The organism is Salegentibacter maritimus (assembly GCF_016236975.1).
GTDB lineage: Bacteria > Bacteroidota > Bacteroidia > Flavobacteriales > Flavobacteriaceae > Salegentibacter > Salegentibacter maritimus.
Genome location: NZ_JAEHNY010000012.1, coordinates 1 through 57,671 on the forward strand (window position 1 = coordinate 1; position 57,671 = coordinate 57,671).

Here is a 57,671-nt window from a genome sequence, read left to right on the forward strand (position 1 = left end):
TCTACTTCTTTATACCAGTGAGCTAGTTTTGTAAAGGCTATACCTTTGTTTTTTGTTTGGTTGAAGATATTCCTGAGGTTATTTACTAGCTTGTAAGCTTTTTCTATTTCAGGATATTCGGTAAATAAGATAGCTGCCCTTTCTTTTTGATTATTAGTCCACTTCTCTGTTGATTTGTAGAGTAAATACCTGCTTCTTGCCAGAAGTTGCTTTTGGCTATCTCCGTTGGGAAGTAGTTTTGGCAGGAAGGCTTTACCGGGGGTGGTCTTTGCCTGTTTTATCTGCTCATTCTCCTGGTCAATGGCTTCCCATCGGTATTTTATGCGAAGTTCTTGCAATGCTTCTATGGCAAGTTTTTGAACGTGGAACCTATCAGTTACCTGGATAGCTTTAGGGAAACAAACTTTTGCAATATGCTTCATCGAGTGCGCCATATCAAGGGTTATCTCCTTAACTTTGTTGCGGATGGATGATGGGAGTTTAAGAAGCCTATCAATGATTGGCTCTGCCCGTGTTCCTTTGAAGATGCTTACCAAAGCTCCTTTCTTACCCTTAGCCTCTTTATTGGTGCTTATGGTATAGAGTTCTCCCTGAGATAAGGCAGTCTCATCAATAGAGAGAAAAGCTCCAATGTTTTGAGGGTATAGGAGCCATTTCCCGGCGTGAGATTTTTGTTCCCAGTGTTGAAATTGACTTAGGTGGTTTTTATACTGGCGTTGAAGTTTCTTACCTGAAATTCCGAAGAATCCTCCTACCTGATGACTACTAAGAGCTGTATTATCGGTTGCCTTCTTTTAAAAAATCAGCGAACTCTTTTGAAAGACGAGTACCCTGTGCAATAAAATCTCCCCAACTCCGGTTTACTTTGATCCACTTCTGATCTACTAAAACATCCCAGCGTCTTCGCTTCAGGTTTAAGCTTACCAAATTATCTCTGATTGGATAATCATCAATTATGCGAGGTTCCATAAAGCCACTAGCTTTGTATTGGTGGTTTTTATAGGCTTCCGGGATTTCCTTTTTCTCTTCCAAATAAATGGTCAGTCGATTAACGTACAGTGGATCTTTAATGGCCTTTTTATCAAATCCAACAATATCAAAATACGTTAATAAACCTTCAGGAAGGATTAAGCTTAGCAGGGATAGGTCAGTCTCTTTATTCACTGGATAATATTTATCAGCAAAGAAACTTAATTTTTACTTTAGACCCAACTTTTGAGATTGATCCTTCTTTAACTTTTATTTTAACTTGAAAAGGGGGCATTTGCCATCAAATTATTCTACACTATAAGAAACCATCCTTTAAACGTATTAATTATTCAATCATATAAATTGACTGAAATGGTTTTTAATTAGTACCATTTCTAATAGTAGAGAAAACAATTAAAAAAGCCCTGGCCAGCATAGTATGCTCTATTTTTCAAATTTACGAAAATAGCCTCTGGCGTGGTGAAAAAAACATTTTTTACTCTGGTTTAGGCTCTTATCGTCCTGAATTGGTAAATCCTTATTTGAAGGCTTTACTATCATTTTTAATTGCTTTCGAAACTTCTCCAGTGATTTGGGTTGCGGAGATTCTAATATTTGAAAAGAATTGGTAAACTACCCCAAAAAGTATATTGGGATAGATATAGTTCTAGGATTTCAATGCCTATTTAGTACGATTTGAAGCAAAATTGGCCAAAGAACACAACCTGCCGGTAGATGAATTTCAATTCCTCTATGGTTCGATTTGAAGATTTACTGGAATCTCGAGGTCCGGAAGATCTTCTCAAATTTCAATTCCTCTATGGTTCGATTTGAAGCCGTTTGTGCAGCCGCAGGCACGCTCACCCTTGCCGAATTTCAATTCCTCTATGGTTCGATTTGAAGGACACAAGGATTTTCAGGCTATTGCCCGTCCTTTGATTTCAATTCCTCTATGGTTCGATTTGAAGTAAAACTGTAGCCTTCCCCAATATCAATAAAGTTGAGATTTTATAACGATCGCTAAATAATAGTATCAACTTGTAAATAAAGGCTTTAATGTTTTTTTATTTAAAAAATAAGTTCAAAATTGTACTCCTGATTTGGAATAATTTTTCTGCTATTAAAATTGACTTCTTCTGTAGATATCTATTGTAATCTTGAAATGAGTATTTTAAATTCTTCACATCCAGATGATAAGTTATTAGTTGCTCAACTAAAAAATGGTAATGAGAGAGCTTTTGAAAAACTATATGAGAAATATAGCGGTGGCATTTATGGTTTCTCCTTGAAACTGCTTAAATCTACAGATTTCGCAGAAGAAGTTGTGCAAGATGTGTTTTTGAAGGTTTGGAATACCCGAAATGATTTAGATGTAAATTTAAATTTTAAATCTTTCATTTATACTATTGCTAAGAATCAGTCTCTAAATATACTCAAAAGAGCTGCAAACGATTTAAACTTGAGAGACCAACTGCTCTATACTCAAGAAACGTTTTCTACTTCGACGAAAGACAATTTATTGAACAAAGAATACGAAAATGTTAAAAGGAATGCTATTAATAGTCTTTCTTCAGGTAGGCGGAGAATCTTCTTGATGTCACGTGAGGAAGGTTTATCCTACGAAGAGATTGCAAAAAATCTAGGTATTTCTGTCAACACAGTTAAGACACAAATGAAGACGGCTCTGAAGAATATCCGAAAACACCTTTCTAAACATGGAGATATGGATTTCCTTATATTCCATATAATTTATTTTACATTTTTTTAATTTTTAAAATACTGTAACATAGTGTTTTAAAATTTTTTTAAGAGAAATTTAAATATAGAGTCACCCTAGCCTCCTTTTTAATTGTATTAGTAATAGAAGCCTTATAATGAAAGAAAATAACCGTTTTAAAATATTATTTAGAAAATATATCCGAGATGAGTATTCATCATCAGAATTAGATGAATTTTTTAAATTGTTGGATAAGCTTCCAGAAAATTCCAGTGTTTTTGAAAATGAGTTCATAGAAAATGAAATTAATAAAACTTCACAGGAGAAGCTACCTGCCCAAAAAGCAAAGTATATTTTCGAAAAAGTAAATCTTAAGAAAAGATCATACAAGAAAAAACGACAGTTTAAAATTCACAAAATAGCAGCAGTGTTTTTGGCATTGATTGTAGGTGGAATTTTGATCTCATTACTTGAAAAGAATAATAGCGTAGTGGACCCTAATAGTAACTATGTTATCATTAAGAAGGCGAATGGAGAACGGGAAATACTGGAAGATAATGAGGATGCTCACATTCTATCAGAAACTGGGGATACTATAGGTGTTAAAAAAGGAAATAAGATAGAATACACCAGGGAAAACGAAAGTCTGGTATATAATACATTATACGTTCCTAATGGAAAAAAAATTGAATTAAGCCTTGCGGATGGATCTCAGATTTTTTTGAATTCGGGATCCTCCATCCGCTATCCTTTGAGTTTTAGTTCTAGTGATAAGCGGAGGGTTGAGCTTGAAGGGGAAGCGTATTTTAAAGTTGCTAAAGATTCATTAAAACCTTTTATAGTTAACTCTTCAGATATTAATGTTCAGGTTTTGGGTACCTCTTTTAATTTCAATGCTTATAAAGAAAATAAAGATATAGAAGTTGTTCTTGTCGAAGGCTTGATTGCTATGTATACAGAAAAGGATCAATTCAGAGGAGACAAAACTCAACTTCTACGTCCTGGATATAAAGGAAGCTATTCGTCAGCTGGTGGTGTGGTCAAAACGGCCGTTGATACCGATTTATATACATCCTGGAGGTCAGGGGAATTGATATATCGAAATAAAACTCTAGAGCAGATTTTTATGTCGCTAGAAAGAAGCTTCGATGTGAAAATTAAAAATCAGAATAATACTCTTTCAGGCCAGATAATTAATGCAAATTTTGGTTCGGAGTCTATCGAAAATATAATTGAATATCTAAATAATATGTATGAATTTAAATATACAATCAAAGATGATGTAATAATTATTGAATAAAAAAAGGGAATGAGCCACCATTCCCTAGACGTGATAAAATAATTACCACTTAACTAATTAAATGTATGAAAAAAAATCTACTTGAACGAGTAGCCTGGACATCAATATCTATAAACAATCCAGTTAAATTAACTTTATTAGTGTTATTAGCCTTTTTATCAACGGTTAATGCTTCAGCTAGTTACTCTCAAAAAAATAAAATTAGTCTTAATGTTGTTGATGTAACTGTAGCTAAAATATTCTCCACTATTGAAAAAGAAACAGATTATAGATTTATTTACAGTCCTAATGATGTGGACATAAATAAGAAGATTTCTGTTAAAGTTAACGAAGTTGATATAGTTTCTTTTCTAAATGTTTTATTCCCTGGTCACAAACTTGATTTTAAGATTATAAAAGATCAGGTAATTATTAAGAAGAAAGATAACTCAAAAGAAGACATTCCTAAAAGCAGTGAAGTTCGGCATCCCGAACTTTTTCAGAAGATTCTAAAAGGATATGTTTTTGATAAAGATTCCTTGCCACTTCCTGGAGTTAATGTAATTATTAAAAATAGACGTAAAGGTACTATTACCAATATGGGAGGAGCATTTCAAATTCAAGCTTCTGCTAAAGATACATTGGTTTTTAGTTTTGTGGGGTTTTCTAAAAAAGAGATCCCTGTAGGCGATAAAGAAATTATTAATGTCACATTATCTCCGGGGGACCAGCTTTCTGAAGTGATCATAACTAGCAGTTATGGTACTAAACAACGAAAAGAGCATATGGTAAGTAGTACTTATACAGTAGATGCTGAAGAAATCAAAAACCTTCCTTTTCAAAGAGTTGATAAATTATTAGATGGTATTGTTCCTGGTTTGCAATACTCACCACAAAGTGATAATACAAGTAGTGCCAGAAGTAGATATTCTGTGTCAATTAGAGGAGACGCGTCTTTGGCAGCTTCAAATGAGCCTTTGTGGATTCTAGATGGAACTCCACTCTTTACGGGTAATAGAACAAACATGACCGGAATGAGTACCAGTGTTAGTCCTTTATCTTATCTAAATCCTGAAGATATTGAATCAATCACAGTATTAAAGGATGCTGCAGCAACTTCTCTATATGGAGCTGATGGGGCTAATGGGGTGATCTTAATTACTACTAAAAGGGGGCGAAAGGGAAAGGTTAGATTCAATGTTTCCGCAAGGAGTGGACAGAGTTTTCTCGCTGAGAACACACGGTTTAAGGTTTTAAACGGAGCTCAATATATGGAGTTGGCAAAGGAGTCTTATGTTAATACTGGTAGAGATATGCAATATTTTCCTTTTACTGATAATGAGTTAAATAATTATAGCGAAACAGATATTGATTGGTATGATATTTTTTATGATCAGGGAAATACCTCTCAGATTGGGCTTTCTGCAAGTGGGGGATCAGAAACAAGTACATATTATATTTCAGGTGGGTATTTTCAGGATAAGAGTACAATAATAGGAAACAAACAGGAACGTTTCTCGGTACGGGCAAATAATTCTACCGATATTACAGATAAAATGTGGATAGACTTATCTCTAGGGGCTTCCTATAACGTAAATGACTTGTTTACCCCTGGAAATGAATACTATGAAAATCTACCCATCATTTCTCCTTATAATGATGATGGTTCATTTAGACAATATTACCGTATAATAAATGGCTCTAATCCTGATGGATCACCAATTTGGGAGGATCAGCGTTTTTTTAATGCGGTGGCAGAAAGAGAACAGAATGATGATAATCAAAGAAGTTTTGCATTTCAGGGAAATCTGAAATATAACTATGAGTTTTTTGAAGGTATATCCTACAGGTTGCAATTAGGTCTAGATTATCAAAGTAGTAATGAGGATAGGTATCAATCCATGAAAAATTGGTCGGGAAAAGACCAGAATGGGAATAAGGTAGGTTACGCCTCTGTAAGAAACCTGGATTATTTGAAGTGGATTATGACCCATCTTCTAAATGTTGATAAAAAGTTTGATGACCATTCAATAAGTGGCTTATTGGGGTATGAAATGTCTAAAGATCAAGCCAGAGGTGTCAGTGCTAGTGGTGGAGGTTTTGTAAATGATCATGTGAGAAGTGTGGGGCATGCTGCAGACCAGGATGGGGGAAGTAGTTATCGAGAGACAGCAAGAATGTCTTATTTCGGAAATTTCACTTATTCATTTGATGATCGGTATAATGCTACTTTAGTAGGTAGAAGAGACGGGAATTCTGGTTTCGGTGAGGATGCACAATGGGGGAATTTTGCTTCCCTGGGACTCGCTTGGAATATGCATAACGAAGAATTCTTTCGCAGTAATTATCTGAACAGACTGAAGCTTAAAGGTAGCTATGGTAGTAATGGAAACTCACGTATAGGCGATCAGGAAGCTATGGGGGTTTATACATTTGGAGATTCTTTTAACTATGCAGGTTTACCGGGAGCAGGAATGGAAAGAAGTCCGAATCCTCAATTAAGTTGGGAAACAACTTATATGACTAATCTGGGGGTAGAGATGAGTGCCTTTGATAATAGAATTAATCTTGAAATTGAAGGATATAGAAATAAGACAGAAAGATTAATTAGTAGACTTGATGTTTCCCGGACAACGGGTGCGCTTCGGGTTTATCGTAATGTAGGAGCTATTGAGAATAGAGGTGTAGAAGCTACCTTAAATACAGTGAACTGGAAAACCGATAATTTCAATTGGTCTACTACGATTATGGCATCTCATAATCGAAACAAACTTCTAGAATTGTTTAATGATATTCCAAAGAATCAAGGGAACCAGAGATGGGAAGTGGGCGAAGATAGCAATGCATATTATTTGATAAGATGGGCTGGTGTCGATCCGAGAGATGGATACCCATTATGGTATGATACTTCAGGCAATATCACCCGGGAGTATAGTGCAGCCAATCGAGTAATTTATAAGACATCTACCCCAGATTTGTTCGGTAGTATTGTGAATAATTTTTCCTATAAAAATTTAAGTTTAAGAGTTCAAGCTTCTTACGTACTCGGTGGTTATGGATTTAGTTCTTTTGGACGCGGAGTAAGTTCTGATGGATTGAATATTCAAACTGATAATCAATCGGTAAATCAATTAGATAGATGGCAAAATCCAGGAGATTTGGCTTTGTCTCCTATTCCATTATGGGGTGTTAGTACAAGATCTGTAATGAACTCCACCCGTTTTTTATATAATAAAACTCACATAAGGTTACAAAACATTTCGCTTAGCTACCGAATGGAGAAAGAATTAAGTAGAAAATTCGGTATGAATAATCTAAGCCTAACATTGATTGGTGATAATCTCGGTTTCTGGACTCCTTATGATAAAAGCAATAGAAATTCATACAAAAACAACATCAGTGGTTTTCCAATTGAGACTTTAGTATCGCTTGGATTAAACGCTAGTTTCTAAAAGATTAAATATGAAAAATATCAGTAAATTTTTAATTCTCTTCGTTTTAATGGGGATGTATAGTTGTGAGGACTTTCTGGAGGTAAATGAAGTTGGGAAAACTTCTATACCCACGTATTTCTCAGATTTAGATGGTATTCGATCAGCTGTACCTGGAGCTTATAGTAGTGTTTATGACTATTACGATTCTGAATTCTACCTCTATCCACAAGTAGCTGGAGATCTCCTTGACCTGGTGACTACAGCTGAAGGAGTTAAAATGGTGGATCAGTATAATTTTACTTCAGAACCCGCACAAGAAGTTACGGCGGTAGGCCATATCTGGTCTAATGGTCTTTTGGCTTTAGCAAATACAAATAATATATTGAAGTATCAACCGGAGCTTCTAAATAAATATCCAGACAATCAATCAGAACTGCAACAAATCAAAGCTCAAGCTCTCTTTTTAAGAGCCTTAATTCATTTTGATTTAGTTCGGACTTATGCTCAAAACTATTCCTTTACACAAGACGCTGACCATATTGGTGTTCCAGTATTATTAGAATTACCGGGAGCTGATGATAATGTTGGACGTAGTTCTGTGAATCAAGTTTATGAGCAAATATTATCTGATTTGATCGAGGCAGAAAATATTTTTGATACTGAAGGTATGTCCACGAATCAAGGTCTTCCTTATTTTGCATCAGATGTAGCTGTAAAAGCGCTTTTATCCAGAGTTTATCTGTATATGGAAGATTGGGGGAAGTCACAGGAATATGCTCAGCTGGTTCTCTCCCAAATCGAATTGACTCCTCATGAAGCTTATGTTAGTATGTTTAGAACACTTCAGCCAGGAAGAGAAGCAATATTCATTTTAAACGGAACCGAGCGTAATTCAGATGTACAAAGATTCTATTCAGTTGCTGGTCCAGCGGCTTTTGCTTCCGAAAAATTGAAAACTATGTTTAACGATACCCTAGATGTTCGATTAAAATTATTTACACAGAATGCAGGTGAGGGTAATATGGCTACATTAAAATATTCAAGACCGGGAGTAGAAGAAACTTCTTATGGGAGTGATTTGCACGTGATAAGGGGATCAGAAGTAGTTCTCAACCTAGCGGAAGCTAGTGCAAATCTGAATCAGTTGGAAGAAGCCAAGAGCGCACTCAAACTAATACAGTCAAGAGCCTATGGCATACCGGCAGATACTATTGATATTGAAGTCGAAAGTAAGGAAGCCTTGCTGGATTTAATCACTTTAGAAAGAGCTAAAGAACTTTGTTTTGAAGGTCATCGTTTTTTCGATATAACAAGACGTCATAAAGACCTTGTTCGCTCTTCCCAAACTTCTTCCAGTGTAGAAAGATTAGATTACCCAAGTAACTTATTTGTATTGCCTATTCCTCTGAGTGAAATGAATACTAATGATAATATGGTTCAAAATGAAGGATATTAAAATAATAAATAAAGGTTTTCGGTACGGCTTATTAATAATATCTATAATCTCTTTGTTTTCCTGTGATAAGGAACAAATTGAAAAATTTGATGAGCCTTTCGTGCATATTATGCAAAATAATCAAAACCGCATAGTTGTTAACTCCAATAGACAGGATGTAGTGTCTTACTATATATATTATAGTACTAAGAAGAACAATGAGGATTTGGAGGTAACATACTCTGTCACTCCTGGTAATGGCTTACAGGAAGGAAGAGACTATCGCATTTTAACTAATGAAAATCCGTTGTTGTTCCCTAGTGGAATATATCGCAGACCTATTCAGATACAATGGCTTAAAAGAAGTGTGGAAAGCAATATGGATAATACTTTAATTGTCACCATTGAAAGCACTAATAAAGATGATGTAAATATCGGCCTTCCGGGTCCTTTTAACAATCAATCAGAATTTATCATCGAAAAAACGAATTAGAAAATGCTGCAAAAAATAATAACACTAATTGTAATCTGTATATCTTTTGTAGGTAAGGCTCAGGAACTAAAGTCTAATCCAAGTTTGGTAATTGATTCTTTAGATAATGGCTTGACCTATTACCTATACGAAACAGATGAAGTAAAGAATAGGGCTATTTTTAGATTATTTCTTAAGGCAGGATCTTTACAGGAAACTGATAATCAACGGGGGCTTGCTCATTTTATGGAGCATATGGCTTTTAATGGAACTGTTAATTTTCCAGGTAACAGAATTACTGATTTTTTAGAAAGTAAAGGAGCTAAATTTGGACACGATCTTAATGCGCATACTAGCTACTCTGAAACTATTTATAAGCTGCAACTTCCAACTGGGGATAAAGATCTGGTAGATTCTACTCTAACTATTCTAGCAGATTGGAGCAATGGAATTGTTTTGGATTCCCTTGAGATTGAAAAGGAAAGGGGAGTAGTATTATCTGAATGGCTCTCTAAACAAAATGCAAAACAGGAAACTCAAGATGCTTTTTTAAACCTCCTTCTAAATGATTCCCGATATTCAAAACGTAAAGTTATTGGGGATACCACAACACTTAGAAATTTTAAAAGGTCCGACCTGGTTGATTATTATAAGAAATGGTATGACCCTAATTTAATGGCAGTAGCTATTGCTGGTGACTTTGATCTCGAAGAGGTGGAAGCCTTAATTAAAAGTAAGTTTTCAGGTATCACATCGCAAAAAACCGAACAACAGATATTTAACATACAGGATTTTGAAAATAGTAACTATGAGATAGTAACCGATAAAGGAACAAAAGATATTGAATTAACAGGTGTTCAATTAATCGACCCCTATAGAGACATAAAAACAGAGGAAGATTTTGTTGCCTATTTGAAGAAAAACATATTAAACGATTTATTCAGAGAACGTTTTGGAAATCTTTCTTTTGATAATCCCAGTTATAAAAGCGGGAGTATAAGTTTAGGGAATTATTTCCCGGTAAAAGCTGCTTTAATGACTTCTGTAGACCTTAAAAGTTCTGCTATTGAAGAGGGCCTTGAGGAATATTTCTATCATGTTGAACAAATTTTTAATTATGGTTTTACCCAATCCGAAATTAAAAAGGTCAAAAAACAACTTCTTAAAAGTCTTGATAATTCTAACCAAGAGGATGAAAAGCCTTCTGCGGGTATTATGGTCAAGGAAATGTATCAAAATTTCTATTACGGAAATGCTGTCATCACACAAAAAGAGGAGTTTCGCCTGACAAAAAAGTACCTGAAATCAATTGATTCGCTCAATTTAAAAAAGGAATTGGAACGTATTTACCAGCCTACAAAAACAAAGTATTTGTTGACTGCAAAAGATGAATTAAAGGATAGCCTTCCAAACATTGCTACTTTAAAGAAAATAAGAGATGTAGATTTAATAGAAGTAAAGCCTTTTTATAGAGATTTAAATGTACCGGAAAAATTAATAGCGCGTAAGCCTAACCCAGGAAGTATAATTTCGGAGAAGCTAATTGAAGAGATAGATGCAAAAGAATTTACTTTATCTAATGGAGTGAGATTGATCTATAAAAAAACGGATCTAGATGAAAATAATATTCTACTCAGTGGTTTTAGAAAAGGTGGATATTATGCATTGCAGGAAAAAGATTATGTAAATGGAATTTATAGCACACCTATAATATCCTTAAGTGGATATGGAGATTTCTCCAGGGAAGCTTTGAGTCAATTTTTGGCCGGAAGTAGTGCAAAGGCAACTATGTTAGCCGATAAAACTAGAACCGGATTCTACGCTAGTAGTGATTTGGAAGATAAGAAAACGTTATTCGAATTACTTTATTTGAAATGGACCTCCCCAAAGGTTGACGCCGATTTATTTGCACAAGTTAAAGAGCGAACAATAGAAAGTAAGAAGAATGAAGATTTAAGCCCTTCCCAAATATTTGCAAGGGAAATAAAGCAGATGTTAAGGGGAGATGACTATGTGACAAGGTCCCTATCTGCTGAAATTATTGAAAAGAATCTAAAAGAGTCCGAAGTAATATCAGTGTATAATCATTTTTTTGGAAATGCTGACGGTTATACTATGGTACTCATTAGTGATAAACCATTCGATTTCTTTCGGGAAGCAGTGACGAATTATTTGGCAGCTCTACCTTCAGGGAAGGTTTCCCTGGATTACAAGTATAAGTTAAAAAATAAGCTGAAGGAGGATGAAAAATTAATAAAAAGAACAGGCGAGTCTCCTAAAGCAAGTGTTTCCCTTGTTTATCAACAATCGGATACAATTGGATTTCTGCCGAAGAGAGATCTGGAAAATGTTGTAGTAAAAGATATTATTAGATCTCGACTTTTAAAAGAACTCCGTGAGGAGATGGGAGCTGTTTACAGCGTTGGTGTCAGTTCTAGTAGTACCTTGCAACCATCCGACTTAAGCAGGCAGAGTGTTAACTTTTTATGTGAACCACAAAGGGCCCAGGAACTTATTGAAAGGACTAAAGATATCTTAAGTAAGTTAGCAAGTCAAGAAATTTCTATTGAAGAGGATTTAAATAAAATTAAAACAAACTTATTGAAAGTGGATAATCTTTTGCGCCAAAGAAACACCTATTGGACAAAGGCGATTAGGGAACACTATTTTAATAAATATCCGAATTGGAATGCCGTGGTAAATTATCAAGAGCGAGTTCAAGCTTTAGATGAAGGTGAAATTGCAGATAGAATCAAAGCCTACTTTATTGATTCACCAACTATTGAAGCAATTTTATATCCGAAAGAAACTAATCTTTAATTCTAATAATAACTAAAATTCAAAAAATGAGAAAACAAACTAAATTTCTTTTTCTATTTGTGGCCTTGGCAGGTCTATTTATCTCCTGTTCAAGTGATGATGATGAAATAACAGAACCAACAGGACCCGCAGAAGTTTCACTGGAGAGCTTCGGGTTTTATCAGGAAGACAACGATAAGTTATTCGATGATTATGTTGTAGAGAATATTTCTGGAAATGAAGTAACAATAGCTTTACCGGCTCAAATCGATAGATCCTCGCTAATCGCTAGGTTTACCACAAGTGAAAATGATAAAGTGACCGTTGGGGGTGTGAATCAGGTTAGTGGAGAAACTGTAAATGATTTTTCCACAGACTTGGAATATATGCTTAATGAAGAAAATACCAACGATATTTATACCATTTCGGTAGTTGAGCAGGCCAGTGCTGTATGGAGTGATCTAACAGCATTTAATGCAGAGGTAAGAGAAATTTCTATGGATATTAACCCTATGACCTCTGAACCTTCTATTGTTTACATTTCAAATCCGGAAGAATCAGATGATCGAAAGTTGAATTTGATTTCATATAGTGGTAATCAATGGAATATGATTGGTGCTGAAAATTTTACTCCGGCAAGAGCTAGAAGTGTGGATTTAGGATTTAAACAGGACGGTACACCGCTGGTAAGTTTTCGTGATGATAATCTAGATCCTTATAAAACTTCTATGATGGCTTATGAATCTAGTAGCTGGAATTATGTTGGAGAAGCTGGTTTCTCTGGCGTTGCAGCTGATGTAAGTGCTGTTAGTACTGATGACAATGGTGATATTTTCGGTTTTTATATTAATGATGATCGTGATGATCCAACAAACCGAAGAGGAGTTTTTGCCAAAGTCTTTGATGGTGCTTCGTGGACAGATCTTCCTATTACTGGTAGAACTGGAGCTGCACGTACAATAAAAACCAAAGAGGTTAATGGTGTTGTATACCTTTCTGTTTTAGACTTCGGTGAAGGACAGGGAGTTTCTGTTTATAAGTACGATGAAAATGGATGGACTACTTTAGCAGATAAGATGAAAGAGTCAGAAGAAACGACCATTTATTATTATGATGTATCTATGGCTGTAGATAGCCAGAATAATGTTTATGTAGCTTATGCTGAAAATAATGGAGAAGGTACTGAATACCAATTAAAGGTTAAGAAGTATTCTTCTGAAGATCAAAATTGGACCCTTTTAGGAAGTAATATTGCTACTACCGAAGTTAGAACCTTCGATTTAGCCGTTGACGCTTTTGATAATCCAATGCTTCTTTATAAAAATGAAACTGAAAATCCAGTGGTTATTGGATTCGATGATGAAACTTTCAATTGGGGAGGTACAACCGTCCTTTCTAATCAAGAAGCGGACGACTTACAATTACAAGTCGCTCCCAATGGAGTAGGTTATGCTAGCTATACGGTAGACAACCAATTGTATGTTCATAAATATGACTCTCCTGATAACAATTAATTTTAATGTTTGTTTGGTAAGTTAGGTTAGGATAGGACGGTAAAAGTACCGTCCTATTTTTTTAATAATAGATATGAAGAATTTAATTTTATACTCGTTTATGCTGGTTTTACCAGCAACTGCCTGGTCAATATCTGAAAGTCCAATTATTCGGGGCATTGTTTATGAGGATGAAAATTTGAATGGAAAATTCGATATTGAAGAAAAGAGACTTAAAAATGTTTTTGTTTCTAATGGTATTGATATTACAAAAACCAATCGGAGGGGCGAATATCAACTAAAAAGAACTAATGATAATAATATTTTTGTCATCTTACCCTCAGGTTTCCAATCGTCAAAATCTAATCAGTGGTATAAAAATACCAGCCTTTTCACTAATGACATGAATTTTGGATTAAAAAAGACACCTGTGGACGGGAGCTTTAAAATTATGGCTATTGGAGATGTTCAGGTTGGCACTGAAAATGAAATAAAGTATGCTGGGAATACTATAGGCAAAGAGCTAGTAAACAAAAAAGATTATGCTTTCAGTATTTTTCTGGGAGATATGGTTAATGATACTGTTGGCTTGTTTGAACCTTTAAAAGATATTTTGGATTATAGTAAATTTCCTTACAAAGTAGTATACGGAAATCACGATCGTAATTTTGAAAACTCAATAAATCATCAGGAAAAGGATTTCGAGATGATTTTTGGTCCCACTACTTATGCATTTTTTTATCAAGACGTTCTGTTCATTACTGTGAACTCTATAAAGCCAAAAGGAAAATACGGATATGAAGGTTTTTACGAAGAGGAAGAAATTCAATTTGTAAAGAATATTTTAAGCTTATCAAAGAAAGAACAACTAATTGTAATTAATCAGCACATCCCGTTGGCGTGGATAAGAAATAAGGAAGACTTGCTTGACCTATTGGATATACAGAATGACATTCTAGTGCTGTCTGGTCATACTCACAGTATAATTAGGCGGTATTATAAACGTAATGGTTTTAGCGATATTCATGAATTAACAGCAGGAGCAGTATCTGGTAATTGGTGGACAGGGCAAAAAGACTGGACCGGAATTCCTTTAGGTCTGATGAAAGACGGTAGTCCCAGGGGTTATTTTGATATTACGTTTGTAGGGAATGATTATCATTTTGAATTTAAACCTTTAGATTCTAATGAAAATGGGCAGTTTAACCTTTGGTTTGGAGATTTAGATCAGAACGATTTGCCTTATACTATCACCAAAGATAATAATCAGCTGATTCTAAATTACTATTCAGGATCTGAAAAGACCGAAATTAAGGCTTACATAAATGGAAAATATTACCAAAATCTCGAAAGGGAAAAAAGGATAGATCCATATATTGCCAGAATTAAAAGATGGCAGGATAAAAATCTTGTTCCAGATAAATTGAGTAGATCTGCTCCATATTTAAGTAATCCTTCTGAGCATATCTGGATACTAGATTTACCTTTAGACGAACTTAATGCAACTAATATTATTAAGTTAGAAGTAAAGGATCCATACCTTAAACCGTTCAAACAGGAAATTATATTTTGGAAAGAATAATGTTTATTCTATTCACATATAATGAATGCTACTCCTTGAGTAATACTATAAATTGAGCTTGTTGGTTCCAACTTATTTTCAAAATTTGGTTATGGAAGGTGATGACCTTTAGATATCTTTATTTTGTTTATATTCAATAGCCTGATTACTTACATACTATGGAGAAATTTATTCTTGACTCTGGAAAAGCACTGGCTAGATTAAGATCTGGAGGGTGCTTCTTGCCTTAAAGTTTGGAGTTTTATAAGTAAATGATAAAGAAAATACTCCGAATTTTATTAGATTTAGAGTTGACTACAAAAAACGTTTTCAAAACCTATTCAATTCTTCCTGGTATACATCCATTAGATTCGATGGTAAAGACTTCAGGTAGATCTGGGTAGTATTCAATTTACTATGCCCTAACATTTCAGATATCGCTATTAGTGGAATATTCTTCAACATTGCGTGGGTAGCGAAGCTATGTCTTGAAACATAAGAGGTTAGTTTTTCGTCAATGCCACAACGTTTTGCTAAACGTTTTAAACCATCATTGTAACGGTGGAGAGCGTCCTTAACATCTTTGTATTGTAATTCTACTTTTTCCCTTTTAATAATGGGTAAAATGAACTCATCCGAACTTTTATCTTTGGTATAAAAATTAAGAATTTCCTTTAAGGGTTCGGTTATCTTAATATCATAAAGTTTTGAAGTTTTCTTTCGCTGAAATCGAATACGTCCATTCCTAATGTTTTCTACTTTTAGAAATGCCATATCAATAAAAGACATTCCAAATAACATATAAGAAAGAATGAAGTAGTTGCGGTAGTGAACCATAAAGTCCGAAGGATCAATCTTCATCTCCAATATTTTCTTAACAGATTCCTGCTTTATCGCTCTTTTTGCAGTAGGCACTGTTTTGATTTGATAATTGTAAAAAGGATATGCCTCCCGCTTTATAATTCCCGCTTTAATTCCCCTGTTAAATATGGCTTTCAGGGTGCGCATATAAGAAGCTACTCCATTTATGCTATTTCCGGGTTTTGATAGGTGGTACCGTTCAAAATCGACTAGAAACTCATAGTTAACTTCATTAAATTTCACATCTCTCCCTTTAGTGAATTTTCTTAGGACGTTAATTAAATGCTGATAATTTTTTGCAGTTCCAAATCGATTAGTAGCTTTTAACTCAACCACTTTGGCTTCACCAAATTCATAGAAAGAATCGTATTTATTTTTACCTACCAGACGATTCTTTAATTGTTTAATGGATAGGAATTCTAGTTCTCTACTCTCACGTAGCTGATTTATTTTATCCTGATATTGGACTAATTCTTTAAGCAAAAGGTTGTTTAAATGAAAAAGTGCTTCGGTTCCTTTAAAGGACCCCTTGATTTTTTTCTTTCTCTCGTCCCAGCATTCCTCCGGAATTGCTTGTCCAGTCGCTATTGACGTGGTTTTTTGGTAGTGACCAAGGCGAATTATAACCGGAAATTTGCCATCTTTCCGACTCCTTCTTTTGTCTAAACTGAGGGTTAAACTGGTCTGCATCAGGTAAATATACTAAAAAAATTTGCACATAATTTGCACATAATTCGATGAAATCACCTGATTTTATTTGATATCAAAATTTATTAAAATACTGATAATCAATAATATATGTGTTTGTTTGAACCGTTTGATTACCCCAAAAAAATTTTCATAATCAAGGGGTCCCTGGTTCGAGCCCAGGTGGGACCACTTTTAACGCTTGTTAAGCCCTATAAACAGTATGTTTGTAGGGCTTTTTTTATTTCGGGGGCGGAGAGAGGGGTGGAATGATAAGTTAAATTTTTATTACTTTTAAATATCTAAATTCAATTTATGAAGTTATTGACCTCCCAGAAAAATAGTATTTACGATTTAATAGTAAAAAATGGGCTTTCACCTTCTCAATTTAAATTCTCAAAATCCGCAAACAAGTATAATTATGACGGATTTGCTACAAACTTAGAATATAAAAACGATGAATTTTACTTTTCTTTTCAAACCGCTGAAAATTCCGAAAATGATCATTATGCAATATTTTCACCTGGTGATGATGTTTATTTCGAAGAGTTTTTTTCCAGAAGTTGGAATTCACAACTAGCTGTTTTTTCTAATTGGTTACGCTATTTAAAAAGAGAAATTACTGTTCCAGATAAATGGAAGGTCTTACATGATCAAGTCGATCATTTGGATTTAAAAATTGATCAGGATAATGATAAATTTTCAGCTAAAGAGTTTATTGAGTTAACGAATAGAATAATTGAATTAAAAGAAAGTTTAAATAAAATAGATCTACTTCCTGAACAGTTAGAAATTATTAATTCTAAATTGGATCATTTAAATAAAACCGCAGAAGATCTTGGAAAATTTGATTGGAAAAGCTTATTTATTGGAACAATCGTTAATACAGTAATACAGTTAAACTTAACTCCAGAGAACGCACAATTATTATGGTCAACTATTAAGAATGTCTTTAGTAATTACTTTTTAATTGAATAAGTATGTTCGCAATTTCCCCAACTGATTTAAACTGGTTTACTCTTTTAAAAAATCAAAATCTTAATTCTAAAATTAATCTTTGGACTCCTACACCTTGGAATGTAACAAGACTTCCAGAAGGGGATAGATTATATTTTATGCTCAAATCTCCTATTCGTAAAATTGGTGGATTTGGAGAATTTATTGAGTATAAAAATATGAGTATTAATGAAGCTTGGAATAAATTCGGTTTTAGAAATGGTTGTTCTAGTAAACAGGAATTGGTTGATAGGCTCAATAAATACAAGGGGAAGCATAGTAAGGATGATCGCAGTGTTTTAAATTCCGAAATTGGGTGTATTATTCTAAATAATGCCGAATTCTGGGATGAAGAAGATTTTAAAGACTTAGAGAATTACAACATTAATTTTTCAAGGTATATCGTTAAGATAAAATATTTTGAACAATTAGATACTCTGTCTAATGATCTCAATTATAGTACGAAGAAATTTGAATTAATACCCACTTCCACAGAAAAGCTAAAGAAAGCAAGGCTCATTACTGAAAGGAGAGGAAGTGGGGTTTTTCGTGCAAGAATAACCCGTGCTTATTCTAATCAATGTTGTATATCAGGTGATAAGACAGTAGAACTTTTGGAAGCTGCCCACATTCAGCCATATTTAAATAACGATTCCAATCACGTGAGTAATGGATTATTACTAAGAGTCGATTTTCACCGAATGTATGATAATGGTTTAATTTATATAGATCAAAATTTTTTAATACACGTAAGTCCAGAAGTGAAATCTAATTATTATCAAAGTTTTCACGGAAAGAAAATTTCACTTCCCAATACTGAAAGTTTTGCACCCTCAAAGGAGGCTCTTTTAACTAAGAAATTTGAATATAGAAATGAATAGATCATTTACGGAATTGCAGAAAAAGATATTGAAATTTAGAAAGGAAAGGAATTGGAGGCAATTTCATTCTGTTAAAGATTTAGCTATCGGATTGAATGTTGAGGTTTCAGAGTTACAAGAATTAATTCTATGGAAAACCGATCAACAAATTCGCAATATTGAAAATGAAAAAATAGCAAACGAGTTAGCAGATATTTTTATTTTCTTAACCTATTTCTCAGAAGAGTTTAAAATAGATTTATTGGATGCTGTAAGCAAAAAATTAGAAATAAACGAGATTAAATATCCAGTTGAAAAAAGTAAAGACTCTAATAAAAAGTATGATGAACTTTAAAAGTTCCCGATAGCTTTATTCTTATCATCCAATCTTTTATAAAGAGGTAACGTTTTTCTGTTTAAATCAATCATTTTAATTTGAAGAAAGGGCTGATCTATATGATCTTTGACTTCATACTCTTTTAAAATGGCATTTAAGCGCTTAAAATTCTCTAAATATTCTTCAGTAGTATAAAAGTCTGTGTAGAGTTCTGAAACAGACTTAGAGCAGGTCCAGCTCTGAAATTTTTATTTTGAGATAATATTATTCCCACTTTCCTAAAATTGTTGCCTTTAAAAGCAGGTAGTAATTAAGTTTCTCTATTTCTTTTAGCTATATTTAAAGAATTGAAAAAGAGGGTTCTGGAGTAAAATGTACTTGTGAATCTTGAAATACATAGAATAGATTGAGGTTTGAAATTCATTATTTTTCCAAAAAATAATTCAAGCTTAAGCATTGACTGTAAAACCAAAATATATGAAATCACCAAAAGCTCCCGGAGTGTATCTTGAGGAAACAGCCTCTTTCCCGGTTTCGGTTAGTAGTGTGCCCTCGGCAATACCGGCATTTATAGGGTATACCCAGGAGGATAGCCTGCATAACATTCCTACCAAAATTAACTCCCTTCAGGAATATAGAGATAAATTTGGCGGTGCACCCCTGCAAGCTTTTAGCCTTAAATTAACCGATATTTCCACCAATGCTAAACTTAGCTCAAGAACCTATACTGTAGACGACCCCCATCCCGGTATTTTTAAACTTTACCATAGCCTGGAATTATACTTTAGTAATGGCGGTGGTCCCTGTTATATCGTTTCGGTGGGTAATTATGAAGCCGAAAAAATTGAAGTTGGAAAACGAGATCCCCTGGAGGGACTACTTGGAGGAATAAAAGCTACTGAAACCATAGACGAAATTAGCCTTCTTGTTTTTCCGGATGCTATAAGCCTGGCTAACGAAATAGAATATGGTTTTGTGGTAAAAGATGCTTTGGCATTGTGCCATAAACTTAGGGATAGGTTTACTATTTGTGATGTTTATGATAATAATTCCCCTTCGGCCATAAACGATTTTAGACACGCTATCGGGACAAATCATCTAAAATATGGAGCTGCTTATTATCCTTCATTAAAAACGGCTTTTAAGTATACAGCCAATGAAGAAAATTCTGTAATTATCCATACTAAAATTGAAGATACCGGTTCGCCGGTCAATTCCAGTTTTCATAAAAAATCTTTGCATGAAGTTAAAGACCTGGACGCTTTGGTGTACCGCAGTTTTAAAAATGAAATAAATAATAAATATATAAGTCTGCCATCATCAGGCGCCATTGCAGGAGTGTATGTGAATGTAGATACCCAAAGGGGTGTTTGGAAAGCCCCGGCTAATGTAAGTTTAAATTCGGTAATAGAACCTACTGTAAATATTACCCAAAATCAACAAGAAAGCCTTAATGTAGATGCTATCGCGGGAAAGTCTATAAATGCGATTAGAACTTTTTCCGGTAGGGGAGTTTTGGTTTGGGGCGCAAGAACATTGGCAGGAAACGATAATGAAAGCAGGTATGTTTCTATACAAAGACTGTATATAAATATAGAAGAATCTGTAAAAAAGGCGTTACAACAATTCCGCTTTGAAGCTAATACATTACCTACCTGGGCGAGCGTAAAAGTAATGATTGAAAATCACCTTCTAAATTTATGGCGGGAAGGTGCCCTGGCAGGTGCAAAACCCGAACATGCCTTTTTTGTAAAAGTAGGCTTAAATGAAACCATGAGTTCTCAGGATATTTTAGAAAATAAAATGATTGTACAAATTGGCCTGGCCCCAATGAGACCGGCAGAATTCACTATACTTAAGATTTCTTGTGAGATGAAGACTTCCTGAATTTTAAAGCATAATACTTATACCTCTTTTTTTGCTTTAACCTAGCATTTATTCAAATACTGGTTGAAGTACTTGCTACAAGAATATACTGGTTAAAAATATAAGCATGTTGGTAGCTTATTCTTATAGATGGGTATATTTGAATAGCTATAACTAACCCCCGGTTTTATGATGAAGCAGAAAAAAATAAAAAAGCCCTGGCCTACTAAAGATGCTATGGTTCAAATTTACGAGAACAAGCTTTGGGGTGGGGATAATAATGTATATTATTCGGGTTCGGGATCACATCATCCTGAAATGGTGAATCCGTATTTGGAGGCTTTGTCTGCATTTTTGGGTGCTTTTGAAACTCCGCCGGTAGTTTGTGATTTAGGGTGTGGAGATTTTAATATTGGGAAGGAATTGGTAAGGTATACCAAAAAATATATCGCGGTAGATATAGTTCCGGGGCTTATAGAACATAATAAAAAAGAATTTGTGGCTGATAATTTAGAATTTCAGCTTTTAGATATTTCAGCAAATGAATTGCCACTGGCAGATTGTGCAATCCTTAGGCAGGTGTTGCAACATTTATCGAACACCGAAATAAAGTCGGTGATGAATAAACTAACTGATTTTAAATATATAGTACTCACCGAGCATTTGCCGGAAGGAGATTTTCTACCCAATAAAGATATTATTTCAGGACAGGGAATTAGGTTAAAAAAGCAAAGCGGAGTCAACCTTTTAGAGTATCCCTTTAACCTGGAGATCAAAGAAGAAAAGCAGTTGCTATCTCTTAAATCGCCCAATTTTAAGGGAGTTGTAGTTACTACAGTATATAAAATGTTTTAAAATTAACTTGCAGATGTAACAAAGTTACCGGCCTTTTTATGTTGGTCTATTTATCTATAGCTTTAGCTCTAATACTAAATAGGAACAATTTTCGTAAAGTTGAGATTGCCGGTTTTTTTTTTTTTTTTTTGACCATTGCTGCTAAGTAAATTATCTCCTGGCCAGCCTCGCGGTCTCGATAGTTATCGGGATAAATCTAGCTTATCGAGTCCAACTATTTTTCTTCTATTTAAGAATAAACATCACCTTATAAATTAAATCACAGAAAACTTTTTGTGGGAAATAAATAATCATTAAACACTCCTGTAATAGTTATATCGAAAAATAAGAATTCCCTTGGGTTTGGGAAAATCGATTTCCTTCTTTTTGCACCGCTAATTTAAAGCTTAGTTAATATAAACTTAAACTAAAAAAAATCTTTCTGGGGAAAGCAATCTATAGTTTTACGCCCAATTATTTAGAAGCAAAAAAACTAACCTAAAATATTATTTTATAAGATTAAATCCACTTTTTGAATTAGCCAAAAGGAGCCCATTCTGTTGCAGCAGAATGGGCTTAATTTAGACTACAATTATTAATTATAGCCAAATCTAATGACTACTAAAATACAATTTTTTTTAAAAAAGGAGGTATATTTACTATGCCTTCTATTTATTTTTTCGGAGGCACTTGCTTTCAATTACAAGTCGGGAAGCTTACCAGGAACCGATAACTTTCAACAAACTTTTCAGGGAACTGTTTTAGATGAACAAGGTATTCCGTTGCCTGGGGCAACGGTAATAGAAAAAGGAACTTCTAACGGGACCAATACAGATTTTGATGGAAATTTTAGCATCAATACAACTTCTAATGATCCTATTCTGGAAATTTCTTTTATGGGATATACTACCAGGGAAGTAAAACCAGAGGGTACTTCAAAAATTACAGTAAGGCTGGCACCAGATCAAAATGCCCTTGAAGAAGTGGTTATAGTTGGTTATGGTGAGACCCGTAAAGAAAACTTATCAACTGCGGTAAGTACTGTTAATACAGAAAATATTGCTGAACGTCCTGTAGCCGATGTTAGCTCCAGTTTACAGGGGCTAAGTCCGGGTTTAAACGTTACCCAATCTACCGGTAAAGTTGGGGCTGAGCCTCGTATTAATATTCGTGGGTTCACTTCTATAAATGGAGGTACACCTTTAATTCTTATAGATGGGGTAGAAGGAAGTTTAAGCAATCTTAACCCAGACGATGTAGAATCTATAAGTGTTTTAAAAGATGCAGGTGCTGCAGCCATATATGGTGCAAGGGCGGCTTTTGGTGTTGTTTTGGTAACTACAAAGAATGCTAAAAAAGGGAATGTAGTTGTTAACCTTGGGTCTACTATGGCGGTTAATTCCCCGACAATGAATACAGACTTTGTTACAGACCCCTATAAAGCGGTAACAATTGTAGACGAATCGTTTAGAAATAATAGCGGTGCTTCCTATACAGGCTATAATGAAGCAGATATGGAGGCCTTATATGAAGTTTCCCAGGATCCTTCTTTGGCAAGAGTCATTATAGACCAACGTAATGGAAGAGACCAATATGTGCATTACGGCAGCACCAATTGGTGGGATACTTTCTTTAGAGATACATACCCTTCTCAAATATATACCGGTTCTGTTTCCGGAGGTTCAGAAAAAATCAATGCATATTTCTCTTACCGAAATTTTCAATCTACCGGAATATTAAAGGTGCAGGATGATGAATATCAAAAATATAATTTAAGGGGTAAATTGGATATTGAAGCTACAGATTGGTTAAGCTTTTCTAACAATATGCAGTATAACAGTTCTGAAGATTTAGAACATGGAGGAACACAATATGGCTACCGAAATGTTTGGGGTAGTATGATATGGGTACATGCTTTACCTTCTTATATGCCAACCAACCCAGATGGAAGTTCTTTATGGAGAACAGAACTTAATAATTACACCATAGGAGATGGTATTTACGCTTCTTTGCTACAGGGAACTTCCCAGGAGCTAACTAATAACAGTGGTTTTTCGAATATAGCTTCGGCTGAAATTAAACCTTTTACTTCTTTAAAGTTTAACGCCAGTTATGCCATTAGAAGAAATAATTATTCTCGATACCAGCGCTCCACCAGGATTCCTTATTCCATCTATCCTAATCAAATAGACTTAATGGGCTATGATTATTTAAATGAATATAGAACCGAAAGCAAATATGATGCATTAAACGTGTATGGAGAATACAGGGGGTCTTTTGATAAGCATAACCTTAAAACCGTAGTTGGGTACAACCATGAAACCTTTCTAACAAAAAGTATCTCGGCAGGAAAGCAAAATCTAATTTCTAATGATTTGAATTCCCTTGGGCTGGCTACAAATAATCCAACTGCAAATGGTGGTGCATCAGAATGGGCTTTGCAAGGCTTGTTTTATAGACTTTCCTATGATTATGATGATAAATATCTATTGGAATTTAATGGCCGCTACGATGCAACCTCCCGTTTTCCTTCTGCACAACGATGGGGCTTCTTTCCTTCTGTTTCAGCAGGTTGGGTAATCAATAAGGAGAATTTCTTTAATGGATTTGCAGAAGATACTTTTGACCTTTTTAAAATAAGGGCGTCTTATGGATCATTAGGAAATCAAAATATAAGCGATTATGCTTATTTCCCTACCCTTCCTACCGGTTTGTATAATTATGCAATTAATGGGAACAAACTAAATTATATAGAGTCTCCGGCATTAAACCCTAGCCAGATTACCTGGGAGGAGGTAAATACCTTAAACATGGGGGTTGATATGGCATTGCTGGATAATAGACTTTCCATGAATTTTGACTGGTTTCAACGAGATACAAAAGGAATGTTGGCACCGGGAGCTACACTACCGGCTGTTTTAGGAGCAGGATCGCCATTAGAGAATGCAGCCGATTTGAGAACAAAAGGTTTTGAACTTTCCTTAACCTATGGAGATTCTTTTAAATTGGCTAACGACGATTTTGATTTTTCTATAACCGGAAACCTATCGAATTCAAAAACAAAAATCACCAAATTTGATAACCCTAATTTAAGCCTGGTTGATTTTTATGAAGGAATGACAATTGGAGAACTTTGGGGATATAGATTAGATGGTCTATTTCAATCTGAAGAAGAAATAGCAAATCATGCAGATCAAAGCTTCGTGTCTAATCGTATCACCTCAGGCGGAGGTTTACAGCCTGGTGATGTTAAATATTTAGACCTGAATGGGGACGGCGTTATTAACGAAGGTGAAAATACCGTAAATAACCCTGGTGATAAGGAAATTATAGGTAATTCGGCTCCACAATATTTGTACAGCTTTAACCTTAGTACCAATTGGAAAGGTTTTGATTTATCGGCATTTTTCCAGGGAGTGGGTAAGCAGGACTGGTACCCAAATTCAGATTCGCGTCTTTTTTGGGGGCCTTACAACAGGCCTTATAACTCGTTTATTAGGAAAGACCTGGCCAATAACATGTGGTCTCCTGAAAATACAGATGCTTATTTCCCCAGAAACTATGGGTATATTGCTTTAGGAGGATCTTTAGAAAAAGTGAATGATAGGTACCTTCAAAGTGTTGCTTATTTGCGCTTAAAGAACCTTACGCTGGGCTATACTTTGCCTAAAGGACTAATTTCAGATTCTGATGCTACAAAACTTCGTATTTACTTTAGTGGAGAAAATATACTTACGTTCTCTCCTTTAACAGATTATATCGATCCAGAGGCAGCAAGTAATTCAGTTAATCTAAACCAACCCACCACGTCTTCCAACAGGAGTACTGCACAAACGGTACCTTTTAATAAAACCTATTCCCTGGGTGTATCATTTCAATTTTAAAAATAAAAGACATGCATTATAAACATATATTATTAATTGTAGTTATTGGTTTTAGCTTGTTTTCATGTAGCCAGGACTTTCTGGATAAAGAACCAATATCAGAGGTGACTACAGAAAATTTCTTTGCTACGGCAAGCGACCTGCAATTGTACACAAATGGGTTCTATAGAATGTTTCCTTCTACTTCTATTTACAATGGTGATTCTAAAACCGATAATATTATAGAAATAGAACTTAGTGCTGAGATGAGAGGGGCGCGATTTGTTCCTACATCTGGCGGAGGCTGGAACTGGGCCTATTTACGGGATATCAATTTTTTTCTTGAAAACTACGAAAGAAGTGATGACGAGGCAGCTAAAAGCCATTATGGAGGGGTAGCTCGTTTTTTTAGGGCCTATTTTTATTTCGAAAAATTACAACGCTTTGGAGAAGTGCCATGGTATGATAAAACTATTGATCCGGCAGATGAGGAAACCCTAACAAAGCCCAGGGATTCCCGTCAATTTATTGTAGATAAAATTCTAGAAGACCTGGACTGGGCCATTGCAAATATGCAGGCAGATCAACAAGTCTATGAAGTTACTAAGTATGCAGCCCTGGCATTGAAATCGAGAGTGGGTCTTTATGAGGGTACGTATATGAAATACCGGGATATTGCGGGATATGAGAAATACTTAGAGTCATCTATAAAAGCTTCAGAAGAACTTATAAATAATTCCCCATATAGTATTTATAGTACAGGAAAACCATTAGAAGATTATGCAAACTTGTTTAACGCTCACGAGGCTATAGATGCTGAAGTAATCCTTGCCAGATCGTATTCAGAAGCATTGAATATTGGACATAATGTAAACTATTACACAACAACTTCCTCTTATGGAAGACCGGGAATGCCAAAAGACCTGGTAAATAGTTACTTGAATAAAGATGGATCTCGTTTTACCGATCTGGAAAATTATAATCAAATTGCTTTTACAGAAGAAGTAAATAATCGCGACCCAAGGTTGTCACAAACTATAAGAACTCCCGGCTATACCAGAAAAGGCCAGTCTATAGAGTTAGCGCCAAACCTGGGAGCTACTGTTACCGGCTATCAAATCACTAAATATGCTACAGAGCCCGTTTATGATACGAACGGGCAGTCTATTACCGATTTACCATTATTTAGGTTTGGAGAAGTGGTTTTGAATTATGCCGAAGCAAAGGCTGAATTAAACACGCTAAACCAGGAAGACCTGGATGCTTCCCTTAACCTTTTAAAAGCCAGGGTTAATATGCCTAATTTGTCTCTTGAAATGGCAAATAATAATCCAGATGTTTTTCTTGCCAACCAATACCCTAATGTTAATGGCAGCAATAAAGGAGTGATCCTGGAAATAAGAAGGGAAAGACGTATTGAACTTTATATGGAAGATTTTAGATGGGACGATGTGGTGCGATGGAAAGCCGGCGAAACTTTAACCCAGGCTATTCGCGGAATGTATTTTCCGGGTGCAGGTGAGTATGATTTAACCGGGGACGGAGAAACAAATGTGGTATTATATAATGGCGAACGCCCCGATAATTTGGTGCCCGGAGTGCAGTATTACGAAATTGGTTCTGATATATTTTTAGATGATAATGGTTTAATAGAGCCGCACCCAGATTTTGATGAGCGCTCTTTTAATGAAAGTAAAGACTATTTATACCCTATCCCACGATTAGAACTACAATTAAATCCAAATCTTGAACAAAACCCTGGCTGGTAATGAAGAAAATTTTAAGTATAGCTTTCTTATTGATAAGTATCCTGGGAAATGCACAGAAAGCAGATAATAGCTTAATGCTTGCGTCATATAATATAAGATGGAATAGCCCCGATGACGGGGTTAACAAATGGGAAAATAGAAAAGAATGGCTTGCAAAAAGTATCAGGTTTTTTGAAATAGACATTGTAGGGGCACAGGAAGTAACCTACCCTCAATTAATGGATATGGAAAAACTGCTTCCCAATTATCACTTTATTGGAGAAGGTAGGGATGGCGGAAAAAAAGGCGAGCACAGTCCTATTTTTTATGCCAAAGATCGGTTTGAGGTATTGGATAGTAATACATTTTGGCTTTCAGAAACCCCAAAAGTTACCGCTTCAAAAGGATGGGATGCCGCTTTACCTCGTATAGTTACCTGGGCGAAATTTAAAGACAAAAAAGAGGGCAAAACCTTCTACTTTTTTAATACCCATTTTGATCATAAAGGGGCGATAGCAAGAAAGGAGAGTGCTGAGTTGATAGCGGCTAAAATTAAAGAGATTGCTGGGAATGAACCCGTAGTACTTTCGGGCGATTTTAATATTGCACCAGATTCTGCACCCTATAGAACTTTAATAAAACGGCAATTGGAAGATAGTTTTCTTAATCTAGATAAGGAACAAATATATACTCCCGGTTATACATTTAATAGTTGGGATATAACAGCAAGTGGAGATCGTTATAGAATAGATTACATATTTTATAAAGGAGAAGATTTGTTTCCGGTAAAATACCATGTATTGGATGGGCAAAGAGGAGAGCGTTTTATTTCCGACCATTTTCCTGTTATAGTAAAGTTTGAATGGAAAGTTTCTTCAAAAGAAAATTAATATGAAAATTAGACGATTAACAGTAAATTACTGCGCTGTAAGCCAAGGAGGCCTTACATAAAAATTTTTTGAATTTCGAGACAAACCTGAAATACAAAATCTCGATTATCGAAGTAAATTTTTAAATCTATGAAATATCAAATTTGGATATTGATAATGGGAGCTACTGCTTTTGCAGTGGCTTCCTTTGTAATATTCCCATCGTATACAATGAATTCTATGACCACTAAAAGCAAAAAACAGAGCGATCTTCGCGTAATGTCTTATAATATTCATCATGCCAATCCTCCGTCGCAAAAAGATAGTATTGATATTGAAGCAATTGTAAATACTATAAAAAAGCAAGATCCAGACCTGGTGGCACTACAGGAAATAGATGAGAATACCGAAAGATCGGGCCCAGGTAATCAGGCCGAAATAATCGCCAAAAAATTGAAAATGAATTTTTTCTTTGGAAAGGCTATAGATTTCGAAGGCGGATCTTATGGCGTGGCCATACTTTCTAAATATCCTTTACAGGAAGAAAAAGTTTATAAATTACCAACCAATCCTGGCACCGGGGGAGAATCCAGGGTTTTGGCACTGGCCCAGGTTAAGCTTCCAAATGGAAAGTTTTTGAAATTTGGATCTACACACCTTGATGCGCAAAAAGAAAATACCAATCGCGTTCTTCAAATTAAAGAAATAGCTGAAATTTCTTCAAAAGAAGAATTGCCCCTAATAATAGCAGGAGATTTTAATGCTTCTCCCGGCTCTAAAGTAATAAACTTATTGGATGAGGAACTTACAAGAACCTGCAATAATTGCGAGCCTACAATCCCGGTTAATAATCCTTTAAGGGCAATAGATTTCATAACTTATGCTCCAAAACAGAGCTTTTTGATGAAGGACCATAAAGTAATTGATGAAACCTACGCTTCCGACCATTTACCGGTAATGGCTACCTTAAAAATTAACTTTTAATACTTTTTAAATCGCCGGGTATATGACCAACCCGGGCCTTTAAACCGGTGCAAAAAATATGATTTGAATCAGCATAGCATATTTTAGCGCTTTATTAATTTTTGGATTATCGCTCAATTAGCTAATTTAATTTTTAAATTAAAATATGACTAAAATGAGCCAAAAGACTACTGCGATCTCCTTTGATAAAGTTTGGAGAGATATGGAATTCCTAACCAATTGTTTCCGGCAGGTGCTAAAAGAACTTGGGCAAGAAGAGCTTGCGAATTTACTTTCGCCTAATGGCTCTAAAAAGAAACTTCCCGATGATATAAAACTGGAGAAAAAACAGGTTCAGGTATTAAGTATGTACTTACAGCTTATGAATTTAGTAGAAGAAAATGCAGCTGTACAATATCGTAGAAAACTTGTAGATAATAATGGAATGCAAGCCATTAGGGGTTCCTGGAGCGAGACTTTTCAAAGATGGAAATCACAGGGACTTTCCAAGGAGCAGATGCAGGAAATTATGGGGAAGATAAAAGTAACGCCGGTTCTAACGGCCCACCCTACTGAGGCCAAAAGGATTTCTATCCTGGAATTACACCGCGAAATCTACCTTAAGCTCATTAAATTGGAAAATACTGCCTATTCATTGGCAGAAAGAAAGCTGATAGGTAACGATATCATGACGCTGCTTGAAAGGTGGTGGAGAACAGGGGAGGTATATTTGGAAAAACCCACAGTAGAAAAAGAACGGAATAACGTGGTACACTACCTAAGTAAAGTTTTTCCATTAGCGCTTAAAAAAACCGATCTTCAGCTTAAGCAAAGTTGGACAGAAATGGGGTTTGACCCCCAAAAGCTTGTATACCCCCGCTTGCAATTTGGCTCGTGGGTGGCGGGAGATCGTGATGGCCATCCCTATGTAACTGCTGCTATTACCGAAGATACTCTGTTAGAGCAAAGAAAAACAGCCCTGGAGCTTATTTATAACCAGTTGAATGAGCTTGTGGCCCACCTAAGTTTTTCAAAAAAACGAAATCCTATTCCCAGTGTTTTAAATAAAGCTATAGATAATAAATTGCATCTTTTAGGGGCTGTGGGACAAGAAGCGGCAGAAAGAAACCCCTACGAGCCCTGGAGACAGTTTCTGGCACTAATGCTGCTGCAATTAAGCAACACAATGCAGGATCAAAACCCGCATAATCAAAAGGTTTACAATAGTCCCGAAGAATTTTTGGAAGATTTACGGGTGCTAAAGTCTTCGCTACTCGAAATAGGTGCCAAAAGAATCGTGGAAGACCTTATCTTCCCTACTGAACGATTACTGGAATGTTTTGGATTTCATTTGGCTCGTTTAGATATACGGCAAAACAGCGAATTCCATGATAAGGCGATGGAGCAAATTTTAAAGGCTACCTACCCTGAACTTCCCGAATATAGAACCTGGGATGAGGATAGAAAAATTGAATTTTTAACCGAAGAATTAAAAACCAACAGGCCTTTCGGTATCGCCGGTAAATCTTTTGGAGTCGAGGCAGACAAAGTGCTGGATTGTTATCGTGTTGTAAGAAATCATTCTGAAAAATATGGTGCCCAGGGTATAGGCGCTTTTATAATAAGTATGACCCGCGGGTTAAGTGACCTGCTTTTGGTGTATGTGCTAATGAGAGAAGCCGGTCTTAACCCTAATACTTTTCAGGTAGTACCTTTATTTGAGACTATAGACGATTTGTTGATTTCGGATAAAGTTATGGATAGCTTTTTAAAACATCCTGCCTACAAAAAAGCTAAAGATAGCGTACAGGAAGTGATGCTGGGCTATAGCGACAGTAATAAAGACGGGGGAATTATTGCCAGTAGATGGCATATTTACCAGGCCGAGGAGTCACTTTCTAAAATCGCAAAAGAAAATAAGCTACGCTTTAAATTCTTCCACGGAATTGGAGGTACAATAAGCAGGGGTGGAGGTAAATATCATCGTTTTCTTGAAAGTATGCCACCCGGAAGCCTTAGTGGCGAAATAAAATTAACAGTACAGGGAGAAACTATTTCCCAGCAATTTGCCAACCGACTTACAGCTAGTTATAATTTAGAGATGTTACTATCGGGTACTGCTTTGCAAACGGGTTATACTTGCTTTCCACAGCGTGCAGCCACCTATCCTGTAGCAGCTTTGCGAAAATTGGCTGAGTATTCTAAGGAGAAATATCAGGGCTTAATAAAACACCCTTCTTTTCTGGAATTTTATGGAGAGGCAACTCCTATAGATGTATTGGAAATGAGTAAAATAGGGTCTCGCCCTGCACGTAGAACTGGCACAAGAACTCTAGGAGATTTACGCGCCATTCCGTGGGTTTTCAGCTGGAACCAATCCAGGTTCAATATCACAGGTTGGTTTGGGATGGGATACGCCTTGCGAAAACTTAAAGAAGAGGATAATAAAAGCTATGTTCAACTTAAAGAATTTTCAGACAAATGGCCTTTGCTACGCTATATTCTTATTCAGGTGGAAACAAACCTCCTAAACGCCTCACCAGGTATTATGGAGCTTTATGCTAATTTGGTGAATGATGATAAAGTAAGACAGGAACTTACATCAATAATTAAAACCGAACATTCTGAGAGCCTTGAGCAAATAGCGGCTATGTTTAACAACAGCAGGGAAAATCGCCGCCAAAGTTTACTGGATAACCTTAACCGAAGAGAAGATGCCCTAATGGCACTGCACCATTTGCAAATTAAAAACCTTGAACAATGGAGGTGCAGCAAGGACCCTAAGAATGATAGTCAAGTAACACTTTTACTGGAAATAACCACGGCCCTTGCTAGCGGACTTAAAAATACAGGTTGATGAGCGTTTAAAATTATTTTTTAAACAGGAGTTTTGCCCGGTTATATTCGTAGTTCATCCTTGCAATGTTGAGCACAGAAATATTTTCCGGGCATTCCACCTGGCAGGCTTCAGTATTGCTGCAGTGTCCAAAGCCTTCCTCTTCCATCTTATCTACCATGGTAAGTGTTCTGGTAGCGCTTTCTTTTTCACCTTGTGGTAAACGTGCCAAATGCGTGATCTTGGCCCCGGTAAACAGGGCTGCACTGGAATTTTTACAACTTGCTACACAAGCCCCACAACCAATACAGGCGGCTGCGTCAAAAGCATCTTCTGCTTCCTGATGGGTAATAGGAATACTATTGGCTTCGGGAGCCTGGCCAGTATCTACAGAAACATATCCTCCAGATGCGATAATATTGTCTAAAGAAGAACGATCTACTTTTAGGTCGCGCACCACCGGAAAAGCATTTGCTTTAAAGGGTTCTACATAAATAGTATCGCCGTCTTTAAATTCGCGCATATGCAATTGGCATGTAGTTGTGTTTTTAAGAGGGCCATGGGCTATTCCATTTATCATTATTCCGCATTGTCCACAAATGCCTTCCCGGCAATCATGATCAAACTCTACTGCAGGATTCCCTTCTTTTACCAGCTGGTTATTGAGCATGTCCAGCATTTCCAGGAAAGACATATCCCTGTTCACATTTTCTAAAATATATTCGCAAAACCTACCTTTATCCTGTTGGTTTTTTTGTCGCCAAACTTTTAAAATGATCTTCATCCCGATAATTTTAATTTATTATTTTTTTAAACTTTCTTTCTGCTAAAAACCGGCTAAAGAAGTAAATAACTATTTATAACTTCTTATGGTTGGGGTTACTGTTGAAAAGACCAGGGGCTCTTTTTTTAGATTTGGAGCAGAAATATTTCCGGTCCATTCCCAGGCTGCAGAATAACAAAATTTTTCATCGTCTCTTTTTGCTTCTCCTTCTTCTGTTTGATGTTCTGCTCTAAAGTGGGCACCACAAGATTCTTCTCGTTGCAGGGCATCTATACACATAAGTTCTGCCAGCTCCATATAATCTGCAACTCTACCGGCCTTTTCCAGCTCGCTATTAACCTCATTGGCATTGCCGGGAACCATAAGGTCTTCTTTAAATTCATTTCTTATTCTACGTATATTTTGAATTGCTTCTTCCAGGCCTTTTTTTGTACGAAGCAGGCCGCATTTATCATATAATTCCCGGCCCAAAATTTTATGAAAGTCTTCTGCTGTTCGTTTTCCTTTACAGTTTAAAAAATTTTGCATTTGTTTGTGTATATTTTTTTCGGCTTCTGTAAAGGCCGGATGATCTGTTTCAGGTTTTGGAACCTCTGTCTCATTTGCCAGGTAGTTTTGCAGTGTATATGGCAACACAAAGTATCCATCAACACAGGCTTGTAATAAAGAGTTAGCACCCAACCTGTTTGCACCGTGGTCTGAAAAATTTGCTTCACCTATAGCAAAAAGCCCGGGAATGGAAGTCATAAGTTCATAATCTACCCAAAGACCACCCATAGAGAAATGGGCTGCCGGTGAAATTTTCATCGGTTCCCGGTATGCATCGGTTCCTGTAATCTTTTGGTACATAGTGAACAGGTTTCCGTAGCGTTCAGCAATAACATCTTTGCCGTATTCATTAAGAGCTTTGGAAAAATCGAGGTAGACGGCATTCTTTAAAGGCCCTATTCCTTTTCCCAAATCTATTTGTTCTTTGGCAGCCCTGGATGCAATATCTCTGGGGGCAAGGTTACCAAAAGACGGGTATTTTCGCTCCAGGTAGTAATCTCTTTCTTCTTCAGGAATTTCTCCGGGAGCTCGTGTATCGTTTTTTGCCCTGGGAACCCATATCCTTCCATCGTTTCGAAGAGATTCGCTCATTAAAGTTAATTTTGATTGATATTCACCGCTTTGGGGCAGGCAGGTAGGGTGAATTTGAGTCCAACTGGGATTTGCCATATAGGCTCCTTTTTTATGCGCCCGCCATATAGCCGAAGCATTGCAGCCCATGGCCAGTGTAGAAAGATAATAGATCTTACCAAAGCCTCCGGTAGCAAGTACTACGGTATGTGCAGCATGTCGTTCAATTTCTCCGGTGTCCAGGTTACGGGCAATAATTCCACGAGCCTTGCCATCTATTAAAACCAGGTCTAGCATTTCATGACGGCTATAGAGCTTTACTTTTCCTTTATTTTGTTGCCTTAGTAATGCCTGGTAAGATCCAAGTAGTAATTGCTGCCCGGTTTGTCCGCGGGCATAAAAAGTTCGGGAAACCTGTACCCCACCAAAAGATCGGTTCCTTAAATATCCGCCATATTCCCTTCCAAAAGGAACGCCCTGGGCCACCGCCTGGTCTATAAGATTTACAGAACATTCGGCCAGCCTATATGTATTGGCTTCCCGGGATCTAAAATCCCCTCCTTTTATAGTATCGTAGAACATTCGGTATATGTTATCACCGTCATTCTTGTAATTCTTTGCCGCATTTACTCCTCCCTGTGCAGCTACAGAATGTGCCCTTCTCGCGGAATCCTGAAAACAAAAACTTTTTACATTATATCCCATTTCTGCAAGGGAAGCGGCGGCAGATGCCCCTGCCAAGCCGGTGCCAACCACTATTACCTCAAACTTTTTTCGGTTATTGGGGCTCACTAATTTTGCTGACGCCTTGTAATTGCTCCATTTTTCAGCTAGAGGTCCTTTCGGTACTTTGGTGTTTGTTATTGTGTTCATACCTGGTGATTTATATAAATGAAGATTGGAATAATAATATAGCCTATGCTAATAACAAGGGCGAAGATAACCCCCAATACCTTGATGATTGAGTTATAAACGGGATGATATAAGCCTATGGTTCGGTGCGCACTAAAGACCCCATGAAGTAGGTGGTAGCCCAGGGCAACTATAGCTATTATGTAAATAATTACATACCATAATTGTTCAAAAGATACTATTACCAGGGTATAGAGATCTTTATTTCCATTCTCATCTAAGGGTAGCGACCCAAACTTATAGATATACCAGTAATCTTTAAAATGAATAATTAGAAAAACAAAGACAATTATTCCCAAAGCCATCATATGCCTGGAATACCAGGTACTTGCCCTTCCTCTCATATCTTTTGAGTAGGAAACTCCATTAGCCTTTTTTCGCTTTATACCTAAATATATGGCATCTATAGTATGAAGAATGATACAGGCATAAAGAACAAAGGAAATGATTAGCACAATAGGGTTCCCGCCCAGAAACTGGCTATAAGAATTGTATTGTAGTCTGGCCTGTGCTTCGGGTAGCAGTAGCTGTAGGTTCCCGGCAAGGTGAACAATTAAAAAGAACGACAGAAAAAGACCGGTTAAGGCCATTAGGTTTTTCCGTGTAACTGAATTTTTAATAAACCATATCATAAGTTAAAGGCTTTATTGATTACAAATTGTCTTAATAAGCAACCTGAAATTGGATTAACATTTTACTGGAGTCGTATTGTGTGGTATTGGGAATATTTAATTTATACTCGTTAATATGCCCTACAAGAGATAATTTGGCGTCATAAGTTCCGGCAAATACCAGGCTTAGCATAGGTGTGTAGGTTACAACTTCATCGTCTTTAGTAAATGTATTTTTGTCTAAATACTCATGCCTGCAACTTAACTCCAGGGCTCGCAAACGCGGGGCATTAAGTTGGTACCTCAATTTATAAAGAAAATAAAAGCCTTCCATCATATAATCGTTAAGTTGTGGAGTAGGTTCTTCTGCCATTCGGAAAGCCTCAAAATTTGTCCCTTTTTTAAATTCCGTGTTAATGGCAAGATCTAATCTATTTCCCAATGGTTGCTGTAGCTGTGCGTCAATACCATAGGCAGTGGCTTTTTGCCCCTTATAATTGGCTTTGCCACCATTTAAACCAAATTGAAGTACGGGAGTGGGTCTATATTCAAGGCGCAAAGTCAGGTTCTTTGAGCTGTCGTTATCGCCCATCACATTTTTGTTATTACCGTTGTAAATTGTAAGATAATAAGAGAAAATATTTGATTTTAGGGATCCAAAAGCAGCAGCTCCAATTTGAAAGCTTTGCCAACCGTTTCTGCCAAAAAGTGAATACTGCCGGGACCATGCATACGAATTATCAAGTTGAAAAGGATGCAAATCTTCCAGACCAAAAAAGGGTCTGAACTGTCCGGCCCTTATTTTTAGAAAAGAATTATGATAGTAGGTTACAAAGGCATTTTCCAACACTTTCCCTTTTACATTTTCTTTTTTAAAATCGGCTAAATTCAACAGAATTGAAGTTGAGATTCTATCATTTATAAAAAAAGTGGTAGATAATCTTGCGTATTGCATTTCAAAAGAATTGCTCACCAAATCCTTATCGGTATGGTGTTGCCCCATAAAATCTACATCCTGGTTAAGTGAAGTAGTATACCTGCCTACAACCAGGGCATTTAATTTAAGTTTTCTCTGAAAATAAGAATAGTCGTTAATAAGGCTGTCATTTTGAGCAAATCCGTTCAAATTACCCAGAAGCAATGCGAAGAAGATATAAAATATGGGAAGACTGTGTTTTGAACAGCTTTTCATAGTAGTAAACTTAGGTTAGTAGAACTGGAAAATTTTTATAAAGATATAGATTGCGAAGGCCCCAAAAGTTGATCATTATCAGTTCTGGGAACATTTTGTATTGAAAGTTCAATCTATTTTAATAGAAATAATTTTTCATTTTAAGGGGAGCTTTTTAAACACCTCTCAACTATATCGTTTTCGCTAATAGCAAGGGCTGACAGCTTGTTTTTTAGTTTGCGTAACAAGGTATAATATGACCATTCTCATATTTTTAGGATAAGAGTAAAAGTACCTTTAATTACTTTCTGGAACCAATTTTAGATACCAATTGTAAGGAAAGTAGTCAATGCTTTTATAAACGTTCAAAAACAACAATCATGAAAAATTTATTAATTCCATTCGACTTTTCTGATGTTTCTATGAATGCACTGGATTATGCCGTAAAATTTGCTGCCAGATGCGAGAAAGCATCTATTAGCCTACTGTACATTTCTAAAACTAAATTGGAGAAGGATAAAGAAAATGAGCTAAAGAATAAGTTTGAAGCCTTGCTGCAAAAACATGAGAAGCCCAACGCTCCTGTTATTAACTATAATTTTGGTGTTGGAAATTTTTCAGACGCTATAATAGATGCTCATTCGTCTTTGGATATAGACCTTGTACTTATGGGAACAAGTGGCGCTGAAAAAGAAGCAGAATCTCCGGTTACCAGAACTTCAAAGTTAGTACTGGAAGTAGACCTGCCGGTTCTGGTGATTCCTGTAAATTATAAGCTTTTTAGACTGGAAAAGATCTTGTTGGCATTGGGAGAAGATGTGATGCACGATACTTCTACCTTAAATTTATTGCTTGATGTCTCCAGTAGGTTTAAAGCAGAGGTAGATGTGCTTACGGTAAGTCGTAACCCGGAAAACGCCGGATATTCTGAAGCAGACGAGGCAAACGAGCGCACCTTGCAGTATTATCTCGAGATGTTTTATTCGCACCACAGCTTTGCTGAAAATGAAGATATTTTACAGGGAATTGATGATTATATTAAAAAGCATGAGGTTGATTTGCTTTCTATTATGCCTAAAACCCATGCGAAAATCAGTACTCCCTCAAAAGGAAAATTAACTATGGAAGTGATTTTAAAAAGTGAAATTCCAGTATTAGTGCTGGATTAAAATTATAGAAGATGTACCTACTTTTAGCTATTCTTATAATTACTATAATTCTTTTTGTCTGGGATAAATATCCCCCAGATGTTGTTGCTTTAATGTCTATGCTAGCTCTTTTTCTTTTCGGAATTTTAGATCTTTCTGAGACACTTAGCGGATTTAGTAACCCTACGGTAATTATGATTGCCGCTTTGTTTATTATTGGTGAAGGACTTTCAAGAACAGGGTGGACTGCCCTGGCCGGGAGAAAATTTGTACAGCTAGCCAAGAAAAGCAACAATAAGCTGCTTATACTTATTACATTAGGCTCTGGGGTGCTCTCAGGGGTAGTTAGCAATACCGGAGCTGTGGCAGCACTTATGCCAATGACGGTCTCTGCGGCCTGGACCGCGGGGACCCTGCCGTCTAAACTCCTTATACCTATGGCTTATGGATCTAACACCGGCGGACTTCTTACTTTAACAGGAACACCTCCTAACATTATTGTTAGCGATACGCTTATACAAAATGGGATGGACGGCTTCTCTTTCTTTGAATTTAGTCTTATTGGAATTCCTTTACTTATAGCTACCCTTTTATATTTTAGGTATTTAGGTCAAAAAATTCTACCGGCAAGAGAAAGTAAGGACCGACCTATAAATATTGATTCTGAAATGCATAAATGGATTGAGGATTATAGTATAGGAGAGAATCTTTATCGATTAAGAATTAGATCTATGTCTCCACTTCTTAATACCAAAATCTCTGATTGGGATCTGGAAGAAAAGTACGGTGTTTCTATTGTTAGGCTTATACGCAGGCATCCCAAACCTTTTAAAAGAAAATCGAAATTCGTGGAATTACCTTCACAGGGTACTAAATTACATTATCATGATATTATTGTAGTAAAAGGTAGTTCTAAAGATGTAGATAAGCTAATTCTTGATTTTCATCTTAACATTATTCCTAATGCTAAAGAACTTAAAGAAGAATTGATAAACCTTGATGTTGGAATGGCACAAATGGTGGTCACTCCAAGTTCAAGACTGGTAGGGCAAACTGTGGCCATGGGGACTTATTTAAAACAAACAGGTATCCAATTATTGGGGGTTTCCCGTGCCAATAAACCTTATAAAGAGAATAAAATCAAGATTGAAGCAGGTGATAGCTTTGTTGTACGTGGTTCCTGGAAGAATATAGATAATTTAAAGAGTATTCATGAGAATCTTGTTATAGTGGGTAGTCCCGAAGCTATGAGTAAAGATGTAGATATGCTTAGTTATAGATCTTATATTGCTATGGGATCTATGCTTCTCCTTATATTACTGTTGGTTTTTGACGTAATGCCGGGGTCTGTAGCTGCTTTAATTTGCGCCGGACTTGTTATGCTTACCGGTTGTGTTCCTATATCAAAGGCATATACCGGCATAAGTTGGACCAGTGTAGTGATGATAGCCGCGATGATTCCTATGGGGTTGGCTTTACAAAAAACCGGCCTGGCCCAAATAGCAGCCAATGCATTGGTAAACTCGCTGGGAGCAATACATCCTACAGCGCTTCTTGCAGGTATATTTTTGGTGACTTCCCTTTTTAGTCAGGCTATTAGTAATTCAGCAACCGCTATACTTATGGCTCCAATTACTCTATATGCGTCCAGTAAGTTGGGATTGTCTGTAGAACCTTTTTTAATGGTTGTGGCGGTAAGTGCCTCTACAGCTTGTTTAACACCCGTGGCTACCCCAACCAATGCCATGGTAATGACTGCAGGAAATTACAGGTTTGCAGATTATTTTAAAGTGGGTGCTCCACTTCTTTTATTGCTTTTCATTATTACAATTATCCTGGTGCCAATTATATGGCCTTATTAACTGATTAAATCTAAAATTATGGAAACAAAAGTTAAAAATTTCGATGCCAGCCTTTTAGTAAAATACGGCTTAAAAGACACTGTAGCTCACCACAATCTTTCTGGAGAAGAGTTACAGGAGATCACCGTTAAAAACAATTGGGGACAAGAAACAGAAAACGGCACTTTAGTCGTTAGAACTGGGAAATTTACTGGCCGATCTCCGCAAGATCGATTTTTGGTAAAAGATGATTATACCAGCGAAAAAGTTTGGTGGGGGAAAATAAATAAGCCTATTTCCCCAGCTAATTTTGATGCGCTTTATAATAGGGTTACTTCTTATCTTGAAGGCAAAGAAATCTATGTTCATGACGCGGCTGTTGGAGCATATCGAGAATATCGCTTAAATGTTCGTACTATCACCGAATATCCGTGGTCTGCTTTCTTTGTAAAGAATATGTTCCTTAGGCTTAATGAAGAAGAGCTCCAAAATTTTACTGAAGATTGGTTGGTGGTTTGTGCTCCCGGCTATGTAGAGCAGGAGCCCGAAAAGTACGGATTAAGACAGGGAAATTTCAGCATACTTAATTTCAGTAAGAAAATTGCTTTAATAGCAGGTTCGGCTTATACCGGAGAGATGAAAAAAGGCATATTTTCTGCGCTTAACCTTATTTTGCCGGTAGAAAAAGATGTATTGCCTATGCATTGCTCGGCCAATGTAGGGAAAGATGAAGATACCGCTATTTTCTTTGGGCTTTCGGGCACCGGTAAAACTACCTTATCTGCAGATCCCAATAGAAAGCTCATTGGAGACGATGAACATGGCTGGACGGCTAAAGACATCATTTTTAATTTTGAAGGTGGATGTTATGCTAAGATTATAGATCTTACCGAAGAAAAAGAACCGGAAATCTATCGTGCTATTAAACCCGGTGCCATGCTGGAAAACATAGTATTTAAAAGTAATAGTAAAGAGGTAGATTTTGAAGACAGCAGTATCACCCAGAATACCCGGGTAAGTTACCCTATAGATCATATTGAAAACATAAAGGAACCTTCTTTTGCCGGGAACCCTACCAATATTTTCTTTTTAACCTGTGATGCTTTTGGTGTACTTCCTCCGGTTTCTAAACTTACGCCCGGGCAGGCAGCGTATCATTTTATCTCTGGGTATACTGCCAAGGTTGCCGGCACAGAGGCTGGTATCAACGAACCGGTTCCGTCGTTCTCTGCTTGTTTTGGCGAACCATTTATGCCATTGCACCCAACGGTTTATGGCGAAATGTTAAGCAAAAAAATGACAGAAGCAAATGTAAATGTTTGGCTTATAAATACAGGCTGGAGCGGGGGTTCTTATGGTGTTGGCTCTAGAATTAAGCTAAAATATACCCGAGCTATGATTTCAGCAATTCTGGAAGGTCAACTAGATAACATAGAGCTTAAGGTTCATCCAATTTTTGGACTTCATATGCCTGTCTCCTGTCCTGGAGTGCCAACAGAAAAACTTGATCCTATAAACACCTGGGAAAACAAAGGTTCTTATATTCAAAAGGCAATTCAGTTGGCACATTCATTTCATTTGAATTTTGAAAAATTTGCCGGGCAGGCTTCCAAACAAATTCTTTCGGGAGGACCTCTTATTGATGAACATCACCATTTAGAAGAGCACTTTTAAGAACAATAGAAAAATTGAGTAGTGATTTTTAAAAGCTTTGAACAACCTGTTAATGGATGTTCAAAGCTTTTTCTTTATGACCCATTAAGGTCAAAACAAAATCTTCTTAGTAAAAGCCCAATTTATTTAGTAATTTTCGTTATTTGTTAAACCTATGCGCTTACTAGCCCTCTTTTTCTTTTTTAGTTTTAGCCTGTTTGCGCAGGAATTACCCCCAATAACCAATTTTGACCCCGGTATTTACGAGGCCGGTAACCAAAACTGGATGATCTCTCAAGGTTCTAATAAACATATTTATATAGCTAATAGCCTGGGCTTACTAAGTTTTAATGGCGCACAATGGAAACTTAACAGAGTGCCTAACGCCAGTGCGGTACGCTCGGTATTGGCCCAGGACGACAGGATTTATACAGGTTCCTATATGGATTTTGGCTATTGGGATCACAATAAAAAAGGGGAGTTATCCTATACCAGCCTAACCGGGTTATCTAAAGAAAATTTGCTCGATGGAGAGCAGTTCTGGCATATTGCAGCCCTGGAAGAATATATCGTTTTTCAAAGCCTTCGTAGGTTATATAGTTACAATAAAAAAACCAAACAAATAAGCACTATTTCTGCAAGTGATATTATTTCAAATTTATTTCGGGTAGGGAATAAATTATATTATCAGGTAGCATCAGATGGCTTGTATGTAATAGACAACGGCGTAATTGAACGTGTTATTTCCAATGCCAAAATTCAGGATAGGCCAATTATTGGACTTTTTCCGTTTGAAGAGAATAAAATATTGGCTGTAACCAGAGATGACGGTCTTTTTACCATAGAAGGAAATAGTTGGGAACCCTATGGGTTTAAAAATTACCCTATAGATGAAAGTATTTTTATTGCACAGTTACTGGAGGATAAAACACTGGTTTTGGGAACTATAGGTGATGGTTTGCATGTTTATAACCTCGAAGATTCTTCAAATTATCAGTTATTACAACCCGTAATTAATAACAATACGGTTCTATCGATAATGGAAGATAAAGCCGGAAATATCTGGGGTGGTCTGGATAATGGTTTGGTGCTTATTAATCGTAAAAGTCCGTTTAGATTGTTTACCGACATCTATGGGAAAGTGGGTACAGTATACTGCAGCTACCAATTTGGCGATTATTTATACCTGGGAACTAATCAGGGTGTATATGTGAGCACCGGGAACTCCAAAGATTATGAATTTATTCCCGGTACCAGTGGGCAGGTTTGGAGTATTAACGAAATTAACGGAAAACTATTTGCCGGTCACGATAGGGGAGTTTTTGCTATAGAAGGAAGTAAAGCCAAACATATTTTTGATGGTCCCGGAGTGTGGGAAATAAAAGCTTTTAAAAACGGATTTTTACAGGGACATTACAATGGTATTAGTTTTTGGAAAGATGGAGATTTTAAAAAAGATCCCGAGTATTTAGCCAATTTCGATCTTTCCTCCCGTAGTCTTGTGGTAGAAAATGATTCTGTGGTTTGGGTAGGGCATGATCATAAAGGAATTTTTAGACTCAAAATAGATGCCGAAGTTAGGGAAGTAAAAAGTGCAGAAAATTATAATGTTTCTTACAATGCAGGCGTGGGATTAAAAGTTTTTTCTTTTAATGACTTTATATACTACTCTACTGAAGATGAGATATATAAATATAATGCACCTAAAAATAGGTTTTTAGAAGAAAATAATTTAAACCAACGAATAGAAGAACCTAGAATTACAGGAATGTCTCGGGTTTTACCAGATAATACCTGGTGGGGTTTTGGAGAGGAAAATCTAATATATGCTACCAAAGATGCCTTTCAGGATAGGTTAAGTATAAAATCTGTTTATATTCCTTTGGAATACAGGGCTATATCTAAAGGTTTTGAAAATATTTCTTTAATTGGAGAACGGGAGTATCTGGTGGGATCCAATTTGGGCTATACGGTCTTTTCAACACCTTTGGTTTTTTCGGAATTAGAAAAAATAAAAATCAATAAAATTTCTACAGCCGAATTAGAGAATACATACCAAGACCGGAATCTACAACTTGAAAATCTTGAACTGCCAAACCAGGTAAACAATATTAACTTTGAATTTAGTATACCGGTGTACTCTAAGCTTACAAAACCAGTATACAGTTACAGCATTAAAGGATATAGTAACGGTTGGAGTGATTGGCAAGCTCATGGAAGTGCTACTTTTGAAAATTTGCCTCCTGGTGATTATATTTTTCAGGTACGAGGGAAATTCAATAATAAAATCACCAATATCGCTTCTTATTCTTTTAGTATTGCACAGCCCTGGTATGCTACCACTACCGCAATTATTGTATATTTTTTATTATTTCTACTGGTTATTTTTATTCTGCATAAAGTATACACGGGCTATTTTAGAAAACAACAAAGCAGGTTAATGGAGCGTAATAGAAAACAGTTGGAAATAAAGCAACTTGAAGCGCAACAGGAAATAATTACCCTTCAAAATCAACAATTGGAACTTGATATGGCCTCTAAAAACAGGGAACTTGCCGCTTCTACCATGAACCTGATTAAGAAGAATGAATTTTTGAATGATCTCAAGAAAAAATTAAGTGCTGCAAATAATGAAGCAGATATTCAAAGAGTTATTTCAATTATCAATAAAAATATTGCAGAAAAGGATAATTGGAAACTGTTTAAAGAAGCCTTTGATAATGCCGATAAAGACTTTTTACAATCGGTGAAAAAGGTACATCCAAATTTAACTTCCAACGATCTTAAACTTTGTGCTTATTTAAGGTTGAATTTATCTTCAAAAGAAATTGCTCCATTACTTAACATTTCTGTACGAAGTGTGGAAATAAAACGATATCGATTGCGTAAAAAAATGGAACTTGACCATGATCAAGGTCTGGTAGAGTACATCCTCAAGTTTTAGGGACTTAACATTAGATCCTTTTACCTCTACATCACCTCAACATTAATGTTAAAACTCCTAAAATCAGTATTTTAAGGTAATTGCTAAAAACTGAAGAATCTTCGGTTTTAGAGCTTTAGAATGCTAAATTCATAATTTTTCTTCTTTAAAATTTTCATGTTGAAGTTTTGTAAAGGTGCTTTTTTGATTGTCTTAACAATTAATTAATAAATTGAGATGTAATTAAAATCTTAACAAATGAATAGAGCACTTGTACTAATTTTGTTTTGTATTGGAAGCTTTTCTTTGCAAGCACAAAACTTCTCGGTTTCGGGAACAGTAGATGAAGCAGGCACGGGCCTTCCGTTGCCCGGGGTGAATATTATTGTAAAAAATACCACTAATGGTGTAGTAACCGATTTTGATGGTAATTATAGTATAAATAATATTACAGCTGGAGATGTCCTGGTGTTTTCCTATGTCGGTTTTTTACCACAGGAAATTACAGTAGCTGACAATCAAACCACTATAAATGTAAGTTTGGAAACAGATTCTGCTGCTTTAGATGAAGTAGTGGTAATTGGTTATGGAACGCAGCAAAAGAAGGATATTACCGGAGCTGTTTCGGTAGTTTCTAATGAAACTATTGAACAACTTAATCCTATTAAGGTAGAGCAAGCTTTGCAGGGTACTGCGGCTGGGGTTAACGTTACTCCATCTTCGGGGGCACCCGGTGCAGGTATTAATGTAAATATTAGAGGTATTGCCTCTAATAGTGAGAATGGCCCCTTAATTCTTATAGATGGTTATCAGGGTGATTTAAACACTATAAATCCCAACGATATAGAATCTATTTCTATTTTAAAGGATGCCCAGGCCGCCATATATGGTATTTCCGGTGCCAATGGGGTAGTTTTGGTAACTACTAAATCTGGTAAAAAGAATACCGCTCCCACTATTCAATATGATGCTTATGTAGGGGTGCAGGAAACCTCTAGGAAACTTCCTTTACTTAATGCCAGGGAGTATGGTTTACTTTTAAATGAAAGTTACGCCAACAATGGGCAGGCACTGCCTTTTACAAACCTTAGCGAACTCGGGAAAGGAACCAACTTCCAGGACGAAGTTTTTGATACTTCCCCAATTATGAGTCATAACCTTACATTAAATGGAGGTTCAGAAAAAGTGACTTACTCTTTTGGTGTTTCACATCTGGATCAGGAAGGTATTGTTGGTGCCGAAAAATCTGATTTTCAAAGAAGCACCGCCAGGTTTAATATTGGGGTAGATATCTCAGACGCCTTTCAGTTTACGGCCAACTCTATTTATACCAGTATAGATAGAAGGTCTATTAACGAAAATGGCTTAGGTTCTGTACTTTTTAATGCTTTGAATATTCCACCAACTTTCGGATTGGATCAGGAAGATGTGAATGGTAGCCTGGGTAACGAGATTATTAACCCGCTTTCACAAATTGAAAATACTTTTAATGACTATAACCTTAATAAATTTAATGGTTCATTTAGCCTGGATTATACGCCTATAGAAGAATTGACATTTACTTCAAGAATTGGATATAGCCTTTCTAATTCTAAAGGCAAAGATTTCTCGCCAATTATAGATTATGGCCCGGGAAAAGTCTTCAACAATGTACGCAGTACGGTAAACCAAAATAGAATTAATGATAATTCTTATACCTACGATCTTTTTGGAACTTACGAGAATACATTTAACGATACACACCACCTAACCGGAACCGCCGGGATGACGGTAATTAGAGACTGGGGAGATGGGTTGTATGCTACCGGATATGATGTGCCTAATAATTCCTGGGATTTCGCCGATATAAGCCTTACCACAGGAACCAATGATGGCTTAAACAATAGTGCTTATAAATATGATGTAAGAAAATTATCTTTTTTTGGAAGATTGCAGTACGATTATAAAGGAAAATATCTTGTCTCTGGAATGCTTCGTAGAGATGCTTCTACCAGGTTTGGCCCTGATAATCGTGTAGGCTATTTCCCTTCAGGAACTGCCGGTTGGATTCTTTCAGAAGAAGATTTCCTTAACGATTCTAATGTGATTTCCTTTTTAAAGCTACGAGGAAGTTATGGTATCCTGGGGAATGATGTAGCTGGTGAGGAAGGTGGAGCCGAGCAATTTTACCGTTCGTTATTAGATGGTGAAGCTACCTATGTTTTAAATGGAAGTTTGGTGAATGGCACCGCCCTGGGTAGAATTGCTAACCCGGCTTCAGGCTGGGAACAAGCCGAAAAAACGAATATTGGTATAGACCTTAGGATATTAAATAATAGAATTGATATCACTGCAGATGTATTTAGAGAAGATCGTAAAGACCTTTTAATTTCCGGTATTCCTGTTTCGGGAATCTTTGGCGGTGGGGCTCCGGGTTCTGGCGCACCAACCATAAATGCAGGAACTACCCGAAATGAAGGTGTTGAATTTGCAATAAATTATAAAGAGAATTTTGGCGATGATATTCGTGTAGGGATAGGTTATAATGCCACTTTTTTAAGAAATGAAGTAACCGAGGTAAACGGAACAGATTTCCTTCCGGGAGGTGAATTTGGAGTGGGACAACCACAGCCGGCACGTTTCCAGGAAGGTTTCCCAATTGGATATTTCTACGGCTATAAAACAGACGGGATTTTTCAAAATCAGGCAGAAGTAGAGGCACATCCTTCACAGGCCACTTTGGGCGCACCCGCTTCTCCAGGAGATATTCGATATGTAGACATTAATGGAGACGGAGTTATAAATGTAGACGACCGCACCAATATTGGAGATCCTATTCCTACGGCTACCATGGGGCTAAATCTTAGTTTTAACTATAAAAATTTCGACTTTACGGCTTATACCTATGCCTCTTTAGGAAACGATATGGTAAGAAATTACGAGCGTAACCAGCCAAATGTAAACCGCCATGCCTATTATTTAGAAAGATGGACCGGGCCGGGAACCAGTAATGAAGTACCACGTGTAACCACGGGGGCAACCTCTAATGTGGCTTTTTCAGATTTTTATGTTGAAGATGCTTCTTATGCCAGGATACAAAATGTTCAACTAGGCTATAACCTACCTGGAACATTTCTTGAAAAAACAGGGATTAACCGTTTAAGGGTTTACACTTCGGTACAAAACCTTTACACATTTACCAATTACAAAGGTTTTGATCCTTCAGCTTCAACCGGTGAAGCCATTGGTGGCGGAATTGATTACGGGTTTTATCCCGTACCAAGAATTTTTCTTGCAGGCCTAAACCTTAACTTTTAAAAAATTGCACAATGAAGAGATACAATAACATATTCAATAAAATGCTTTTGTTGCTCCTACTGGCTTTCAGTTTTGGTTGCACAGAAGATTATCTTGAGGATACAGAAGAATACACTATAGATTCAGAAAACTATTTTAATTCTGAAGAAGATTATTATAACGCCATGATTGGTGTTTATGATGTATTACAGTCTACTTACGTAAATGTGTTGCTAGGCGAGATCGCTTCCGATAATACCTTAAGTGGAGGGGAAAGCGCCAATGATGTAATTGGCTTTCAGCAAGTAGACGAAATGACGCATACTTCCGTAAATGATAACCTGGACGATATTTGGGATTGGAATTTTGCCGGCGTGCAACGTGCCAATTATGTTCTGGAATTTCAGGACAAAACCGATTTTGAAGGTCGCGAAATGATTATCGCTGAGGTTCGGTTTTTAAGGGCTTATTTTACTTTTGAATTGTTAAAATGGTTTGGACCTATTCCAATTAAAGGAGATGAACGCTTTGTGTTGGGAGATGAAACTTCCATCCCAAGAGCTTCTACCGAAGAAGTTTATACACAAATTGAAAACGACTTAAAGTTTACCATAGATAACCTTAGTTATACCGCACCTGAAACAGGACGAGCTACAAAAGGTGCTGCCATGGCTTTACTTGGAAAAGCACATTTATACCAGGAAGAATTTGACGCTGCTGCCAATGTATTAACAGAGTTAATTAATAATGGCCCTTATGCTTTGGCCGATTTTGATACGCTTTTCCTGAAAGAAGGTGAAAACAATGAAGAATCTGTTTTTGAAGTTCAGTATACCGGGGAAGAAGGAGCAGGTTTTGACTGCTTACAATGTAGCGAAGGCAACGTAGCGGTAGGTTTTCAGGGAATAAGAAATTATACAGGTCCGCTTTTTGAGCCCGGATTTAGCTTTAACGTCCCAACCCAGGAAGCCTATGATATGTTTACTGAAGAAGATATTAGAAAAGACCTTTCCATACTGGATATAGAGGCCTGGGCCGAAGAAACAGGGGCAACTTATATAGAAGGTTATAAGCATACGGGATATTTCAACCGAAAGTATCTTCCGCGTAAAAATGATAACGCAGGTGATGCCAACCTTACCCAACCCAATAATTATCGTGCTATTAGATATGCCGATGTGTTATTAATGGCAGCAGAAGCTTTAAACCGGGGTGGAATAGACGATAGCCAGGCAAGAACATATCTTAATGAAGTTCGTGAAAGAGCCGGTTTACAGGCTGTAGAAGCGGCAGGAAGTACTCTTACCGACCTTATTTTTGAAGAAAGAAGAAAAGAATTGGTGGGGGAAGGCCACCGTTTCTTCGACCTGGTTAGAACAGGAAGGGCAGCAGCTAATATTGATGGATTTACTGCCGGGAAAAACGAACTTTTTCCAATTCCGTTAGAAGAAATAGAATTTTCTCAGGGTAACTGGGAGCAAAATTCGGGATACTAAAAAATTAGCATTATGAAAAAACACTATAAAATAATTTTCGCATTCCTACTTACACTGCCTTTTTTAGGTTGTGAGAGTGATGATGATGCACTGGTAGATCTTAATAGCATAGCCACGCCTGCAAACCTGGGCGCTGGCTTTGAGATCACACAAGATAATTCAGGCCTGGTAACTATAATACCTAAAGGTGAAAGTGCCAATATGTATAGTATAGATTTTGGAGATGGCAGTGAAGTGGCTTCAGAAATAAGACCAGGAGAGACCGTAGATCATATATATGCCGAGGGCGATTATGAAGTAGCGGTTACAGGAACTAATTTAAATGGTGCCTCCGCAACCGGCACACAAGCTCTTACCGTTTCTTTTCGTCAACCGGAAAATCTTGAGGTGGCAATTACCAGGGCAGAAGATGACAATTATGCCATAACGGTATCAGCTACAGCCGATTTTGCTGCGATGTTTGAAGTTTATTTCGGAGATGTAGACGAAGAAGAGCCTACGGCATTTATGATAGGTGAATCTGTTACGCATACCTACGATGCTGTTGGGGATTACGATGTTAGAGTGGTGGCCTTAAGTGGTGGTGCGGCGACTACCGAAACTACTCAAACAGTAAGTATTACAGATCCATTATTTTTACCTATAGATTTTGAATCTGCCACCAAGAACTATACATTCTATAATTTTGGAGGTGGAGAAGGTGCTGGAGCTCCTATAATTGATAATCCAGATCCAAGTGGCATTAATACCAGTAATAGGGTTGCATCTTATACCAAGCCTGCAGGTTCTGAGGTATGGGCAGGAACAAATATTGCGCTAGATGAGCCTATAGATTTCTCTTCTGAAAAATATATTAGTGTAGATGTATGGTCTCCAGCAGCAGGAACCCCGGTTATTTTAAAGATTGAAAATCTTAATGATGCCGATGTGAATGTAGAAAGTACTGTAGAAACTACGGTAGCTAATGAATGGGAAACACTGGTTTTTGATATGACCGCAGTAGATCCTGCCGTTGAATACGGAAGGTTAGTAATGTTCTTCAATTTTGGAACTTCAGGAACCGATGAAACATATTATTTCGATAATATTCAAACCACTACTTTAGAACCCCTGGGGCTTCCTATAACTTTTGATAGCGAACTTATAGATTATACCCCCGGTGCTTTTAACGGTGCCTCTTTTGAAATGGTTACCAATCCAGACCAATCTGGGGCTAATACTTCAGATGCAATGGTAGGTGCAATTACCAATAGCGGAAATGCTTACGAAGGGGTTTCTTTTAACTTGAAGGAACCGGCCGATTTTAGCGATGATAATAAAACAATCACCATGAAATTCTGGTCAGATGTAGCACTTCCTGTTTTATTGAAATTTGAAGGAGGTGTTAATGGCGAACGTCAAACGGAAGTGTCTTCTAACCATACTGGAACTGGTTGGGAAGAAGTGACTTTTAATTTTAGCACAGATGCCATTAAAAGTTATATTGACGGATCACAGGGAGTTGGAGAGGCATTTGTTCCAACCGGGCAATATGCTACCATGACGATTTTTGTAGATGGACCGGGCAATACGGCTGGAACATTCTACCTGGATGATATTGGCTTCCAAATGGAAGAAACCACTTATATCTCTTTGTTTAGTGATTTTGGTGACGATGTAAATGTAGATACATGGCTAACAGAATGGTCTAATTCAGACTATGAAGAAATAGAGTTTGATGGCAGGCTAACCAAGCATTACTTTAATCTTGGCTTTGCAGGAATTGAAACTCTAGCTGAACCGATTGACGCTAGCGAAATGACCTATTTTCATACCGAAATTTATACGGGTAACGCTACAGAATTCAAAATAAAATTAGTTGACCTAGGCCCTGACGGGGTTTATGCGGGAGATGATCTTTCTGAGCATGAAGTTGTAATAGACAATCTGCCCCAAAACCAATGGGTGAGTTTAGATATTCCATTATCAGACTTTACCGGTCTTCAAGACAGGGCACACATTGGGCAGCTTATTTATTCGGGCATACCTACAGGTGAAGCAGATGTATATCTGGACAATATTTATTTCCATAACTAGAATTAAAAATAATTGATAATGAAAAATATACTAAAAATAGGTCTTATAGCATTGCTACTGGTATTTGCCGGTGCTTGCTCTAACGACGACTACGATATTGGCGAGATAAGCGCTCCTACCAACCTTCAGGTAGAAACCGAAATCCTTGGCCAATCTGGAGATATGCCTCAGGGAGATGGTAGTGGGCAGGTAACCTTTAATAGTGTAGCTGATGGGGCCATGACTTATAAATATGTTTTTGATAACGGAAGTACGGTAACTTCTCCCAGTGGTGTATATACACATCAATTCTCTGAAACCGGAACTAAGGTTTATACGGTTAATGTTATAGCCTATGGTGCCGGGGGTACTGCAAGCTCTACCACAGTAGATGTAGAAGTGTTGGTTACTTACGAACCACCGGCCGATTTATTAGAAAAATTAATTGGAAAAGAGTGGCGGGTTAAGGCCGAAGTTCCCGGTCATTTTGGACTTGGACCTGTAGGTGGGGTTGTTCCTACCGAATGGTATGCCGCCGGTGCAAATGAAAAAACCGGAACCGGAATGTATGACGATCGTTATATCTTTAATGAAGATGGTACGTTTACCCATATTACCAATACCAATAATGATGATCCAAACCCGGATCCATCAGGAACTGTATTTGGCCGAATTAACCTGGTAGATCAGCTTGGTGCCTCTTGCGATTGTGAAGTACAGGGGGCAGATGTTCTTAATATACCTTATAACGATTATACCGAAAATTGGTCTATATCGGCTCCGGGAGGAAAAGAAACCATTAACCTTACGGGCTTGGCATTTATTGGTTACTATATTGGAGGTGATCACAAATATGAGATTTTTGACCGTTCTGGTACCAATGAGCTTATTCTTAAGTCTACCGATGGAAACGGTGAATTCGACTGGTGGTTTATTCTTACCTCAGATTCGGCAGAAGAGGAGGAAGAATTTGAAAGTGAATTTAATACCGAAGTATGGTCTGATGAGTTTGATGGCGATGCGCTTAATACCGATAACTGGAACTACGAAATTGGTAATGGAGACAATGGTTGGGGTAATGGAGAAGCCCAGTACTATACAGATGAACAGGATAACGTACGTGTAGAAAATGGTAATCTTATTATCACCGCAAAAAGAGAAGCTGAAAGTGGCTTCGATTTTACTTCGGCAAGGTTAACAACTAAAGATAAATTTGAGTTTACTTATGGCCGCGTAGAAGTTCGTGCAAAATTAGCTGAAGGTGGTGGAACCTGGCCGGCCATTTGGATGCTTGGTGCCGGTTGGCCCGAAGAATCCTGGCCTGGAGTGGGAGAATTGGATATCATGGAATTTGTAGGAAACGACCCCGATAGAATTTCGTCGGCCTTACATTTTCCAGGAAATTCTGGCGGAAATGCCATTGTGGGAGATACAGAGGTTTCTGATGTAACTTCTGAATTTCACATATACGAAGTAGAATGGACCTCAGAAAAGATCACATTCTTAATGGATGGTAAGCCACATCTTGAATTTGATAATAATGATGCCACGCCATTTCAGAGTGATTTTTACTTATTGCTAAATGTGGCAATGGGAGGAACTCTGGGAGGAAATATTGCTGAAGATTTTCAGGAGTCGTCTATGGAAGTAGATTATGTGAAGGTTTATCAGGAATAACCTTATTTTAAAAATCAGACTGCCTGATTGCTATGTGACTATACTCGAGAATCGAGGTTTGTAAAATCCGGGATCCTGCTTCGAATTTCAAAATTCTTTTAAAGAACACCTCGCGGTCTTGTCGCGAGGTAGTTCCCCCGGTGGAATCTAATTTGTTTGTAGGCCACAAATAATATTATCACGCACATAGTTCAGGCAGTTTTTTATTCGCAAAAAATGAAAAAACGATGTTTATTAGGTTTTTTCCTGTGCTGCTTTTTTATAGCAAAAGGCCAGGATACAACCATACCAAGTTCGGTTAAAAACGTAGAAGCTAAAGTAGATTCGGTTTTAGCTTTAATGACCCTTGAAGAAAAAGTTGGGCAGCTAGTTCAATACAACGGAAGTTGGGACCTTACCGGCCCTGCTTTAGAAATGAATAATAAACAAAAAGAGGAAAACCTAAAAAACGGAAAAGTAGGTGCTATGCTTAACGTGTTATCAGTAGAAGCTACTCGCAAAGCACAAAAGCTGGTGATGGAAAATTCCCGGCTAAAAATTCCTTTAATGTTTGGGTATGATGTAATACACGGGTATTCCACTATTTTCCCCGTACCACTGGCAGAAACCTCTAGCTGGGACCTTGAAGCAATGGAGAAAACAGCTCAAATTGCAGCCCTGGAATCTGCGGCCAATGGGATTAACTGGACATTCTCGCCAATGATAGATGTTTCACGCGATGCGCGTTGGGGTAGAATTATGGAAGGATCTGGCGAAGATCCTTATCTAACTTCTAAAGTAGCGGTTGCTAAAGTACAAGGCTACCAGAGTAACGATCTTGCCAACCCGCATACTATAGCGGCTACCGCCAAACATTTTGCCGGTTATGGTTTTGGCGAAGCCGGGAGAGATTATAATACGGTACATATTGGCGAAAATGAATTGCACAATACCATTCTTCCTCCCTTTAAGGCAGCAGCCAAGGCAGGTGTTGCTACTTTTATGAATTCGTTTAACGATATAGACGGTACACCGGCGACTGCACATATAACTTTACAAAGGGATATCTTGAAAAGAGATTGGAATTGGAACGGATTTGTAGTTTCAGATTGGGGTTCTATTCCAGAAATGATAGCCCACGGCCTGGCCAGGGATAAAAAACACGCGGCCCAATTAGCTTTAAATGCAGGTAGCGATATGGACATGGAAGGCGGTGCCTACGAAATTGGCCTGTTAAGTCTTGTAGAAGAAGGAAAAGTAAGCGAAGAATATATAAATGATGCCGTAAAAAGAGTACTTAGGGTAAAGTTTAAGCTGGGCCTTTTTGACGACCCTTATTTATATGCCAATCCGGAGCTTTTAGACCAAATATCTTTTGAAGAGCATAAAGCTGTAGCTCGCGATGTAGCTAAAAAATCTATTGTGCTATTAAAGAATGAAAATGGTTTACTTCCCATTCAGGATTCTGTTAAAAAAATTGCGGTAATTGGCCCCCTGGCCAACGATAAAGATACGCCAATAGGAAACTGGAGAGCACAGGGAGAGACTAATTCGGCCGTGTCTTTACTGGAAGGTTTACAAAATAATGTGAGTAAAGATGTAGGGATTAGTTATGCTAAAGGTGCCGACCTTGGTATGGGAGAAAGAAGTTTTCTAATGCCTTTAGAAATTAATAAAACAGATACATCGGGCTTTCAGGAGGCCATAACCAAAGCTTCGGAAGCCGACTTGGTAATTATGGCTCTGGGAGAAGATGCCTTCCAAACCGGCGAGGGTAGAAGTCAGGTAGATATTGGTCTGGCTGGAGTTCAGAAAGAATTGCTTAAAGAAATTCAAAAGGTGAACAAGAATATTGTTTTGGTGCTTATTAACGGAAGACCACTGGAGATCACCTATGCTTCAGAAAATATTCCGGCTATAGTTGAGGCCTGGCAATTAGGTTCAGAAAGCGGAAATGCTATTGCCGATGTTTTGCTGGGAGATTACAATCCTTCAGGAAAACTACCGGTTTCTTTTCCAAGGGCTGTAGGCCAGGAACCCTTATATTATAATCAAAAAAATACAGGGCGTCCTTTTAATCCTACCCACGTAACGTATTCTGGTTATGCCGATGAAAAGAAAGATGCGCTTTATCCTTTTGGCTTCGGGCTCAGTTATACGTCTTTTGAATACGGAAATTTATCTATATCTGAAGAAGAATTAACTCCTGGAAATCCTATTGAAGTTAGTTTTAGTTTAAAAAACACCGGTGAAAGGGAAGGGAAAGAAATTGCCCAGTTGTATATAAGAGATTTGGTAGCCAGTACCACCCGTCCCGTGAAGGAACTTAAAGGTTTTAAAATGGTAAAATTGGCTCCCGGAGAATCTAAAACAGTCACTTTTCAGATGAATGAGGCAATGCTTCAGTTCTATTCAGTCAATAAAAAATGGGAGGCAGAGGCCGGTGAGTTTGAAATTATGGTAGGTGGAAACTCTCGTGATCTGCAAAAAGTAAAATTCAGTTTAAAAAAATAAGTATGAAGAATAGAATTTCAATTTTCGGGCTATTTCTTTTAATAGGTTTCCCTCTTACGGCACAGGAGCTAATTTGGGAAGAAAATTTTGATGGTAATTCCCTAAATATGGAGAATTGGAGCTATGAAACCGGTGATGGTTGCCCCGATCTTTGTGGCTGGGGAAATAATGAGCGCCAAATTTACAGCAAAGATTATGTAGCTGTAAAAGGTGGAAATTTAGTGATTACGGCCAATAAAATTGGAGATGCCTATTATAGCGGAAAAGTAAATACTAAAGATAAGTTCGAGTTTCAATACGGAACTGTTGAGGTTCGTGCAAAATTACCCGATGGACACGGTCTTTGGCCGGCAATTTGGATGTTGGGTGCTAATATAAATGAGGTGGGTTGGCCCGCCTCTGGCGAGATTGATATCATGGAGTTTGTCGGCAGGCAGCCCGATACTATTCATAATGCGCTGCATACACCGGCAAGTCATGGAAATACTGAAAATATTAAAACCACGCCCATAGAAAATGTTACTTCAGATTTTCATGTTTTTAAAATGAACTGGACCAAAGATGCGATTACTTTTTATATAGACGATAAAAAGACCTATGTCTTCTCTCCTTCAGAAAAAAATGGAAAAACTTACCCTTACAGGCATCCGTTTTATTTATTATTGAATCTTGCTGTAGGTGGAAATTTTGGAGGACCTGAAGTTGATGATTCTATTTTTCCAAAACAATTTTTAATAGATTATGTAAAGGTTTATAAATACCAAGACAGTAAATAACTATTGTTTGCCTCTCTCTTGTAGATTGAGGTTTAGTCGATAATCTAAATTAAATATTTGTAAGCTTAATCAACCTTAAAAGCTCAATACCTCGTAGGTTTTCTGCGAGGTTATTTTTGTTTTTAAATGTATAATTTGGAGTGAAATCCTGGATTATTTTGGGTGGATAGTTTTGGTATTTTCAATACCTTCGCCTTATAAATGCACTTTTTATGTATAAAACTAATTATTGGGGTACAAAAGAATATTTTAAGATTGTCCGACAATTTTTTGATTATGTTTTATGAAAAAACATTAGATGAATGAGTATGGTTTATTGAGTTTGATTTCAAGGCGTCTATTAGTATTATTTATAGATTATAGTAATAATCAAAAGATGCTAATGACGGCTTAAACCTTTAAAAACAAGTGTTTTGTCAATAAAAAAAAGAAATAATTCTTACCAGGTAAGAAAGCGCTAAAAACCTTACAATACTTAGTAGGTTTTGTTAAAGTTAAACTAATTTTTATTATTTTTATAAGGTGTTGCCCCCTCTACACAAAACTAACGTACCTACTTTCTCGTTAATATATAGAATACAGAGTTTTTAGTGACTAATATTATGACAGTAATTTAGGTGCAAATTATGAGGAGCAGGATAAAAATATTATGTGCAATAATTGCGCTGCTTTTATCTTTAGATATAGCAGGACAGGCGCAAAGCCATAAATTGCCGCCACCTCAAATGGAAGGAGTGTCTGGTGATAGCGTACCTCCTCCTCCCGGTCTCCCTATAGATTTTGGGATTTCGGCTTTACTAGCTGCCGGTTTGGGCTTGGGGATTCATCATCTTAGGAAAAGAAAATAGTTATTTTAATTCCTGGATACGTTTTACATATTTCCCTATCACATCAAATTCCAGGTTTACAAGATCCCCCTCTTTTAGAAACTTAAAGGTGGTATGTTTATAGGTATAGGGAATTATAGCCACGCTAAATTCATTCCTTTTTGAATTCACTACAGTAAGGCTCACGCCATTAACAGTAATAGAACCTTTTTCTATGGTAATATTTTGTAGGGCCGGGTCATATTCAAAAGTAAACTCCCAGCTACCATCTTTTTCGGTTACTTTTTTACAAACTGCGGTTTGATCTACGTGTCCTTGCACAATATGACCGTCAAGCCTGGCGCCGAGTTTCATTCCTCTTTCCAGGTTTACCGGTGCATTTTCCTGTAAATGCTTTAAATTGGTTTTTGCCAGGGTTTCAGCCACCGCGGTTACGGTATATTCATTTTCAGCAATAGAAACTACGGTAAGACAAACACCATTATGGGCTACACTTTGGTCTATTTTTAATTCGGGTGTCATCGTTGCTTTTATACTTATATGCATATTTCCACCTTCGTTCTGAACGCGACTTACTTCTCCTACTTCTTCAATAATTCCGGTAAACATATCTTTGGATTATTCTTACATTTGTGATGTAAAAATAGAAATAAACAGGAGAAGTTTAATGAAATACCGACCAACAAATTCAGATTTAAATCTGAAACAATATTGTTAGTAATTCATTAAATAGCGAATCCCGATAATTTTAAGCAGATGAAGCAAGCAGAAAAGGTGAAATTAGGAATAAGTATAGGAGATTTAAATGGAATTGGCAGTGAAATAATGCTAAAAACCTTTGATGATTCCCGAATGCTGGATTTTTGTACGCCTATTATTTTTGCTTCAACCAAAGTGCTTACTTTTTTAAAGAAACAGTTTAAGCTTTCTTTACATTTTCAGGGAATAGACGATGCCTCTAAAGCGATAGATGGAAAGATTAATGTGGTAAATGTTTGGAAAGAAGGTGTGAATATAAATTTTGGAGAGG

38 protein-coding genes and 1 CRISPR repeat array (1 of these 39 running past the window's edge) are annotated in these 57,671 nt (G+C 36.9%); of the genes, 30 read left to right on the forward strand and 8 right to left on the reverse strand.

Features of this window, described 5'->3' with window-relative positions; translation table 11 throughout:
• Together I6U50_RS12715 and I6U50_RS12720 are read right to left on the reverse strand one after the other, a co-directional pair.
• The coding region (locus I6U50_RS12715; RefSeq protein WP_198639200.1) for an ISAon1 family transposase at positions 1–737 on the reverse strand (737 nt) is incomplete at its 3' end.
• A 40-nt stretch (positions 738–777) separates the two neighbouring features.
• On the reverse strand, positions 778–1,164 hold the full coding sequence (locus I6U50_RS12720; protein WP_198639115.1) for an ISAon1 family transposase N-terminal region protein: 387 nt from the start codon (positions 1,162–1,164) through the stop codon (positions 778–780).
• A 476-nt stretch (positions 1,165–1,640) separates the two neighbouring features.
• A CRISPR array of direct repeats spans positions 1,641–1,937; the repeat unit is 31 nt; unit sequence AATTTCAATTCCTCTATGGTTCGATTTGAAG.
• Positions 1,938–2,131: 194 nt separating this feature from the next.
• Here I6U50_RS12720 and I6U50_RS12725 point away from each other — a divergent pair.
• The 8 genes from I6U50_RS12725 (at position 2,132) to I6U50_RS12760 (ending at position 15,180) form a co-directional block, all read left to right on the forward strand.
• Positions 2,132–2,737, forward strand: coding sequence for an RNA polymerase sigma factor (locus tag I6U50_RS12725; protein ID WP_198639116.1), 606 nt, complete (start codon positions 2,132–2,134; stop codon positions 2,735–2,737).
• A gap of 106 nt (positions 2,738–2,843) precedes the next feature.
• A complete protein-coding gene (locus I6U50_RS12730) occupies positions 2,844–3,986 on the forward strand; it encodes a FecR family protein (RefSeq protein ID WP_198639117.1) in 1,143 nt (380 codons plus the stop codon).
• Positions 3,987–4,051: 65 nt separating this feature from the next.
• Positions 4,052–7,417: a SusC/RagA family TonB-linked outer membrane protein gene (locus tag I6U50_RS12735; protein WP_198639118.1), complete on the forward strand. Its 3,366-nt coding sequence runs from the start codon at positions 4,052–4,054 to the stop codon at positions 7,415–7,417.
• A gap of 10 nt (positions 7,418–7,427) precedes the next feature.
• Entirely contained in the window at positions 7,428–8,855 is a 1,428-nt protein-coding gene (locus tag I6U50_RS12740) for a RagB/SusD family nutrient uptake outer membrane protein (RefSeq protein WP_198639119.1), read from the forward strand.
• The gene (locus I6U50_RS12745) at positions 8,842–9,327 is read left to right on the forward strand and encodes a hypothetical protein (RefSeq protein ID WP_198639120.1); all 486 of its coding nucleotides are present in this window, start codon (positions 8,842–8,844) and stop codon (positions 9,325–9,327) included. The genes I6U50_RS12740 and I6U50_RS12745 overlap by 14 nt, the downstream gene beginning before the upstream one ends.
• Before the next feature lie 3 nt (positions 9,328–9,330).
• Positions 9,331–12,126 (forward strand): M16 family metallopeptidase, encoded by a 2,796-nt coding sequence (locus tag I6U50_RS12750; RefSeq protein ID WP_198639121.1) that lies wholly within the window; start codon positions 9,331–9,333, stop codon positions 12,124–12,126.
• A gap of 26 nt (positions 12,127–12,152) precedes the next feature.
• Complete coding sequence (locus tag I6U50_RS12755) at positions 12,153–13,619, forward strand: NHL repeat-containing protein (protein WP_198639122.1); 1,467 nt, start codon at positions 12,153–12,155, stop codon at positions 13,617–13,619.
• Positions 13,620–13,692: 73 nt separating this feature from the next.
• Entirely contained in the window at positions 13,693–15,180 is a 1,488-nt protein-coding gene (locus tag I6U50_RS12760) for a calcineurin-like phosphoesterase C-terminal domain-containing protein (protein WP_198639123.1), read from the forward strand.
• A 309-nt stretch (positions 15,181–15,489) separates the two neighbouring features.
• On the opposite strand, the gene I6U50_RS12765 is transcribed toward I6U50_RS12760, so the two are convergent.
• The gene (locus I6U50_RS12765; RefSeq protein WP_198639124.1) at positions 15,490–16,710 is read right to left on the reverse strand and encodes a site-specific integrase; all 1,221 of its coding nucleotides are present in this window, start codon (positions 16,708–16,710) and stop codon (positions 15,490–15,492) included.
• A 312-nt stretch (positions 16,711–17,022) separates the two neighbouring features.
• Between I6U50_RS12765 and I6U50_RS12770 the strand changes: the two genes are divergently transcribed.
• From I6U50_RS12770 to I6U50_RS12815, 10 genes are all read left to right on the forward strand, one after another.
• Positions 17,023–17,685 (forward strand): hypothetical protein, encoded by a 663-nt coding sequence (locus I6U50_RS12770; protein ID WP_198639125.1) that lies wholly within the window; start codon positions 17,023–17,025, stop codon positions 17,683–17,685.
• A 2-nt stretch (positions 17,686–17,687) separates the two neighbouring features.
• The gene (locus tag I6U50_RS12775; protein WP_198639126.1) at positions 17,688–18,584 is read left to right on the forward strand and encodes an HNH endonuclease; all 897 of its coding nucleotides are present in this window, start codon (positions 17,688–17,690) and stop codon (positions 18,582–18,584) included.
• Positions 18,577–18,918: a nucleotide pyrophosphohydrolase gene (locus I6U50_RS12780; protein ID WP_198639127.1), complete on the forward strand. Its 342-nt coding sequence runs from the start codon at positions 18,577–18,579 to the stop codon at positions 18,916–18,918. Before I6U50_RS12775 ends, I6U50_RS12780 begins: the two co-directional genes overlap by 8 nt.
• 459 nt (positions 18,919–19,377) lie before the next feature.
• Positions 19,378–20,787: a phage tail sheath family protein gene (locus tag I6U50_RS12785; RefSeq protein ID WP_198639128.1), complete on the forward strand. Its 1,410-nt coding sequence runs from the start codon at positions 19,378–19,380 to the stop codon at positions 20,785–20,787.
• Positions 20,788–20,958: 171 nt separating this feature from the next.
• Entirely contained in the window at positions 20,959–21,621 is a 663-nt protein-coding gene (locus tag I6U50_RS12790) for a class I SAM-dependent methyltransferase (RefSeq protein WP_198639201.1), read from the forward strand.
• Between the two features lie 593 nt (positions 21,622–22,214).
• Complete coding sequence (locus I6U50_RS12795; RefSeq protein ID WP_198627859.1) at positions 22,215–25,484, forward strand: SusC/RagA family TonB-linked outer membrane protein; 3,270 nt, start codon at positions 22,215–22,217, stop codon at positions 25,482–25,484.
• Between the two features lie 11 nt (positions 25,485–25,495).
• On the forward strand, positions 25,496–27,232 hold the full coding sequence (locus I6U50_RS12800) for a RagB/SusD family nutrient uptake outer membrane protein (protein ID WP_198627860.1): 1,737 nt from the start codon (positions 25,496–25,498) through the stop codon (positions 27,230–27,232).
• Positions 27,232–28,101, forward strand: coding sequence for an endonuclease/exonuclease/phosphatase family protein (locus tag I6U50_RS12805; RefSeq protein ID WP_198627861.1), 870 nt, complete (start codon positions 27,232–27,234; stop codon positions 28,099–28,101). The genes I6U50_RS12800 and I6U50_RS12805 overlap by 1 nt, the downstream gene beginning before the upstream one ends.
• A gap of 129 nt (positions 28,102–28,230) precedes the next feature.
• Positions 28,231–29,064, forward strand: a complete 834-nt coding sequence (locus I6U50_RS12810) for an endonuclease/exonuclease/phosphatase family protein (RefSeq protein WP_198627862.1) — start codon at positions 28,231–28,233, stop codon at positions 29,062–29,064.
• Between the two features lie 154 nt (positions 29,065–29,218).
• On the forward strand, positions 29,219–31,900 hold the full coding sequence (locus I6U50_RS12815) for a phosphoenolpyruvate carboxylase (protein ID WP_198627863.1): 2,682 nt from the start codon (positions 29,219–29,221) through the stop codon (positions 31,898–31,900).
• A 13-nt stretch (positions 31,901–31,913) separates the two neighbouring features.
• Here the strand turns inward: I6U50_RS12815 and I6U50_RS12820 are convergent, their stop codons facing one another.
• The 4 genes from I6U50_RS12820 to I6U50_RS12835 form a co-directional block, all read right to left on the reverse strand.
• The gene (locus tag I6U50_RS12820; protein WP_198627864.1) at positions 31,914–32,663 is read right to left on the reverse strand and encodes a succinate dehydrogenase/fumarate reductase iron-sulfur subunit; all 750 of its coding nucleotides are present in this window, start codon (positions 32,661–32,663) and stop codon (positions 31,914–31,916) included.
• A 69-nt stretch (positions 32,664–32,732) separates the two neighbouring features.
• Complete coding sequence (locus I6U50_RS12825; protein WP_198627865.1) at positions 32,733–34,655, reverse strand: fumarate reductase/succinate dehydrogenase flavoprotein subunit; 1,923 nt, start codon at positions 34,653–34,655, stop codon at positions 32,733–32,735.
• The gene (locus tag I6U50_RS12830) at positions 34,652–35,326 is read right to left on the reverse strand and encodes a succinate dehydrogenase cytochrome b subunit (RefSeq protein WP_198627866.1); all 675 of its coding nucleotides are present in this window, start codon (positions 35,324–35,326) and stop codon (positions 34,652–34,654) included. The genes I6U50_RS12825 and I6U50_RS12830 overlap by 4 nt, the downstream gene beginning before the upstream one ends.
• Positions 35,327–35,357: 31 nt before the next feature.
• Positions 35,358–36,497 carry a porin gene (locus I6U50_RS12835; RefSeq protein WP_198639129.1) on the reverse strand — a complete coding sequence of 380 codons (1,140 nt, stop codon included), beginning with the start codon at positions 36,495–36,497 and terminating at the stop codon, positions 35,358–35,360.
• 359 nt (positions 36,498–36,856) lie between these two features.
• On the opposite strand from I6U50_RS12835, the gene I6U50_RS12840 reads away from it, so the two are divergent.
• From I6U50_RS12840 to I6U50_RS12890, 11 genes are all read left to right on the forward strand, one after another.
• Positions 36,857–37,645 carry a universal stress protein gene (locus I6U50_RS12840; RefSeq protein WP_193712153.1) on the forward strand — a complete coding sequence of 263 codons (789 nt, stop codon included), beginning with the start codon at positions 36,857–36,859 and terminating at the stop codon, positions 37,643–37,645.
• An 11-nt stretch (positions 37,646–37,656) separates the two neighbouring features.
• Positions 37,657–39,486 carry an SLC13 family permease gene (locus I6U50_RS12845; protein ID WP_198639130.1) on the forward strand — a complete coding sequence of 610 codons (1,830 nt, stop codon included), beginning with the start codon at positions 37,657–37,659 and terminating at the stop codon, positions 39,484–39,486.
• An 18-nt stretch (positions 39,487–39,504) separates the two neighbouring features.
• Complete coding sequence (pckA, locus tag I6U50_RS12850; protein WP_198639131.1) at positions 39,505–41,139, forward strand: phosphoenolpyruvate carboxykinase (ATP); 1,635 nt, start codon at positions 39,505–39,507, stop codon at positions 41,137–41,139.
• Positions 41,140–41,293: 154 nt separating this feature from the next.
• Entirely contained in the window at positions 41,294–44,062 is a 2,769-nt protein-coding gene (locus tag I6U50_RS12855) for a triple tyrosine motif-containing protein (protein ID WP_198639132.1), read from the forward strand.
• 237 nt (positions 44,063–44,299) lie between these two features.
• The gene (locus I6U50_RS12860) at positions 44,300–47,338 is read left to right on the forward strand and encodes a SusC/RagA family TonB-linked outer membrane protein (protein WP_198627872.1); all 3,039 of its coding nucleotides are present in this window, start codon (positions 44,300–44,302) and stop codon (positions 47,336–47,338) included.
• Positions 47,339–47,349: 11 nt separating this feature from the next.
• Complete coding sequence (locus tag I6U50_RS12865; protein ID WP_198627873.1) at positions 47,350–48,813, forward strand: RagB/SusD family nutrient uptake outer membrane protein; 1,464 nt, start codon at positions 47,350–47,352, stop codon at positions 48,811–48,813.
• Between the two features lie 12 nt (positions 48,814–48,825).
• On the forward strand, positions 48,826–50,889 hold the full coding sequence (locus I6U50_RS12870) for a hypothetical protein (protein WP_198639133.1): 2,064 nt from the start codon (positions 48,826–48,828) through the stop codon (positions 50,887–50,889).
• An 18-nt stretch (positions 50,890–50,907) separates the two neighbouring features.
• The gene (locus I6U50_RS12875; RefSeq protein WP_198639134.1) at positions 50,908–52,545 is read left to right on the forward strand and encodes a family 16 glycosylhydrolase; all 1,638 of its coding nucleotides are present in this window, start codon (positions 50,908–50,910) and stop codon (positions 52,543–52,545) included.
• A 216-nt stretch (positions 52,546–52,761) separates the two neighbouring features.
• Complete coding sequence (gene bglX, locus I6U50_RS12880; protein ID WP_198639135.1) at positions 52,762–55,038, forward strand: beta-glucosidase BglX; 2,277 nt, start codon at positions 52,762–52,764, stop codon at positions 55,036–55,038.
• 2 nt (positions 55,039–55,040) lie between these two features.
• Positions 55,041–55,814 carry a glycoside hydrolase family 16 protein gene (locus I6U50_RS12885; protein ID WP_198639136.1) on the forward strand — a complete coding sequence of 258 codons (774 nt, stop codon included), beginning with the start codon at positions 55,041–55,043 and terminating at the stop codon, positions 55,812–55,814.
• Positions 55,815–56,440: 626 nt separating this feature from the next.
• Positions 56,441–56,662 carry a PID-CTERM protein-sorting domain-containing protein gene (locus I6U50_RS12890; protein ID WP_198639137.1) on the forward strand — a complete coding sequence of 74 codons (222 nt, stop codon included), beginning with the start codon at positions 56,441–56,443 and terminating at the stop codon, positions 56,660–56,662.
• Here I6U50_RS12890 and I6U50_RS12895 read toward each other — a convergent pair whose 3' ends face one another.
• The gene (locus I6U50_RS12895) at positions 56,663–57,250 is read right to left on the reverse strand and encodes a riboflavin synthase (protein ID WP_193712142.1); all 588 of its coding nucleotides are present in this window, start codon (positions 57,248–57,250) and stop codon (positions 56,663–56,665) included. It lies immediately after the preceding gene.
• Positions 57,251–57,397: 147 nt separating this feature from the next.
• Between I6U50_RS12895 and pdxA the strand changes: the two genes are divergently transcribed.
• Positions 57,398–57,671, forward strand: partial view of a 4-hydroxythreonine-4-phosphate dehydrogenase PdxA gene (gene pdxA, locus I6U50_RS12900; RefSeq protein WP_198639138.1) — the start only. It continues 773 nt past the right edge of the window; the window shows 274 of its 1,047 coding nt (coding positions 1–274); the start codon lies at positions 57,398–57,400; the stop codon falls past the right edge of the window.

Excerpts from the sequence above, each read along its gene's own strand:
- I6U50_RS12790 (WP_198639201.1), top strand. The coding sequence starts at position 20,959 with ATGAAGCAGAAAAAAATAAAAAAGCCCTGGCCTACTAAAGATGCTATG.
- I6U50_RS12775 (WP_198639126.1), top strand. The coding sequence starts at position 17,688 with ATGTTCGCAATTTCCCCAACTGATTTAAACTGGTTTACTCTTTTAAAA.
- I6U50_RS12755 (WP_198639122.1), top strand. The coding sequence starts at position 12,153 with ATGAGAAAACAAACTAAATTTCTTTTTCTATTTGTGGCCTTGGCAGGT.
- I6U50_RS12870 (WP_198639133.1), top strand. The coding sequence starts at position 48,826 with ATGAAAAAACACTATAAAATAATTTTCGCATTCCTACTTACACTGCCT.
- I6U50_RS12885 (WP_198639136.1), top strand. The coding sequence starts at position 55,041 with ATGAAGAATAGAATTTCAATTTTCGGGCTATTTCTTTTAATAGGTTTC.
- I6U50_RS12750 (WP_198639121.1), top strand. The coding sequence starts at position 9,331 with ATGCTGCAAAAAATAATAACACTAATTGTAATCTGTATATCTTTTGTA.
- I6U50_RS12745 (WP_198639120.1), top strand. The coding sequence starts at position 8,842 with ATGAAGGATATTAAAATAATAAATAAAGGTTTTCGGTACGGCTTATTA.
- I6U50_RS12765 (WP_198639124.1), bottom strand. The coding sequence starts at position 16,710 with ATGCAGACCAGTTTAACCCTCAGTTTAGACAAAAGAAGGAGTCGGAAA.
- I6U50_RS12730 (WP_198639117.1), top strand. The coding sequence starts at position 2,844 with ATGAAAGAAAATAACCGTTTTAAAATATTATTTAGAAAATATATCCGA.
- I6U50_RS12840 (WP_193712153.1), top strand. The coding sequence starts at position 36,857 with ATGAAAAATTTATTAATTCCATTCGACTTTTCTGATGTTTCTATGAAT.
- pckA (WP_198639131.1), top strand. The coding sequence starts at position 39,505 with ATGGAAACAAAAGTTAAAAATTTCGATGCCAGCCTTTTAGTAAAATAC.
- I6U50_RS12740 (WP_198639119.1), top strand. The coding sequence starts at position 7,428 with ATGAAAAATATCAGTAAATTTTTAATTCTCTTCGTTTTAATGGGGATG.
- I6U50_RS12835 (WP_198639129.1), bottom strand. The coding sequence starts at position 36,497 with ATGAAAAGCTGTTCAAAACACAGTCTTCCCATATTTTATATCTTCTTC.
- I6U50_RS12785 (WP_198639128.1), top strand. The coding sequence starts at position 19,378 with ATGAAATCACCAAAAGCTCCCGGAGTGTATCTTGAGGAAACAGCCTCT.
- I6U50_RS12825 (WP_198627865.1), bottom strand. The coding sequence starts at position 34,655 with ATGAACACAATAACAAACACCAAAGTACCGAAAGGACCTCTAGCTGAA.
- I6U50_RS12830 (WP_198627866.1), bottom strand. The coding sequence starts at position 35,326 with ATGATATGGTTTATTAAAAATTCAGTTACACGGAAAAACCTAATGGCC.
- I6U50_RS12735 (WP_198639118.1), top strand. The coding sequence starts at position 4,052 with ATGAAAAAAAATCTACTTGAACGAGTAGCCTGGACATCAATATCTATA.
- I6U50_RS12810 (WP_198627862.1), top strand. The coding sequence starts at position 28,231 with ATGAAATATCAAATTTGGATATTGATAATGGGAGCTACTGCTTTTGCA.
- I6U50_RS12875 (WP_198639134.1), top strand. The coding sequence starts at position 50,908 with ATGAAAAATATACTAAAAATAGGTCTTATAGCATTGCTACTGGTATTT.
- bglX (WP_198639135.1), top strand. The coding sequence starts at position 52,762 with ATGAAAAAACGATGTTTATTAGGTTTTTTCCTGTGCTGCTTTTTTATA.
- I6U50_RS12815 (WP_198627863.1), top strand. The coding sequence starts at position 29,219 with ATGAGCCAAAAGACTACTGCGATCTCCTTTGATAAAGTTTGGAGAGAT.
- I6U50_RS12780 (WP_198639127.1), top strand. The coding sequence starts at position 18,577 with ATGAATAGATCATTTACGGAATTGCAGAAAAAGATATTGAAATTTAGA.
- I6U50_RS12895 (WP_193712142.1), bottom strand. The coding sequence starts at position 57,250 with ATGTTTACCGGAATTATTGAAGAAGTAGGAGAAGTAAGTCGCGTTCAG.
- I6U50_RS12795 (WP_198627859.1), top strand. The coding sequence starts at position 22,215 with ATGACTACTAAAATACAATTTTTTTTAAAAAAGGAGGTATATTTACTA.
- I6U50_RS12890 (WP_198639137.1), top strand. The coding sequence starts at position 56,441 with ATGAGGAGCAGGATAAAAATATTATGTGCAATAATTGCGCTGCTTTTA.
- I6U50_RS12770 (WP_198639125.1), top strand. The coding sequence starts at position 17,023 with ATGAAGTTATTGACCTCCCAGAAAAATAGTATTTACGATTTAATAGTA.
- I6U50_RS12855 (WP_198639132.1), top strand. The coding sequence starts at position 41,294 with ATGCGCTTACTAGCCCTCTTTTTCTTTTTTAGTTTTAGCCTGTTTGCG.
- I6U50_RS12725 (WP_198639116.1), top strand. The coding sequence starts at position 2,132 with ATGAGTATTTTAAATTCTTCACATCCAGATGATAAGTTATTAGTTGCT.
- I6U50_RS12860 (WP_198627872.1), top strand. The coding sequence starts at position 44,300 with ATGAATAGAGCACTTGTACTAATTTTGTTTTGTATTGGAAGCTTTTCT.
- I6U50_RS12845 (WP_198639130.1), top strand. The coding sequence starts at position 37,657 with ATGTACCTACTTTTAGCTATTCTTATAATTACTATAATTCTTTTTGTC.
- I6U50_RS12820 (WP_198627864.1), bottom strand. The coding sequence starts at position 32,663 with ATGAAGATCATTTTAAAAGTTTGGCGACAAAAAAACCAACAGGATAAA.
- I6U50_RS12865 (WP_198627873.1), top strand. The coding sequence starts at position 47,350 with ATGAAGAGATACAATAACATATTCAATAAAATGCTTTTGTTGCTCCTA.
- I6U50_RS12800 (WP_198627860.1), top strand. The coding sequence starts at position 25,496 with ATGCATTATAAACATATATTATTAATTGTAGTTATTGGTTTTAGCTTG.
- I6U50_RS12805 (WP_198627861.1), top strand. The coding sequence starts at position 27,232 with ATGAAGAAAATTTTAAGTATAGCTTTCTTATTGATAAGTATCCTGGGA.
- I6U50_RS12760 (WP_198639123.1), top strand. The coding sequence starts at position 13,693 with ATGAAGAATTTAATTTTATACTCGTTTATGCTGGTTTTACCAGCAACT.